The organism is Dyella sp. OK004, from assembly GCF_900114495.1.
Taxonomy (GTDB): Bacteria; Pseudomonadota; Gammaproteobacteria; order Xanthomonadales; family Rhodanobacteraceae; genus Dyella_D.
The window spans coordinates 1,025,725-1,082,710 of sequence record NZ_FOZI01000002.1 but is presented as its reverse complement, the minus strand read 5'-3'; the positions used below and the strand labels follow the sequence as shown (position 1 = coordinate 1,082,710).

The 56,986-nt window shown below is 64.0% G+C and carries 50 protein-coding genes and 1 riboswitch (2 of these 51 running past the window's edge); of the genes, 17 read left to right on the top strand and 33 right to left on the bottom strand.

Going from position 1 to position 56,986, the window contains the following annotated elements:
• Window positions 1-249: the start of an electron transfer flavoprotein-ubiquinone oxidoreductase gene (locus BM338_RS11470; protein ID WP_090450997.1), read on the bottom strand. 1,353 nt of this gene lie to the left of the window's left edge; 249 of the gene's 1,602 nt are visible here — the first part of the coding sequence; it begins with the start codon at window positions 247-249; the stop codon falls past the left edge of the window.
• A 202-nt stretch (window positions 250-451) separates the two neighbouring features.
• On the opposite strand from BM338_RS11470, the gene BM338_RS11465 reads away from it, so the two are divergent.
• Both BM338_RS11465 and BM338_RS11460 read left to right on the top strand, forming a co-directional pair.
• Window positions 452-1,849, top strand: coding sequence for an amidase (locus tag BM338_RS11465; protein WP_090450996.1), 1,398 nt, complete (start codon window positions 452-454; stop codon window positions 1,847-1,849).
• Window positions 1,850-1,854: 5 nt separating this feature from the next.
• On the top strand, window positions 1,855-2,487 hold the full coding sequence (locus BM338_RS11460; protein WP_090450995.1) for an alpha-ketoglutarate-dependent dioxygenase AlkB family protein: 633 nt from the start codon (window positions 1,855-1,857) through the stop codon (window positions 2,485-2,487).
• Here BM338_RS11460 and BM338_RS11455 read toward each other — a convergent pair whose 3' ends face one another.
• The 4 genes from BM338_RS11455 to BM338_RS11440 are packed head-to-tail and all read right to left on the bottom strand — an operon-like array spanning window position 2,488 to window position 6,017.
• Window positions 2,488-3,126 carry an ABC-type transport auxiliary lipoprotein family protein gene (locus BM338_RS11455; protein WP_090450994.1) on the bottom strand — a complete coding sequence of 213 codons (639 nt, stop codon included), beginning with the start codon at window positions 3,124-3,126 and terminating at the stop codon, window positions 2,488-2,490.
• Window positions 3,123-4,061 (bottom strand): MlaD family protein, encoded by a 939-nt coding sequence (locus tag BM338_RS11450; protein WP_090450993.1) that lies wholly within the window; start codon window positions 4,059-4,061, stop codon window positions 3,123-3,125. The genes BM338_RS11455 and BM338_RS11450 overlap by 4 nt, the downstream gene beginning before the upstream one ends.
• Window position 4,062: 1 nt before the next feature.
• Window positions 4,063-4,866, bottom strand: a complete 804-nt coding sequence (locus tag BM338_RS11445) for an ABC transporter ATP-binding protein (RefSeq protein WP_090451264.1) — start codon at window positions 4,864-4,866, stop codon at window positions 4,063-4,065.
• A 5-nt stretch (window positions 4,867-4,871) separates the two neighbouring features.
• A complete protein-coding gene (locus tag BM338_RS11440) occupies window positions 4,872-6,017 on the bottom strand; it encodes an ABC transporter permease (protein WP_090450992.1) in 1,146 nt (381 codons plus the stop codon).
• Between the two features lie 243 nt (window positions 6,018-6,260).
• Here BM338_RS11440 and cysD point away from each other — a divergent pair, with 243 nt between their 5' ends.
• From cysD to BM338_RS11410, 6 genes are all read left to right on the top strand, one after another.
• Window positions 6,261-7,163: a sulfate adenylyltransferase subunit CysD gene (gene cysD / locus BM338_RS11435; RefSeq protein WP_090450991.1), complete on the top strand. Its 903-nt coding sequence runs from the start codon at window positions 6,261-6,263 to the stop codon at window positions 7,161-7,163.
• Window positions 7,163-9,052 carry an adenylyl-sulfate kinase gene (gene cysC, locus BM338_RS11430; RefSeq protein WP_090450990.1) on the top strand — a complete coding sequence of 630 codons (1,890 nt, stop codon included), beginning with the start codon at window positions 7,163-7,165 and terminating at the stop codon, window positions 9,050-9,052. The genes cysD and cysC overlap by 1 nt, the downstream gene beginning before the upstream one ends.
• Window positions 9,053-9,166: 114 nt before the next feature.
• Window positions 9,167-10,267: a glycine cleavage system aminomethyltransferase GcvT gene (gene gcvT, locus BM338_RS11425; protein WP_090450989.1), complete on the top strand. Its 1,101-nt coding sequence runs from the start codon at window positions 9,167-9,169 to the stop codon at window positions 10,265-10,267.
• Window positions 10,268-10,350: 83 nt separating this feature from the next.
• Complete coding sequence (gcvH, locus tag BM338_RS11420; protein ID WP_090450988.1) at window positions 10,351-10,746, top strand: glycine cleavage system protein GcvH; 396 nt, start codon at window positions 10,351-10,353, stop codon at window positions 10,744-10,746.
• Between the two features lie 546 nt (window positions 10,747-11,292).
• Window positions 11,293-11,850, top strand: a complete 558-nt coding sequence (gene metJ, locus BM338_RS21890; protein ID WP_090450987.1) for a met regulon transcriptional regulator MetJ — start codon at window positions 11,293-11,295, stop codon at window positions 11,848-11,850.
• A 332-nt stretch (window positions 11,851-12,182) separates the two neighbouring features.
• Window positions 12,183-13,220, top strand: a complete 1,038-nt coding sequence (locus BM338_RS11410) for an energy transducer TonB (protein WP_090450986.1) — start codon at window positions 12,183-12,185, stop codon at window positions 13,218-13,220.
• Window positions 13,221-13,327: 107 nt separating this feature from the next.
• On the opposite strand, the gene BM338_RS11405 is transcribed toward BM338_RS11410, so the two are convergent.
• Both BM338_RS11405 and BM338_RS11400 read right to left on the bottom strand, forming a co-directional pair.
• Window positions 13,328-14,644 (bottom strand): serine hydrolase domain-containing protein, encoded by a 1,317-nt coding sequence (locus BM338_RS11405; protein ID WP_090450985.1) that lies wholly within the window; start codon window positions 14,642-14,644, stop codon window positions 13,328-13,330.
• 282 nt (window positions 14,645-14,926) lie between these two features.
• Window positions 14,927-16,543 (bottom strand): GMC family oxidoreductase, encoded by a 1,617-nt coding sequence (locus tag BM338_RS11400; protein ID WP_090450984.1) that lies wholly within the window; start codon window positions 16,541-16,543, stop codon window positions 14,927-14,929.
• A 126-nt stretch (window positions 16,544-16,669) separates the two neighbouring features.
• Here BM338_RS11400 and BM338_RS11395 point away from each other — a divergent pair, with 126 nt between their 5' ends.
• Window positions 16,670-17,941, top strand: coding sequence for an NTP/NDP exchange transporter (locus BM338_RS11395; RefSeq protein ID WP_090451263.1), 1,272 nt, complete (start codon window positions 16,670-16,672; stop codon window positions 17,939-17,941).
• Window positions 17,942-17,959: 18 nt separating this feature from the next.
• On the opposite strand, the gene BM338_RS11390 is transcribed toward BM338_RS11395, so the two are convergent.
• From BM338_RS11390 to mtgA, 3 genes are all read right to left on the bottom strand, one after another.
• Window positions 17,960-18,388, bottom strand: a complete 429-nt coding sequence (locus BM338_RS11390) for a CBS domain-containing protein (RefSeq protein ID WP_090450983.1) — start codon at window positions 18,386-18,388, stop codon at window positions 17,960-17,962.
• A gap of 88 nt (window positions 18,389-18,476) precedes the next feature.
• Window positions 18,477-19,415: a glycosyltransferase family 2 protein gene (locus BM338_RS11385; RefSeq protein ID WP_090450982.1), complete on the bottom strand. Its 939-nt coding sequence runs from the start codon at window positions 19,413-19,415 to the stop codon at window positions 18,477-18,479.
• Window positions 19,416-19,488: 73 nt separating this feature from the next.
• Window positions 19,489-20,229, bottom strand: coding sequence for a monofunctional biosynthetic peptidoglycan transglycosylase (gene mtgA / locus BM338_RS11380; RefSeq protein ID WP_090450981.1), 741 nt, complete (start codon window positions 20,227-20,229; stop codon window positions 19,489-19,491).
• A 222-nt stretch (window positions 20,230-20,451) separates the two neighbouring features.
• On the opposite strand from mtgA, the gene BM338_RS11375 reads away from it, so the two are divergent.
• Complete coding sequence (locus BM338_RS11375) at window positions 20,452-21,348, top strand: Hsp33 family molecular chaperone HslO (protein WP_090450980.1); 897 nt, start codon at window positions 20,452-20,454, stop codon at window positions 21,346-21,348.
• Between the two features lie 9 nt (window positions 21,349-21,357).
• Here the strand turns inward: BM338_RS11375 and BM338_RS11370 are convergent, their stop codons facing one another.
• Entirely contained in the window at window positions 21,358-24,261 is a 2,904-nt protein-coding gene (locus tag BM338_RS11370; protein ID WP_090450979.1) for a bifunctional diguanylate cyclase/phosphodiesterase, read from the bottom strand.
• Between the two features lie 281 nt (window positions 24,262-24,542).
• On the opposite strand from BM338_RS11370, the gene BM338_RS11365 reads away from it, so the two are divergent.
• On the top strand, window positions 24,543-25,460 hold the full coding sequence (locus BM338_RS11365) for a hypothetical protein (RefSeq protein ID WP_090450978.1): 918 nt from the start codon (window positions 24,543-24,545) through the stop codon (window positions 25,458-25,460).
• Between the two features lie 71 nt (window positions 25,461-25,531).
• On the opposite strand, the gene BM338_RS11360 is transcribed toward BM338_RS11365, so the two are convergent.
• From BM338_RS11360 to BM338_RS11340, 5 genes are all read right to left on the bottom strand, one after another.
• Complete coding sequence (locus BM338_RS11360; RefSeq protein WP_090450977.1) at window positions 25,532-26,434, bottom strand: DUF4097 family beta strand repeat-containing protein; 903 nt, start codon at window positions 26,432-26,434, stop codon at window positions 25,532-25,534.
• Window positions 26,435-26,451: 17 nt separating this feature from the next.
• A complete protein-coding gene (locus tag BM338_RS11355; RefSeq protein WP_090450976.1) occupies window positions 26,452-26,889 on the bottom strand; it encodes a hypothetical protein in 438 nt (145 codons plus the stop codon).
• Window positions 26,886-27,434: an RNA polymerase sigma factor gene (locus BM338_RS11350; RefSeq protein WP_090450975.1), complete on the bottom strand. Its 549-nt coding sequence runs from the start codon at window positions 27,432-27,434 to the stop codon at window positions 26,886-26,888. The genes BM338_RS11355 and BM338_RS11350 overlap by 4 nt, the downstream gene beginning before the upstream one ends.
• 127 nt (window positions 27,435-27,561) lie before the next feature.
• On the bottom strand, window positions 27,562-29,340 hold the full coding sequence (locus BM338_RS11345; protein ID WP_090450974.1) for a phosphoenolpyruvate carboxykinase (GTP): 1,779 nt from the start codon (window positions 29,338-29,340) through the stop codon (window positions 27,562-27,564).
• A gap of 126 nt (window positions 29,341-29,466) precedes the next feature.
• On the bottom strand, window positions 29,467-30,045 hold the full coding sequence (locus BM338_RS11340; RefSeq protein WP_090450973.1) for a TetR/AcrR family transcriptional regulator: 579 nt from the start codon (window positions 30,043-30,045) through the stop codon (window positions 29,467-29,469).
• A 117-nt stretch (window positions 30,046-30,162) separates the two neighbouring features.
• Here BM338_RS11340 and BM338_RS11335 point away from each other — a divergent pair, with 117 nt between their 5' ends.
• From BM338_RS11335 to BM338_RS11325, 3 genes are all read left to right on the top strand, one after another.
• A complete protein-coding gene (locus BM338_RS11335) occupies window positions 30,163-31,023 on the top strand; it encodes an alpha/beta fold hydrolase (RefSeq protein ID WP_090450972.1) in 861 nt (286 codons plus the stop codon).
• A 71-nt stretch (window positions 31,024-31,094) separates the two neighbouring features.
• On the top strand, window positions 31,095-33,566 hold the full coding sequence (locus tag BM338_RS11330) for an acyl-CoA dehydrogenase (RefSeq protein WP_090450971.1): 2,472 nt from the start codon (window positions 31,095-31,097) through the stop codon (window positions 33,564-33,566).
• Window positions 33,567-33,624: 58 nt separating this feature from the next.
• Entirely contained in the window at window positions 33,625-34,095 is a 471-nt protein-coding gene (locus BM338_RS11325) for a hotdog fold domain-containing protein (protein ID WP_090450970.1), read from the top strand.
• A gap of 10 nt (window positions 34,096-34,105) precedes the next feature.
• On the opposite strand, the gene BM338_RS11320 is transcribed toward BM338_RS11325, so the two are convergent.
• The 13 genes from BM338_RS11320 to BM338_RS11260 all read right to left on the bottom strand — a co-directional run bounded on the left by BM338_RS11320 (window position 34,106) and on the right by BM338_RS11260 (window position 47,639).
• Window positions 34,106-35,086, bottom strand: coding sequence for a diguanylate cyclase domain-containing protein (locus BM338_RS11320; protein ID WP_255367273.1), 981 nt, complete (start codon window positions 35,084-35,086; stop codon window positions 34,106-34,108).
• Between the two features lie 8 nt (window positions 35,087-35,094).
• Complete coding sequence (locus tag BM338_RS11315) at window positions 35,095-35,664, bottom strand: chemotaxis protein CheB (RefSeq protein ID WP_090450968.1); 570 nt, start codon at window positions 35,662-35,664, stop codon at window positions 35,095-35,097.
• A 1-nt stretch (window position 35,665) separates the two neighbouring features.
• The gene (locus tag BM338_RS11310; RefSeq protein WP_255367272.1) at window positions 35,666-36,550 is read right to left on the bottom strand and encodes a CheR family methyltransferase; all 885 of its coding nucleotides are present in this window, start codon (window positions 36,548-36,550) and stop codon (window positions 35,666-35,668) included.
• A complete protein-coding gene (locus BM338_RS11305) occupies window positions 36,535-40,137 on the bottom strand; it encodes a response regulator (RefSeq protein WP_255367271.1) in 3,603 nt (1,200 codons plus the stop codon). Before BM338_RS11305 ends, BM338_RS11310 begins: the two co-directional genes overlap by 16 nt.
• A 148-nt stretch (window positions 40,138-40,285) precedes the next feature.
• Entirely contained in the window at window positions 40,286-41,200 is a 915-nt protein-coding gene (locus BM338_RS11300; protein WP_090450966.1) for a CPBP family intramembrane glutamic endopeptidase, read from the bottom strand.
• 116 nt (window positions 41,201-41,316) lie between these two features.
• The gene (locus BM338_RS11295) at window positions 41,317-42,918 is read right to left on the bottom strand and encodes a peptide chain release factor 3 (RefSeq protein ID WP_090450965.1); all 1,602 of its coding nucleotides are present in this window, start codon (window positions 42,916-42,918) and stop codon (window positions 41,317-41,319) included.
• A gap of 62 nt (window positions 42,919-42,980) precedes the next feature.
• The gene (locus tag BM338_RS11290; RefSeq protein WP_090450964.1) at window positions 42,981-43,304 is read right to left on the bottom strand and encodes a type II toxin-antitoxin system RelE/ParE family toxin; all 324 of its coding nucleotides are present in this window, start codon (window positions 43,302-43,304) and stop codon (window positions 42,981-42,983) included.
• Complete coding sequence (locus BM338_RS11285; protein ID WP_090450963.1) at window positions 43,292-43,549, bottom strand: type II toxin-antitoxin system Phd/YefM family antitoxin; 258 nt, start codon at window positions 43,547-43,549, stop codon at window positions 43,292-43,294. The genes BM338_RS11290 and BM338_RS11285 overlap by 13 nt, the downstream gene beginning before the upstream one ends.
• 49 nt (window positions 43,550-43,598) lie before the next feature.
• On the bottom strand, window positions 43,599-44,087 hold the full coding sequence (locus BM338_RS11280; RefSeq protein WP_090450962.1) for a GFA family protein: 489 nt from the start codon (window positions 44,085-44,087) through the stop codon (window positions 43,599-43,601).
• A gap of 126 nt (window positions 44,088-44,213) precedes the next feature.
• The gene (locus tag BM338_RS11275; RefSeq protein WP_090450961.1) at window positions 44,214-45,383 is read right to left on the bottom strand and encodes a fatty acid desaturase family protein; all 1,170 of its coding nucleotides are present in this window, start codon (window positions 45,381-45,383) and stop codon (window positions 44,214-44,216) included.
• A gap of 91 nt (window positions 45,384-45,474) precedes the next feature.
• Window positions 45,475-46,155 (bottom strand): M24 family metallopeptidase, encoded by a 681-nt coding sequence (locus tag BM338_RS11270; protein WP_090450960.1) that lies wholly within the window; start codon window positions 46,153-46,155, stop codon window positions 45,475-45,477.
• 22 nt (window positions 46,156-46,177) lie between these two features.
• A complete protein-coding gene (locus BM338_RS11265) occupies window positions 46,178-46,531 on the bottom strand; it encodes a DUF1304 domain-containing protein (protein WP_090450959.1) in 354 nt (117 codons plus the stop codon).
• 370 nt (window positions 46,532-46,901) lie between these two features.
• Window positions 46,902-47,639: a 2OG-Fe dioxygenase family protein gene (locus BM338_RS11260; protein WP_090450958.1), complete on the bottom strand. Its 738-nt coding sequence runs from the start codon at window positions 47,637-47,639 to the stop codon at window positions 46,902-46,904.
• Between the two features lie 178 nt (window positions 47,640-47,817).
• Window positions 47,818-47,933: riboswitch (SAM riboswitch) on the top strand.
• Between the two features lie 77 nt (window positions 47,934-48,010).
• On the opposite strand from BM338_RS11260, the gene BM338_RS11255 reads away from it, so the two are divergent.
• The 3 genes from BM338_RS11255 to BM338_RS11245 all read left to right on the top strand — a co-directional run bounded on the left by BM338_RS11255 (window position 48,011) and on the right by BM338_RS11245 (window position 51,388).
• The gene (locus tag BM338_RS11255) at window positions 48,011-49,048 is read left to right on the top strand and encodes a homoserine O-succinyltransferase MetX (protein WP_090450957.1); all 1,038 of its coding nucleotides are present in this window, start codon (window positions 48,011-48,013) and stop codon (window positions 49,046-49,048) included.
• A 67-nt stretch (window positions 49,049-49,115) separates the two neighbouring features.
• On the top strand, window positions 49,116-50,306 hold the full coding sequence (gene metB / locus BM338_RS11250; RefSeq protein WP_090450956.1) for a cystathionine gamma-synthase: 1,191 nt from the start codon (window positions 49,116-49,118) through the stop codon (window positions 50,304-50,306).
• Window positions 50,303-51,388, top strand: coding sequence for a homoserine dehydrogenase family protein (locus BM338_RS11245; protein ID WP_090450955.1), 1,086 nt, complete (start codon window positions 50,303-50,305; stop codon window positions 51,386-51,388). Before metB ends, BM338_RS11245 begins: the two co-directional genes overlap by 4 nt.
• Window positions 51,389-51,426: 38 nt before the next feature.
• Here the strand turns inward: BM338_RS11245 and BM338_RS11240 are convergent, their stop codons facing one another.
• The 4 genes from BM338_RS11240 to BM338_RS11225 all read right to left on the bottom strand — a co-directional run.
• Entirely contained in the window at window positions 51,427-51,690 is a 264-nt protein-coding gene (locus tag BM338_RS11240; RefSeq protein WP_090450954.1) for a hypothetical protein, read from the bottom strand.
• A gap of 149 nt (window positions 51,691-51,839) precedes the next feature.
• Entirely contained in the window at window positions 51,840-53,504 is a 1,665-nt protein-coding gene (locus tag BM338_RS11235; RefSeq protein ID WP_090450953.1) for an APC family permease, read from the bottom strand.
• Between the two features lie 253 nt (window positions 53,505-53,757).
• Window positions 53,758-56,523 carry a LysM peptidoglycan-binding domain-containing protein gene (locus tag BM338_RS11230; RefSeq protein ID WP_090450952.1) on the bottom strand — a complete coding sequence of 922 codons (2,766 nt, stop codon included), beginning with the start codon at window positions 56,521-56,523 and terminating at the stop codon, window positions 53,758-53,760.
• A 232-nt stretch (window positions 56,524-56,755) separates the two neighbouring features.
• Window positions 56,756-56,986, bottom strand: partial view of an L-serine ammonia-lyase gene (locus BM338_RS11225; RefSeq protein WP_090450951.1) — the 3' portion only. It continues 1,152 nt past the right edge of the window; 231 of the gene's 1,383 nt are visible here — the last part of the coding sequence; its start codon lies beyond the right edge, outside the window; it ends in the stop codon at window positions 56,756-56,758.

Here is a 56,986-nt window from a genome sequence, read left to right as displayed (position 1 = left end):
GAATTCGTCTTCGGTGGCCGGCACGCAGATCGGCGGCGGGTTGTCGCGCCAGCCGGGCAGCAGGGCATCCAGTGGCTGCGGCTCGATCACTGCGCCGGAGAGGATCTGCGCGCCGATGGTGGAGGCTTTCTCAATCACGCACACGCTGACATCGGGCTTGAGCTGCTTGAGCCGGATCGCGAACGCCAGGCCGGCAGGGCCGGCACCGACGACGATCACGTCGTATTCCATCGTTTCGCGTTCGCTCATGGCGTGCTCCAAAAGTCTTGGCTGGCTTCAATGGCTGGCATCGGTAGCGCTTGTTTGTACAAGCGGCAACCGGGGCGGCCCGGGCCACCTCAGTGCGCCATTGTCCGTTTTCGCGCACTGTGCGGCAACGCATGGTGCGATACCGCTTGCAAAGCTTTCACCACAGACGGTGATAATCGAAGCCGTTCGAAAGGGAGTTTTCATGAACCAACTACCGCCGATCTCCGCATATGACCTGCGCCGCGCCACCCTCTGCCAACTGCTGCACTGGCTTGCCATTGGCCGGGTCCAGCCGCAGGCGCTGGCCGACGTGTACCAGGAGGCGATCGACCGTCTGAATCCACAGCTCAATGCCTTTGTCGGCCTGAGTTCAAGCATGTTGCAGGAGCAGGCCGGGGCTGCCCAGAACCGGCGCCGCGATGGGGTTATCGGCCGGCTGGATGGGATTCCGGTTGCCATCAAGGACAACTTCGATGTGGCTGGCTGGAACACGCGTGCGGGCCTGCCGGGCCGCACGCGCGTGCCAGATACGGATGCGCATGCAGTAGCCCGGTTGCGCGCGTCGGGTGCCGTGCTGATCGGCAAGACCAATATGGATGAAGGCGCGCTGGGTGCGGTGACCGACAACCCGCATTTCGGCCCCACCCACAATCCGCATCGTCACGGTTATACCGCTGGTGGTTCCTCGGGTGGTGCCGCAGCGGCGGTGGCCGCCGGGTTGGCGGTGGCGGCGATCGGTTCGGACAGCCTCGGCTCGATCCGCATCCCGGCCAGCTACTGTGGCATATACGCGCTTAAACCCACCCACGGCGAAATCTCCGCGCGCGGGCTGGTGCCGGCGGCGCGGCGGCTTGATGCGGTGGGCCTGCTCGCGCGCAGTGCCAACGATCTCACGGTGTTGCTGCAGGTGCTGGCCGGTTACGACGCGGACGACGCGCGCTCGCGCCGCCGCCGTGTAGCCTTCGCGCCGCCGGACTGGGAGCCGGGCAATCTGCGTTGCGGCCTGCTGCCGGATCTTGCTGCCGTAGGTGTGGAGCCAGCGGTCATCGAGGTGTTTGAAAAGACGCTGGCGCAGCTCCCGCGTGAACTGGGTGAGCGTCGTGTAGTCGACTTCAGCGACTGGGATTTCGCCCGCACCCGTCGCGCCGGCCTGTTCCTGATGGAAGCGGAGATGCTCAGCACCTTCGCCGACGATCTGGCTGACACCGCGCACCCGGTCTCCCCTCGCTTCCGCAAGATGCTCTCTTATGCCGCCAGCAAGAGCGCAGCGGACTATGCAGTGGCGGATCGCGTGCTGGATGCGGCCACGCTGAAAATGCGCCGCCTGTTCGCCCAGGTAGATGTGCTGGTCATGCCCACCACGCCTCAGGGGGCGTTTCCGCTGGATGGCCCGGTGCCGGATTCGCAGGCAGACCTCACCAGCTTTGCCAGTCTCGCCGGCTGTCCTGCGGTCAGTATTCCGATGGGCCAATTGCCGAATGGTTTGCCAGTAGGACTGCAGATGGTGGGGGCACGTGGTTCGGATCTGCGCCTGCTGGAGCTGGCGGCGGTCTGCGCGGCCACATTGGATGTGGAGCCGGCCTATCCCGTCATCGCCTGATCGCCATGAGCTTGTTCGGCGACGATCAGACGAAAGCGTGGCAGCCGATTCCCTTGCCGGGCGCACAGTTGCGCTGGATTCCCCAGTGGCTGGATCCAGGTGAGGCGGATGGCTTGCTTGGGGACTTGCGCGAATCGATTCCTTGGGAAACCCATCGCATCCGCATCTTCGGCCGCGAGGTGGATTCGCCCAGGTTGAGCTGCTGGATCGGCGATGCCGATGCCAGCTACGTCTATTCGCGCACGCGCTTCGAGCCACGCCCCTGGAATGCCACCCTGATGACGTTGCGCCAGCGGGTGGAGGTGGCTTGCGCAGCACGTTTCAACAGCGTGCTGGCCAATCTCTATCGCGATGGACAGGACGCGATGGGCTGGCACAGTGACGACGAGTCAGAACTGGGACAGCAGCCGGTGATTGCCTCGCTGAGCCTGGGCGCGGAGCGGCGCTTTCGCCTGCGCCAGCGCACATCGGTAGGCGGAAAGCGAGAGATCTACGGCATCGTTCTGCCGCACGGCAGCCTGCTATGTATGGCCGGAGATACGCAGCGGTGCTATCAGCACGATCTGCCGCGGACGCGCGCCGCCACAGGCGCGCGGCTCAACCTCACGTTTCGCTGGATACATCCAAGAGATACGTGATCAGGGCGATGCGTTGTGTCCGGCCGCATCCGTGCGCTGTTGCAGCGTCCATTCCACGATCTGATTGGCCAGCGTGTCGCCGGCCTGGCCGAACGCTGCGACCACCTGAGGCACAGCCGTGCCACTCACCGGCTGGCTGATCTCGAAGCGATGCGTTGCCACGATGCGCAGGCCGCTGTTGTGGACCAGGCGGGCGTCGTAGCGCACCACGATCACCGGCTGGCCGCCACGGTATTCAGACTGGAAGGCGGTGAGATCGCCGCTGAGCGCATAGTCTGCCTGCAGGTTCATATCGTCGCTGCTGAGCGCGGCGATGCGTCCGTCGTCACGGAAGGCTTCCAGCAAGCGGTTGCGTAGCAGGGTGGGTACGCGATCACTCCAGCGCGCGCCTTGATACACGCTGACGACATCGCCCTGCGGCAGCACGGCGATGCGGGCGCTGTCGATACTGCGATCGGCTTGCGGGGTGTCGATGCGCAATGACCAGTTCACCGCGGCAATCTGGGCATGTGGCAGCGCGGTGGAAGGCAGGCGATAGATGTCCGGTGATTCGGCCTTGGGCAGCACTGAGCAGCTGGCCAGCCAGGCAAGCGACAGCACTCCGATCACGCGGGATACGGGGCGGATGGCGATCCTCATGGCACGAACTCCTTGCTGCGGTCGCGGCCGAGTAGGAAGCCAGCCGGGTTGTCGTCGAGCTTGCGCGAGATGCCGCGCAGCGAACCAGCGGCGTCACGCAGTTCGCGCACCGCCGGGCCAAGTTCGCTTAGCCCCTGCATGCCGCCATTGAGTGCGGCGCGGTTGTCGTTAAGCAAGTGGTCGATGGCGGCGGTGGAGCGTTCCAGCGAGGCCATCGCGTTCTTGGCGCTATCGAGCGTGGCGCGCGCTTGCACGTCGATAAGGCCGTTGGCGTTGTGCGCCAACTGTTCCGTCTGCGCCAGCGTGGCATTGGCCTGCTTGCTGGCTTCGGCTAATTGGCGGAGCAGCTGCCGGATGTCGTCGCGCTGGTCGGCGATGGCGCCGGTGGCCTTGTCCAGATGATCCAGCGTGCGGCTGATACGGTTGACGTTGTCTTCCGACAATAGCTGGTTGGCGCGCGAGACCACGTCGTTGATATTGGTCATCACGTCTTCGCCGTTGGTGAGCAGGCGGCTGAGCGGTGACGGATCGGCCACGATCACCGGCGCATGGCCATCGCTGGATACCAGTGCCGGGCTGTTGGGCGAGCCACCGCTGAGCTGGATGATGGCCATACCGGTGACGCCGGTAAGTGCCAGCTTGGCGTGGGTGTCCTGGCGTACCGGGGTGTCGGCGCCCACGCGGATGCGGGCGAGCACGCGGCGCGGGTCCTTCGGATCGAGCTTGAGCTGGGTGACGTCGCCGACCTTGATGCCGTTGTATTGCACCGCGCCGCCTTGCGACAGGCCGGTAACCGCTTCGTTGAAAACCACCTCGTATTCGTTGAACTGCTTGTCGGTGCTGGACTTGGCCAGCCAGGTGCCGAACAACAGGGCGACGGCCACCACGATCACCGTGAACAGGCCGATCAACACATGATGGGCTCGGGTTTCCATCTCAGTTCACCTCTCGCGTTGCTTCGGCGGCTTGATATGCGGCGCGTCCGCGCGGGCCATGGAAATAGGCCTGCACCCAGGGATCGTCGGTGGCAGCCACCACTTCGAGACGGTCGCACACCAGTACTTTCTTCTGCGACAGCACGGCCACGCGGTCGCAGATGGTGTAGAGCGTGTCCAGGTCGTGAGTGACCAGGAACACGGTCAACCCCAACGCGTTGCGCAGGGTCAGGATCAATTGGTCAAAGGCCGCTGCGCTGATCGGATCCAGGCCGGCGGTGGGCTCATCCAGGAACAGAATCTCCGGGTCCAGCGCCAGCGCGCGGGCCAATGCCGCACGCTTCACCATGCCGCCGGACAGCTCGGACGGATATTTGCGTTCGGTGCCTTGCGGCAAGCCGGCCAAAGCAAGCTTCACCCCGGCTAGCGATTCGGCCTCGACGCGCTTGAGGCCGGCATGTTCGATCAGCGGCATCGCGACGTTCTCGGCGATATTCTGCGACGAGAACAGCGCGCCGTTCTGGAACAGCACACCGAAGTGGCGCTCCACTTGCGAGCGGCGTTCCGGTGAAAGGGACAGCAGATCCTCGCCGAACACATGTACCCGGCCGGAGGTTGGGCGGCGCAAGCCGACGATGGTGCGCAGCAAGACGGATTTGCCGGTACCGGAGCCGCCGACGACGCCGAGGATTTCGCCGCGGCGCACGTCCAGGTTCAGATGTTCGTGCACGATCTGGCTGCCGAAGCGGTTGGTCAGGTCGCGCACCTGGATTACGTCGTCGTCGGCCGGTGCAGCAGCGGGCATGGCGTTCACCAGTTCATCTCCATAAAGAACAGGGCCGCCAGTGCGTCGAGCAGGATCACCACAAAGATCGACTGCACCACGCTGGAGGTGGTGTGTTCGCCCACCGACTGCGCACTGCCGCTGACCTTGAAGCCTTCGAGGCAACCGATCACCGCGATCAGGAAAGCGAACACGGGGGCCTTGACCATGCCAACCAAGAAGTGGCGTACGCCGATATCGCTCTTCAATAAATTGAGGAACATCGCCGGCGAGATATCCAGCACCAGCGCGCAGACCACGCCGCCGCCGATGATGCCAGCCATCATGGCGAGGAAGGTGAGCAGCGGGAGCGAGACAAGCAGTGCCAGCACGCGCGGCAACACCAGTAGTTCCATGGGGTCCAGGCCCATGGCGCGGATGGCGTCGATTTCCTCGTTCGCTTTCATCGAGCCGATCTGTGCGGTGAAGGCGCTCGCAGTGCGGCCGGCCATCAGGATGGCGGTGAGCAGCACGCCAAATTCTCGCAGGAACGAGAACGCCACCAGATCCACCGTATAGATAGTGGCGCCGAAATCGGCGAGCACGGTGGAGCCGAGAAAGGCCACCACCGCACCGACCATGAAGGTAAGGAGGGCCACGATCGGCACCGCATCCAACCCGGTCTGCTCGATATGCGACACCAGCGAGGTGATCCGCCAGCGGCGAGGCCGGGGCAGGGTGCGGGCCAGCGATTCGAGGGTGAGTCCGATAAAGCCGAGCAGTTGCAGCTGCTGGTGCCAGACGCTCTCCATAGCCCGTCCGATGCGGGCCAGCAACTCGGTAACGACGGAGCTTTTGGGTCTGCTCGGGGGCCGGCCATAAGCGTTCAGCGCGGTGCCTACGGTCTGCAGTAATGCTCGCCGGGCGGCCGGCAGGTTCGGGGCTTCGCGCGCCAGATCGCCGATGCGTTTGGCGCCCAGCAGACGGACCAGTAGTGAGGCACCGGCTGTGTCCACCTCGCCTAGTGCTGCCAGGTCGACCTGGGTGTCGTCAGCCAACGGCTGGGTCTGCGCATCAACCTTGCGTTCCAGATCGGCGTAATGGGCCAGCGTCCAATCGCCCGCGACGCGCAAACGGGGAGGCTGCGCGCCGGCATCGAGTTCCGCGCTTCCTGTCGCCGTCGATGTGCTCATTGGCGAAATCTTATATGCACCGGAGGCTTCATGGACGATATCCGCTTATGAAACTTCAGTGCGCCGGGTGTGCACCTGCATGGTCTGGACACGTTATTCAAACCCCATTTCGGGTAGATTCCCCAAACTTCGGCGTTTGACCCGTACAGACCCGCGCAGGTCGCGAAGCTGGGCAGCGAGCGTGCCTCACTCCAGCTTGGTGTTGGGCGGGCTGTCTATTTCATCAAGCATTTGGCCTATTACATGCAACAACTTTCCCATCTGGACGCGCTCGAGGCTGAGAGCATCCATATATTTCGTGAAACGGCGGCCGAGTTCGGGCGTCCGGTGATGCTGTACTCCATCGGCAAGGATTCGTCCGTACTGTTGCATCTGTTGCGCAAGGCTTTTTTTCCCGCGAAGCCCCCCATGCCGCTGCTGCATGTGGATACCACCTGGAAGTTCCGGGAGATGATTGCTTTCCGCGACCGTATCGCTGCGGAGGGAGGGGTCGACGTATTGGTATACGTCAATGAAGAGGGCCTGCTTCAGGGGATCTCGCCATTGACGCACGGCGCTGCGGTGCATACCGACGTCATGAAGACCGCGGCTTTGAAACAGGCTTTGGACAAATATGGATTCGATGCGGCCATAGGCGGGGCCCGCCGCGATGAGGAGAAGTCGCGTGCCAAGGAGCGCATTTTTTCCTTTCGAAATGCACAGCATCGCTGGGACCCCAAGAGTCAGCGGCCGGAGCTGTGGCACACATACAACACCCGGATACATAAGGGCGAAAGCGTGCGGGTATTTCCGTTGTCAAACTGGACCGAGCTCGACGTGTGGCGCTACATCCAGCGCGAAAACATTCCTGTCGTCCCGCTGTATTTTGCCAAGCCTCGTCCAGTCATCGAGCGGGATGGCGCGTTGATCATGGTGGACGATGATCGTTTCACCTTGCGCGAGGGGGAAAAGGTCGAAATGCGCAGCGTGCGTTTTCGCACGCTCGGGTGCTATCCCTTGACCGGTGCCGTGGAATCGTCGGCATCCACTCTGGAAGAGATCATCGATGAAATGCTTCGCTCTCGCAGCTCGGAGCGACAGGGACGTGTGATCGATCATGACGCGGCGGCATCTATGGAGCGCAAGAAGCAAGAGGGATACTTCTAATGGCGTCCGCAATGCATGATCAGGCTGTCCCGGCGCAACGAGAGAAGGAACTGTTGCGCTTCATCACGTGTGGCAGTGTCGACGACGGCAAGAGCACCTTGTTGGGGCGTCTGCTGTATGACGCCGGCTTGGTTCCGGACGATCAGCTCGCAGCTCTAGCCCGCGATAGCCGAAAGATACACGCGGACTCCCCGGGAAAGCTCGACTTTTCCCTGCTCACCGATGGTCTGGATGCAGAGCGTCAGCAAGGCATCACCATTGATGTGGCGTACCGCTATTTCAGCACGGCACGCCGGAGTTTCATCGTGGCCGATTGCCCGGGGCATGAGCAGTACACCCGTAATATGGCGACTGGTGCATCGACGGCCGGCTTGGCAGTGATGCTGGTTGACGCGCGCAAGGGTTTACTCGCACAGACCCGCCGCCATACGTATATCTGTGCGTTGCTTGGCGTGCGTCGGGTCATTCTGGCGGTTAATAAAATGGATCTGGTTGACTATCGCCAGGACATCTTCGATGCCATCTCCACAGAGTATGGCGAGCTTGCCAGAAACCTGGGTATAGCAACGGTGCATAGCCTTCCCGTGGTCGCTCCGGATGGGGACAACGTGGGTACCCGATCGTCGCACATGGCCTGGTATCAGGGGGCATGTTTGCTGGAAATGCTGGATTCGGTGGATGTCCCCTCTGAGACATCGACTGACTTCCGCATGCCGGTGCAATGGGTCAACCGCCCGGATCATTCGTTTAGGGGTTATGCGGGCACAATCCGAGGCGGAACGATTGCAGTGGGCGGCGAGATCGTGGCGCAGCCGGGCATGCAGCGGGCCAGAGTGGAACGCATTGTGACCGCGGATGGCGATCTTCCCGAGGCGAGCGAAGGGCAGGCGGTGACATTCACTTTCGACCGGGAGATCGACGTCAGTCGAGGTGACGTTATCGCCGACGCCATGCGCCCGGCCCCGATGTCGGACCAGTTTGCCGTCCACCTGCTTTGGATGGGGGACGCCGCGCTGCTGCCCAATCGAACCTACTGGCTAAAGATCGGTGCGCGTACCGTCAATGCCAGAGTGACGGCGATCAAGCACAAAGTGGACGTCAATACGCAGGCCGAACTGGCTGCCCGGAGACTAGAGCTAAACGAGGTTGGCTATTGCAATATCGATCTCGATCACGCGATTGCCTTCGAAGCGTACGCAACTAACCGCACCTTGGGCGGCTTTATCCTGATCGATCGCCAGACCCACGCGACCGTGGCATGCGGGATGCTGGACTTCGCTTTGCGCCGCGCGACTAATGTGCATTGGCAGCATCTGGATCTCGACAAGCGCACGCGTGGCCTTAGCAAGGGGCAGATGCCGCGCTGTCTGTGGTTCACCGGGTTGTCTGGCGCCGGCAAGTCCACCATCGCCAATCTGGTCGAGCGGCGGCTCCATGCTTTGGGGCGCCATACCTATCTTCTCGATGGTGACAATTTGCGCCATGGTCTCAACAAGGATCTCGGTTTTACTGCTGAGGCGCGGGTGGAGAACGTGCGCAGGGTGGCGGAGGTGGCGCACTTGTTGGTTGATGCGGGCCTGATTGTCCTGGTATGCGTCATCTCTCCGTTCTGCAGCGAGCGGGAATTCGCACGCGACCTGTTCACGCCGGGCGAGTTCGTCGAGGTGTTCGTCGACACTCCGTTGGTCGAGTGTGAGCGGCGCGATCCCAAAGGGCTTTACCAGAAGGCGCGTGCAGGGCTCATTCGCAACTTCACTGGCATCGATTCGCCTTATGAAAGGCCGGACTCGCCTGAGCTGCATCTACTGTCCGGCGACGCGCAGGCGGAACAGCTGGCGGAGCAGGTGGTGTCGTATCTGTTGGTGAGCGAGGCGGCGGCGCCCGGCTAGTAATGAGCGCATACGGCGCCGGATGGAGTGGTGGTCAGGTTCCTTGGTGCGCAGCGGCTTGGATTGCCCTGGGACGCCAGCGATAATGCGCCTTTTCCCCCAGGCGCCACCGCGATGACCGAGAAGACCGTACTCAACGCCACCCACCGTGCGCTCGGCGCACGCATGGTCGATTTCGGCGGCTGGGACATGCCCATCAACTACGGTTCGCAGATTGAGGAGCATCACGCCGTGCGTCGCGACGCCGGCATGTTCGATGTCTCCCACATGACGGTGATCGACCTGCATGGCACCCGTGCGCGCGAGTTCCTGCGCCACTTGCTCGCCAACAGCGTGGACAAGCTGAAGGTGCAGGGCAAGGCGCTGTATTCCTGCATGCTCAACGAGCAGGGCGGGGTGATCGACGACCTGATCGTCTACTTCTTCGACGAGCAGCACTTCCGCCTGGTGGTGAATGCCGCCACGCGCGCCAAGGATCTGGCATGGATCGAGCAGCAGGCCAAGGCCTTCGGTGTGGAAGTGAAGGAGCGCCCCGACTTCGCCATGATCGCCGTGCAGGGTCCGAACGCCCGCGACAAGGTGATCGGCCTGCTTCACGAGGTGGACAGCGGGCGTATCCGCAAGCTTGGCAAGTTCGCCGCCGCCGCCGCCCAGGGGCCGCACGGCATGCCGCTGTTCATTGCGCGCACCGGCTATACCGGTGAGGACGGCTTCGAAATCATCGTGCCGGAAGATCACGCCGTGGCGTTGTGGGAGGCGCTGGCCGCTGCCGGCGTGGCGCCTGCTGGCCTGGGCGCGCGCGACACGCTGCGCCTGGAGGCCGGCATGAATCTGTATGGCCAGGACATGGACGAGACCGTCTCGCCGTGGGAAGCCAACCTTGGCTGGACCATCGCCCTCGATGAAGGCCGCGACTTCATCGGCCGCAAGGTGCTGGAGGCGCAGAAGGCCGCTGGCGTGAAGCGCGTGATGGTCGGTCTGGTGCTGGATGAAAAGGGCGTGCTGCGCCATAGCCAGAAGGTGATCACCGCTGGCGGCGAGGGCGAGATCCTGTCTGGCAGCTTTGCGCCCACCCTCAACAAGGCGGTTGCCTTTGCGCGTATTCCGGCCGGCGAGCCGGGCGAGGTGCGCGTGGATATCCGCGGTCGCGAAGTGCCGGTACGCCTGGTGAAGTACCCCTTCGTGCGCGACGGCAAAGCCTGCGAAGGCATCTGATCCAAAGAGACGTTTTGCCATCCGGGTGAAGTGGCTAGAATGGCCGCCCATCCCTCCACGAACGCTAACGACTGGACCCGATCATGAGCGAGATTCCCGGCGATCTGAAGTTTCTCAAGTCCCACGAGTGGGCCCGTGTCGAAGACAACGGCCTGGTGCGTGTGGGTATCTCCAACCATGCTCAGGAAGCGCTCGGCGACCTGGTTTACGTCGAGCTGCCTGAGATCGGCGCGAGCGTGAAGGCAAACAACGCCGCCGCCGTGGTCGAGTCGGTTAAGGCCGCTTCCGACATCTATTCGCCGGTGTCGGGCGAAGTAGTCGAGGTCAACGAAGGGCTGGCCGACAAGCCGGAAACCATCAACGAAGATGCTTATGGCGAAGGCTGGATTTTCGTGGTGAAAATCAGTGATCGCGAAGAGCTCAACGAGCTGCTCGATGCCGACGCTTATGCGGAAGTGATCGAGAACGAAGATCACTGATCGCGTCGAGTAGGTGTTCGAACGACGGCCGCGCAAGCGGCCGTCGGCATGTTGGAGGAGGTGGCTGCGCAGGTGTGTGAGAGCGTGTTCCGGGCGATCGATGTAGGGTCGCGAATCGGATCGCCGACCTAGCGCGAGGTGATCTCGGGGGTGTTTCGGGGCCGGATCGGCGGGTCGTGGCGACCGGAAAGTGCGGCCGCCAGTCGACATCCATTCATGCGCCGAAATCCGCTTTCCGGGGTGCCTGCAAGCCCTTCAATACCAAGGGGTTGTACGACTTGCCGTCCATACGCGAGTAGTTTCACGCGGCGCGAGAAAACCCTTGTTTTATGCGGGTTTTATGCGGTTTTTGCTTTTGAAGGTATTAATCTGTTTGGGTGTTTAGACGTCCAACCAGATAACCCCATATATGCCCGCAATGCCTTGTGGAGCAGGGCTTCCGGGCCGGATGGGGTAGGTGAGGCGGATTGATTTCATGATTAAAATCAATTGACAGCTGAAATATTCGGGAATAGCTTTCGCTCCAGATAACGGGGAACAGGCGTTATGGCATCATCGAAATTCATCAAACCGTACATCGAGCACGGTGAAAAAGCCGGAGCAGTACGCAAGATCACGGTCTCCATTCCGCTGCACGTCCTGCAGCCTCTGTCGGACGAACGTACCCGTCGTCAAGTCAACAATTTAAGGCACGCCACAAATAGCGATCTGCTGGTTGAGGCGTTCCTGCATGCTTTTACTGGGCAACCACTGCCAACTGATGAGGAGCTGAGACGAACTATGGCCACTGCCAAGAAAGCCACGAAGAAAGCTGCAAAGAAACCGGCCGCTAAGAAGGCCGTCCGCAAGACCGCCGCTAAGAAGGCTGCCACCAAGAAGCCGGCAGCCAAGAAGGCTGTCCGCAAGGTCGCCAAGAAGGCTGCTGCCAAGAAGCGTCCGGCAGCTGCCAAGAAGGCCACTGCCAAGAAAGTCGCTGTGAAGAAGGTTGCCAAGAAGGCCGTCAAGAAGGCTGCCAAGAAGCGCACCGTGAAGAAGGCCGCTGCTGCCAAGGTGGTCAAGGCCACCAAGACCGCTAAGGCCAAGACCGCCAAGGCTAAGAAGTAAGCACTACTAGAACTAAGCCGTACCGATTTCTCTCCCTGCGGTGCCCAGCGCAGGGAGGGCACTTCGAAAGAACGATTCGTCCCGGCCTATGCCGGGACGCTTCGTTTCAGGGGTTGGAAAAACCGCTCAGCCCCATGTTAGATCGTTTGGCGCCGCCGCGTCATCTAGCGCAATCCGTTTACCGGCACCGTGAAGCTACGCGCGATTTGCTGTCATGCTTCATTGCGGTTACCTTTCGCACATCCGCGCCGCGGCGAGCCTGGGGAGGTTTGCCGCTCCTGGATTCACAGGGGGAAAAAGCGCGGGTATCTGATGCCACTCAGCGAGAGACCATGGATACCCGATATATCCGTCATGCGCGTCGACACGCGCGGGGGGCTGTGCAGCCCGTTGTCATTGCGATCCTCATCGTCATTGCCGTACTGGCAGCAGCGGCGTGGTTCCTCATCATTAAGCCGCACCAGGATCTGGTGCAGGCCGATGCCGGCGGTCATCCGTCGACACCGGTATCGTCCGGTCGCGAAGCACCGCCACCACCGGCCAACGTGGAGGCGATGAGCCTCAATCAGCTGCTGTCCGAGGCGCGTCGCGCCATGAACGAGCAACGCCTGCTGGCTCCCGCCGGCAATAATGCGTTCGAGTTCTATCTGAAGGTGCTGCAGAAGCAGCCCGGCAATCAGGTGGCGACCGATGCCCTGCGCGAGACCTTCCCGTTCGCGGCCACCGCGGCCGAGCAGGCGATCAACCAACGTGACTTCGCCGAGTCGCAGCGCCAGATTGACCTGCTGGCCAAGGCCGATCCCGCCAACTACACGCTAACTATCCTGCGTTCCAAGCTGGACGCTCAGCGCAAGCTGATGGATCGCGAGCAGCAGCTGGCCGCGGACAAGGAGAAGCAGCAGCAATTGGCCGCGCAGAAGGTTGTTACAGACAAGGCGGAGGCCGACAAGCTGGCCGAGCAAAAGGTGCAGCAGGCAGCCGCCGAGCAGCGTCAGGCGCAGCAGGCGCGTCTGGCCCAGCAGCAACAGGCCGAGGCGGCGCGCCAGCAGGCGAGCACGAGCGCTACGCCCGCGGCGGGTGGCGGCGATACCGGTGTTGCTGGCACGCATGCCGCCGTGCTGGTCAAGAACACGCCGCCGCGTTACCCGACTGCCGCCATGCGCGCCAATCAGGAAGGCTGGGTGGAGCTGGCCTTTACCATCACCGCGGATGGCAGCGTCAATGATGTGAAGGTGATCGACGCGCAGCCGCGCCACGTTTTCGATCGCGCGGCGATCGATGCGGTCACCCGCTGGAGGTATCAGCCGGCGACACAGGACGGCTCGCCGGTGGCGTCGAACAAGCGTCAGCGCATCGAGTTCAAGCTGTAACCGGCCCCCTGGTTACCGTCGCAAAGCTTAAAGAGGCACTGCATGGAAACATGCAGCGCCTCTTTCTTTGTCCTGGTTCCGTCAGCCGGGGCCGGATGAAACGAAAGTCAGTGCTTGCGCCCGCGCTTGCTGGCCTTGCCGCCACGCTTCGCCTTGCCCTTGCTGGGCGCTGCTTTGGTGGTTCCTGCCGGAGTCTCGCTCTCCACACCGGCCCAGTCCTCGTGTTCCAGGCCCAGCATGCTGTCGAACACCATCGGCATCAGGCCCGAGGGCATTGGGCTGGCCGAGTTCCACATGGTCACCACGCCCGCACGGTACTTCGGGAAGAAGCCGATCATGGTGCGATAGCCCTCCACCGCACCGGCGTGGAAGATCAGGGTCTCGCCGCCGTACTGGAACACGCGCCAGCCGAGCGCGTAGCTTGCTGCGCTGAGGCGCTCGCGGCGCCAGGGCGTGGAGCGCAGCTCCACCGGCGTCGCTACCTCCGGCGTGTGCAACGTCTGCAGCAGGTTGGGCGACAGGACGTCTGGACGTCCACCCATCTGCGCGATCAGCCACTGCTCCATGTCGCGCAGGCTGGCGTTGACGCCGGCCGCCGGCGCGACGCGATAGTAGGCTTCCTTCGGCTCGAACGGACGCCAGCCGCCGGGGCCTGAGGGGCGGTGCGGGCGCGCCCAGCTCGGACTCGACTCCAGCGCTTCGCGACCGTAGCTGGCCGTCTTCATGCCCAACGGGAAGAAGATCCGCTTGTCCACTTGGCGATAGAAGAAGTCGCCAGTCATGGCGTAGACCACGTCGCCGATCATGCTGAAGGCGACGTTCTGGTAGCCGTAGCACTGGCCGACCGCGCAGGTCATGTCGACCTCGTCGAGCCTGCGTACCAGCTCTTCGTACGACACGTCGCCCTCGAGCATGTTGTCGTAGGTATTGCGCGGCAGGCCCAGGCGCTGGCCCAGGATGTCGCGCACGGTGGCCTTTTCCGCCGCCGTCGCATCCTTGAGCTTGAAGAACGGCAGCACGTCGGCGAGCTTGGTATCCCAGCTCAGCTTGCCGTCGTTGACCAGTACACCGGTGACCGCTGTGGCGAAGGCTTTCGACAGCGAGGCCAGGCGGAACACCGTTTCCGGTGTGATCGCTTCCTGCGTCGTCGCATTGGCGTAGCCGAGGGTGTGTTCGTAGACCACCTTGTCGTCGATCACTACGGCGGTGGCGAGGCCGGCTACCGCATGGCGTTGTTCGAGCCGCTCGAGCCATTCCTGGTAAGCGGCGAGGGTGGTCTTGATCCGCTCGGGAGGCAGGTGCTGTGGCGCCGTTGTGGCGCTCTGCATGGCAACCTGCGCAGGCTCGGCAGCATGGGCGAAAAGCGGGGCGCTGGAGGAGCCAAGCGCGCCGGCGATCAGTAGGAAAATCTTGCGAAACTGCATGCTGCTCTGGCGTGGTAAGGGCGCGAGGTGTGCCCAGGAACTGAGGATGGGCCAGCCAGCTTGACGATGGGGCCGGTGGCGCTTGTTCCGATTGTCGTGTACTTCGGAGCGCTCCACAACGGACTGATGGTTAGCCCTGCAACACCGGGCTTGTCTCTATACAGGTCCATCAGCAGCCAGTTCGTTAGCATTGTCGACTCCCCTGCTGAGTTGCTCCAGCATTGAGCGCTCCCGGTTACCTGCCCGACGAAGTTGGACACGAAACAGGGTTGTTTGTTCATGTCATGGGGAGGTCCCTGACGCTCCGCCGGTCATCAGCGCGCTCGCCCGCTCCGCGATCATGATGGTCGGAGCGTTGGTGTTGCCGGTGATCAGTGTCGGCATGACCGAGGCATCGACCACGCGCAGGCCATCGATGCCTTGCACACGCAACTCGCTGTCCAGCACCGCTTCGCCGCCGCGTCCCATGCGGCAGGTGCCGACCGGGTGATAGATGGTTTCCGCACGGCGACGGATGAAATCGGCGTAGTCGGCGTCGCTGCGCATGTCGCGCGCAGGCTGAACCGGCTTGCCGCGAAAGGCATCGAATGGTGCCTGGGCGAGAATGTCACGCGAAAGCTTGGCTGCCTCGATCATCAGTTTCAGGTCATGGCCTTCCGGATCGCTCACATAGTTCGCCTCGATGCCGATCGGCTGCGCTGGATCAGCCGAGCGCAGGCGCAGCCGGCCACGGCTGCGCGGATGCAGGTAGCAGGCGTGGACGGTGTAGCCGTGGCCGGGCATGGCGCGGGCGCCGTGGTCGTCCAACTGGGCTGGGATGAAATGGAACTGGATGTCGCAGCGCTCGTCCGGCGCGAAGCGGCTGCGCGCGAAGCCACCGGCTTCGGCCGCATTGGAGCTGCCGATGCCGTCGCGATGGCGCAGGTAGCGCAGCGCCACAGCGCCGTCGTTGAGGTGGTCGAAGGTGGCCTTGCTGGTGGTGCCGGTAACGGTACAGATGTCCAGGTGATCCTGCAGATGCGCACCCACATGAGGCTGGTCGAGCTGGACCGGGATACCATGCTCGCGCAGGTGATCGGCCGGGCCGATACCAGAGAGCATCAGTAACTGGGGTGTATTGATGGCGCCGGCAGCCAGGATCACTGCGCCCGCTTCGATGCGCCCATGCTTGAACTGTACGCCGGTCGCGCGCCCGTTCTCGATCAGTATTCGCTCGATCAGTGCGCCGGTACGGACCTCCAGATTGCTCCGCTGCATGACAGGATGCAGATAGGCCGTCGCGGCCGAGCAGCGTGCACCATCGCGCTGGGTGACCTGGTATAGGCCGAAGCCGTCCTGTCGTTCGCCATTGAAGTCGGGATTGCGCGCATAACCGGCGCTGACCCCCGCCTCGATGAAAGCCGTTGAGAGTTCGCTGTGATAACGCAGGTCATCGACGCCGAGTGGCCCGCCGCTACCGTGCAGAAGACCCGCGCCGCGCTGGTTGTCTTCGCTGCGCAGAAACCATGGCAGGACTTGCTCCCAGCTCCAGCGTGCATCGCCGGTGGCGGTGGCCCAGGCATCGTAGTCCGCGGCTACGCCGCGGATGTAGCACATGGCGTTGATGGCGCTGGAGCCGCCCAGCGTTTTGCCACGCGGCCACCACAGACGGCGTTGCCCTAGCTGCGCCTCGGGTTCGGTGCGGTAGCCCCAGTTGATCGAGTGGCTGCCGTAGAGCCGCCGCAGGCCGCGCTGGTCGCCGACCAGCTTGGCGAGACCGGCAGGCATATGGATCAGCGGATTCCAGTCGCGCGGGCCGGCTTCGAGCAAGAGCACGCGCTTGCCCGGCTGCGCGCTGAGCCGGTTGGCCAGCACGCAGCCGGCGGAACCGGCACCAACGATCACGTAGTCGTAGTCCATCCGCTTCCCCGCTTGGCTCGCCGACGTGGCCGTCATAGTCGCATGCTAGGCTTCGCCGCGACCCATGCAGGATGCCTCCCGGTGAACCCGTCCCGACATGCCGCGACAGAGCAGGCCCAGGCCTCCGTGCTCTCCGCGCTGGCCTTCTTTTTTGTAATGACGGCCTACTACATCGTTCGCCCGGTGCGTGACCAGCTAAGCGGTGCGGTGGGATCGCAATCGCTGCCGCTGTTCTACGGGGTGGTGTTCCTGGTGATGCTGCTGTTGACGCCGCTGTTCGGCATGCTGGTGGCACGTTTCAATCGCAAGCAGTTGCTGGGGTGGAGCTACAGTTTCTTCGTGCTTTGCCTGATCGCCTTCGTGCCGGCCTTCGTTGCACAGGATCACATCGGTGCGCGCCAGCTCGGCGTGGTGTTCTACGTCTGGGTGAGCGTGTTCAACCTGTTCGTGGTGTCGCTGTTCTGGAGCTTCATGGCGGACATCTTCGGCAGCCTGGAGGCGCGCAAGGTGTTCCCGCTGATCGCGCTGGGCGGCATGGCGGGAGCCATCTTCGGTCCCATCATCACCAAGCTGCTGGTGCAGTTGATCGGCGTGGCCTTGCTGCTGGTGGTGTCAGCGGCAGCCCTGCTGCTGGCGCTGGGCCTGTTGTTACGGCTTTCGGCCCAGCAAGAGCGTCGCGACGGCTATGCGCAGCAGAGCGAGCCGGTGGGTGGCTCGCTGTGGGCTGGCGTGAAAGAACTCTGGTCGCGGCCCTTCCTGCGCTACATGGCGATCCTGATGCTGCTCGGCGACGGTATCGGGACGTTGGCCTATGCGCTGATGGCGGACTACGCGAAAGCGCATTTCCATGACAACGTGGCGCGTACCTCGTTCTATAACGACCTGGATCTGGTCACCAATCTCCTGGGCGCGGTATTGCAGCTGACCCTTACGCGCTGGCTGATGATTCGCCATGGCGCGGGCTGGGGCCTGGTGGTGCCGGCGCTGGTGAATCTGGCTTTGCTGTTGGCGGTGGTGGGCCTGGGTATCAGCGATGTCTCGTTGCTGGGATTCAGCGCGCCGATGCTGGCGGTGATGATGGTGGGCTCACGCGGCTTCGCCTATGGCATGACCAAGCCTGCGGTGGATGCGTTGTATACCCGCGTGCCGCGCGAGACACGCTATAAGGGCAAGAACTTCGTCGAGACGGCGGTGTGGCGTTTTGGGGACGTGCTGGTCACCAGTGGTGTCAGTGTGTTGGGCAAGTTTGGCGTGGGTGTGGCCGGCATGGCTGCAATAGGCGCAGGCGTGTCGGTCTGTGCGACCTGGGTAGCGCGCCGCGCAGGCCATTCGCCAGACTTGTTGCCGGAGCCAGAGGCTGTCGCTTCGCCGGAGCACGCGCCACCGGCGGAAGCCTGATCTTCAAAAGGTTAACCTTCAGCTGGTGATATAGCGCTGCAGCTGCTCGATCTGCTCGGCCTGTGCGTCGATCACCGCCTTCACTAGATCGCCGATCGAGATCACGCCGACCACGCGGTTCTTTTCAACCACGGGCAAATGACGGATGCGGCTGTCGGTACACAGGCGCATGCAGTCGAACACGTCGGTGTCGGGGCTGACGGTGAGTGCCGGACTACTCATAATTTCCGATACGGCCGTCTGTGCGGACGAGCGCCCTTGCAGGATCACCTTGCGCGCATAGTCGCGCTCGGAAACGATGCCGACCAATTGTTCGCCGCGCATTACCAGCAAGGCGCCGACGCGCCGCTCGGCCATATGTTTGATCGCTTCCAGCACCTGTGCTTCCGGTGCGATGCTGAAGATCTGACTGCCCTTGCCTTCCAGCAAATGCTTGACCTGACGCATGCCTGAGCCTCCGGAATGGACCGTGGACTACCGCTTGCCCGCAGTTTACCGCTGCCGCGCGGTTCAGGTGTAGCGGCTGCGTGAAGCCTCAGTGCCGTCCCGCGGGAGGGCGCTGTTCCTCAATGAAATACAGCGGCCGCTGCTTGCTTTCGGCGTAGTTGCGGCCGAGGTATTCGCCGATCACACCCAGCGCCAGCAGCTGTACGCCGCCCAGGAACAGGATTACCAGCATCAAGGTGGGGTAGCCGCGAACGGGGTCGCCGTAGACCAGCGACTTGGTCAGCACCCACAAACCATAGGCGAAGGCGAGCACGGATGCGCTCACGCCGGTCCAGGTGGCGAGGCGCAGCGGCGCGGTGGAGAACGAGGTAATACCTTCCACCGCCAGCTGGGTCAGGCGCCAGTAATTCCATTTGGTCTTGCCGGCTTGGCGTGGCTCGCGCAGGTAATGCACCGCTGTCTGGCGGTAGCCGATCCAGGCGAACAGCCCCTTCATGAAACGCTGCCGTTCGCGTAGCTGCCGCAGGGCCTCCAGCGCGCGGCGGGAGAGCAGACGGAAGTCGCCCGTATCGCGCGGGATAGCGGTGTCGGAGAGCTTCTCCATGCTGCGATAGAACGCGGCCGAGGTGAATTTCTTGAAGCCGGTTTCGCCGGCGCGCGCACTGCGGGTGGCGTAGACCACGTCATAACCGGCCCGCCATTGATCGACCAGCGCCGGGATCAGCTCAGGCGGATCCTGCAAGTCGGAGTCAATCACCACCACGGCATCCGCGTCGGCCTGATCGAGGCCGGCGGTCATGGCGGCTTCTTTGCCGAAATTGCGGGAGAGCTTCAGCGCGCCGGTGCGCGGATCGCGCTGGGTGAGGGACTCGATGATGTCCCAGGTACGGTCGCTGCTGCCGTCGTCGACATAGAGCACGCTGCTATCCAGCGGCAGTTCGTCGAGTACGCGGGCCAGCCGCTGGTGGAAGGCTTCCAGCACGGCGGCTTCGTTGTAGGCGGGAACGATGACGGTGAGCAGAGGCATCGGCAGGACCGTAAAAACAATCGGCGCATGCTAGCGGAGTACCCGCAAGTCAGCGAGCGCCAGGGCCGCGCCTTCAGCGCTGACGATGTACCTGTGCTTCCTGGTTGCCTTGCAAATAGCCCGGGCCGCCCAGTTGCCCCATCTGCTGCTGGATCCAGTTGGCGCGCCCGAGCACGTAGGGACTTGGGCGATCGACCCGGAAGCGCTGGGGATTGGGTAGCACCGCAGCCAGCCGCGCCGCTTGCGCAGCACTCAGGCGCGATGGTGGTGTGCGGTAAAACGCGTCGCTGGCCGCTGCCACGCCATAAATGCCATCGCCGAGCTCGGCGATGTTCATGTACACCTCGAGGATGCGCTGCTTGGGCCAGGTCAGCTCGATCAGTACAGTGAAATACGCTTCCAGCCCCTTGCGCACGAAGCTGCGGCCATTCCACAGGAACAGGTTCTTCGCCGTCTGTTGGCTGATGGTGCTGGCGCCGCGCAGCCGCTTGCCTTCATCGGCGGCGTCCATCGCATCCTGGATGGAGTCGAAGTCGAAGCCGTGGTGGAACGGGAATTTCTGATCCTCACCAGCCACCATCGCCATGGGCACGTAGGGAGAGACCTGCGACCACGGTACCCAGCGATGGCGCAGCTGGAAATCCTTCTCGCCATGGATCCATGCGCTCAGCTGGCGCTCCATCATCACGGCCGATGTCCATGGCGGCGCAAAACGGAACACCAGTACCACTAGCCAGCTGAGCGCGAACCACGACAGCACGAGGATCGCGAGTGAACGCAGCAGGCGGGTGGGCAGAGGGCGTCGTTGGCGCATGAGGGCAATGGCTGGGAAGTCGCGGCAGTATAAATGTCGTGGCCCCGGGGCGATCGCCAGCGGTCGGGCCGGGGATTGGCATACACTCCGGATCTTTCCCGGCCGTCGGTGCTACGGCGACCCCCGTCGCGGTCCTTGCGAGACCGTTGCCGTTGAAACGGCGCTTGCGCCTGGCCCTGGGTGTCCCCATCTATCGCGCCTTGGCTTGTGAGGTTGAATCCTGTGGAAACTGTGCTTGTTGAAGACGTGCTGCACCGCTTTCTGCTCGAGCGAGCCGGTGTGCGCGGCGTGCTGGTGCGACTCGGCGCGGCGTGGCGCGAAGTGGCCAGCCGTGCGGACTATCCACCGGCGCTGCGTGCGTTGCTTGGCCAGTCGCTGACGGCCAGCGCATTGCTGACCGGCAATATCAAGCTGGAAGGTGCGCTGTCGATCGAGCTGAAGAGCAGCGGCGCGCTGCGCCTGCTGTTCGCCGAATGCAACGATCACGGGCGCCTGCGTGGCCTGGCGCGCTGGAGCGAGCCGCTGCCTGATCCGCTGGAGCTGGCCAAGCTGCCTGACGCCATCATGGCGATCACCATCGGTCACGCCGAGCGCGGACAGCGCTACCAGGGTCTGGTCGATTTGCAGCATCCGGATCTGATCGGCGCGCTGGAGAACTATTTCAGCCAGTCCGAACAGCTGCCAGCCAAGATTCTGTTGGCGGCGAATGGCGATCATGCCATGGGCCTGATGTTGCAAAAGCTGCCAGGCGAAGGTGGCCACGATGCGGTGGAAGACGAAGACGCATGGCCGCGCATCCTGCATCTGGCGGCCACCCTGAGCAATGAAGAAATGCTGGCGACGGCACCGGAGCAGTTGTTGTATCGCCTGTTCCATGACGAGTCGGTGCGTCTGTTCGAGCCGCGCTCGCTCGCCTTCGGTTGTAGCTGTTCGCGCGAGCGTGTGGAGGCCGTGCTGCGCTCGCTCGGCCGCGATGAGGTGGAGGCGACTCTGGAAGCGCGCGATGGCGAGATCGAGGTGATCTGCGAGTTCTGCGCGCAGCGCTACACTTTCGATCGTATCGACGCCGAGCAGTTGCTAAGCCAGCCCGGTGTGAGTGCGCCGGATACCGCGCAGTAACCGCTGTGATCAGGGCAGCGCGAAGTGATATTCGCGCTGCAGCCAGACGTCCGCCGCGCGCGGAATCGCGAACAGGAAGCCCTGGCCGTAGCGGCAGCCGATGCGCAGCAAAGCCTCGCGCTGGCTTTCTTCTTCGATACCTTCGGCGATCACCTGCATCTGTAGCGAATCTGCCAATACCTGAATGGCGCGCACCACCGCAACGCTATGGCTGCCTTCGCGTGGGAGTTCGGTGATGAATGAGCGATCCACTTTGAGCGTGCCGATCGGGTATTGGTGCAGGTAGCTCAGCGAGGAATAACCCGTGCCGAAGTCGTCCAGCGCGATGCCAACGCCGTGGGCGCGCAGCGTGTCGAGAATGCGCTTCACCTGCGAGGCGTTTTCCAGCAAGGCGCGCTCGGTAACTTCGATGCGCAGGCAGTGCGGTGGCAGCTTGTGGGCTTCGAGCAGGTCGAGCAGGCGGCGATCCAGATCCGCCGAGCGGAAATGGCGGCCGGAAACATTGATGCTGACAAAGCCATCGTTGCCGGCGAGCGCTTCGGCCTGTGCGCAGACTTGATCGAAGATCTGCCAGTCGATGCTTTCGGAGCAGCCGCTTTCCTCTGCCACAGCCAGAAAATCACTGGGCGTAAGCAGGCCGCGGTCCGGGTGACGCCAGCGCAGTAAGGCTTCGTAGCCGACGGTGCGACCGTCTTCCAGCGACACAATGGGCTGATAGAACGGGACGAACTCGTTGCGGCTCAGGGCGCGTCGCAGGTCGCCTTCCATTTCCAACAGAGACAATGCTTCGCGACGCAGACGATCGTCGAACACGGCGGCGCGATGGCGGCCTTCGTCCTTGGCGCGATACATGGCTGCATCGGCGTCGCGCAGCAGTTCTTCGGGACGCTGGTAATGCGGGCCGGGCAGGGCGATACCAATCGAGGCGGAGGTGAAGATCTCCTTGGCGCCGAGGCGGAACGGCGTCTGCAATTCCGCGATGATGCGCTCGGCGATCAGCAGCGCCATTCTGGCATCGGTGATGCCTTCGGCCAGTACAGCGAATTCATCGCCACCGAGACGCGCGACCACGTCGCGGGTTTTCAGGCAGGCGCGGATGCGGCCGCCGACCTGGAACAACAGATCGTCGCCGACCAGATGACCCACCGAGTCGTTGATGACCTTGAAGCGGTCCAGGTCGATGAACAGCACGGCAAACAGATCCTGCGCGTTGCCGTGGTAGCGCTGCAGGGCCTGTTCCAGGCGTTGCAGCAGCAAGGTGCGATTGGGCAGGCCGGTTAGCGAATCGTGCAGGGTTTCGTATTTGAGGCGGCGCTCGACGCGTTCGCGCTCGGCGATCTGTTCGCGCAGGTCACGGTTGGCTAGCGCCAACGCGCGCGTGCGTTCGGTGACGCGGCGTTCCAGGCCCGCATAGGCCTGTTTCAGCGATTCCGTGGTGTGCTTGCGCTGCAGCGCGTTGGCCACGTGATAACTGACGAAGGTCAGCAACTCCTGGTCGCGCACGTCGTAGGTGTGCTCGGGCGAATAGCTCTGCACTGCCAGCACACCCATGGAGCGCTCGCCCCAGATCAGTGGCACGCCCAGCCAGCAAACCGAGCGTGAGCCGTGCTGGCCGATTTCGCCCACACGCTGCAGCCGGTCGATGTCCTCGGGAGCGGCGAGCAGCGGCTTGCCGTGGCGCAATACGTATTCGGTGAGGCCGCGCCCATGCGAGCGGGGCAGGCGCACGGTATCGAATTCGTCTACCGAGTAAGGGAAGGTGAGCTGGTTCGGTTCTTCGTCGAGCAGGGCGATGTAGAAGTTGCGCGCGTAGAGCAGGCCGCCGATGACACGGTGCACGGCAGCGTAGAAATTTTCCAGGCTCTCGGAGGCGTTGGCCAGTTCGGCGATGCGGAACAACGCCGCCTGTAGCCGTTCGCCGCGCTGGCGCTGGAGTACTTGCTGACGCAGCACGCGATTGGCTTCGCGAAGGGCGGCGGTGCGGCTGGTGACGCGGCGTTCCAGTTCGGCATGGGCTTCGCGGCGCTCCAGTGCCGTCTGCACATGCTTGGCGACGTAGCTCAGCAGTTCGCGATCATGCTGGGTGTAATGCGTATCTTCGCGATAGCTCTGCATCACGATGCCACCCATCACGCGACCGTCGCGCAACAGGGGCACGCCCAGCCAGTGCTCGCAGACCGGTCCCAGCAGCACGAACTGGCCGCTGAACTGGCGAGCCAGTTCATCCACCGATCCCATGATGGGCTGGCCGCTCTGCAGCAGATTCCAGGTGAGACTATGGCGCATGTCCTGCAGCGGCACACTCTGATCGGGCGCGGGCGGATCCTTGTCCATGGTGTCCACGTAGTACGGAAAGCGCACGCTGTCGGTGGCGGCGTCGTACAGCGCGATGTAGAAGTTCTCCGCGTACATCAGGCTACCGAGGATGGCGTGCAGCGAGTGCATCATCTCGGCCATGTTGTGCTCGGTGCTGGCCTGGTCAGCGATGGCATACAGCGCGCGCTGCAAGCGTTCGGCCATGGCCAGTCGGGAGATCGCTTCGTACAGCCGGGAGGTCTCGGCCAGCTGACGCAGGCGCGAGGAGGCCAGTCGGCCCAGCCAACTCAGCTGGTCACCTAGGTGTTCCGGTAGCGGGTCCCCTGGAAGCTGCAGCACCAGCATGCGCAGGCCCTGGGGGTCTTCGGCCAGGTCCAGATGTTGCGGGATGTCGGGCTCAGGTTCGGAAGAGGCGTCCAGCAGGCGCCAGTGCAGGGTTCCTTGGATACCGAGGGCCTGGATCACCGCTTCACAGACTTCGAGGACGCAGGCTGAGTCAGTAGCGCGGAACAATCCTTCGACAGCCGTATGCAAGGCCGCGGTTTGTAAATCCGCGGGCCGGGGCGTGAGGGCGCTGCTGGTAGGTGCTGAACTCATCCAGTGCGGACCGGTCCATGCAAAGCGAGATATGTCAGATGCGCCTTTATATCGTCTCTGTTCAGTGTTGTCGCTGGGCGCCAGAGGATTCCTGCCGGCTCCAGGGGGCGTTTTTCGGGGACTAAAACCCAAGCGATTCTGAGGGTTGGATCACTGAAATGCCGGCCTGGGAGGGGTGTTAGTAAAAAGTAAAATGTGCTAGGCTTTTACTCGCCCGAACCCACGGGGAGCGGGTACTGGCCTCCACCTGTTATTTACCGGACTTACGGTATTTCCTGATCATGCGCCGTTTGCTGCTAGCCATGCCGATTCTGCTGATGCCGCTTGTCGCGGCAGGGCAGTCGCTGGCCGGCGATACGCATGAGCTGGCCAACCGCCTGCTGACGCAGAAGCCCGATCAGGTTGCTCAGGTTGGTCCTGGCGTGGCGGTGCCGCTATGGCGCGGTACTGACGGTCGCTGGCTGGCGCTGAAGGCGGACAACAACAGCTTCGCCGGCACCAAGCGCAACGATGGGCCGTTGCAGTTCAGCGTGGTGGACGCGGCAAATGCGATGTCCACCGACCTGACCTACGGGCTCGGTTCCAATCTGCAGGCGCATGTGGGCGTCAGTGAGCACACCTGGGTCAATAGTCGCGTGCCGCGCGTGATCGGTAGCGAAGTGGGCGCCACATATGACGATGGCCGCTATAGCTTGGGCCTCAGCGTCGGTGCGAACAGCACACCAAATAATTCAACGTTGCCGCGACTGCTTCCTGGTGGCGGCCCGGGCGTCAATGGCCTGAGTGGCTTCGATAGCAGCGCGCAGCTCAATGCGCGTGGCCGAGTGGCGCTGGACAGCAAGAGCGGCATCGACCTCGGTGCCAGCGTCGGTCGCGTTCGCCTGTTGCCTGGCAACGTGCTGGGCATCAATACGCTGGACCAGAAGGCATTGAGCTTCGGCGTTGATCGCGGTCCGCTGAGCGGTGGCGTGGTCGGCCGTGTGATGCAGCCCACCGCGGGGATTCCGGGCTCTCCTCTCAATGGGGATCGTCGCTGGAGCAGCATCGATCTCGGCGTGACGGTGCGTCTGCCGTGGCAGGGTCAGTTGAGCATCGGCGCGCAGAATGTGTGGTCTTCCGGCAACGCGGTGAATACGCCGGCGGGACCGGAGCCGGACCAGTCGCGTACGCCCTACGTGCAATATCACCAGGATCTCTGAATCCCGCAGGTTTGATAAACAAAGACGCCGTCGCTTGAGCGACGGCGTCTTTGTTTGTGCGGATGGTGGCATCAGTCTTGTCGGCGGATGCGCAGGTCGCCGCTGAAGGTCTCGATCTTGATGCGGCCGCTGCCGCTGCCGGCTGTCGTGTCCAGTTCGGAACCCGGGCCATGCTCCACCTTCCGCGGCGTACCGAAATCGCTGCGCAGGTCGCCGCTAAAGCTGCTGGCGTGGATGACCGCGGAAAGGTTGCCGGGCACCTGCAGCTGCACGTCGCCACTCATGCTGTCCACATCCAGGCTGCCGCCCGACGCGGCGCCGCCGGACACCTGCACATCGCCGGAAACCGTGCTGAGGTTCAGCCGCTTCCACGGGCCACCGTTCACGCGGATGCGTCCTGACACCGTCTGCAGCTCGGCCTCCTGCCCCACCGATGGTGCAAGGATGTCACCGCTCACCGTTTGCAAATTCACCTTGTCCGCGTGGCCGGCTAGCTCGACGCTGCCACTGACGGCTTCCGCCTCGACCGATGGCGAGCGCGCATTGATGCGCACCTTGCCGCTCACCGAATTGACCTTGATCGTGCCACCGTCGATGCCATCGATGCCGGCCGGTGCGCTCACCACTTCCACATCGAGCGAGGCGCCCTTGGGCACGCGCACGTCCAGCGAGCTGCTGCCCATGGAGGCGTCGCTGTTCCAGTTGAACCAGCCGGATTTACCCAGCGGCTCCACCTTGATCGAAAGATTGCTGTTGGTGCCCTCGATGCTCATCGGCCTGGCACCATCGCCGAGTCGCCCGGTGACCTGCACCTGATTGCGGTCCCACGCCGTGATGTTCACTGCGCCCTTGACGTTGCTGACGTCCACGCGAACGTTGGGGCTGGCGTCATGGCTGAGGTTGATGGGTGTATCGGCCAGGGCCTGGCCGATCGACAAAGCCAGCAGGAGAGGGATGTAACGTGCGGTTTTCATGAGTGTGCTCCGGTGACTCAGCCTGCCTGGTTTTCCATCTGACGCAATTGCAATTGCCGCTTCTCGGTACGGTCGAGCAGGCGCTGCAGCGCGGGCGAATGCGGTGCCTGCTGAATGGCCTGTTGTAGTTCCATGCGAGCCGCGTCCAGCTCCACTGCGGCGCCGGCCAGGCGCGGATCGGTGGGTTTCCAGTGATCGACGCTGGCGAGATCGGTGGCCGGTGCCGCGGGGTGCTGTGTTCGTTGCAGCTGCAAGTTAAGACTGCCGGCGAGCAGGGAGAGGCCGGCGAAACCGGCGGCGAGCAACCAGGCCTGGCGGCGCGACGCACGCGCCGTCGGAGTCTGTACGCCTGCGTCGGCATCCAGGGCGGCTGCGATGTCCGGCCACAGATCGCGGCGCGGCGACACCGGTTCGCGCAGGGCGCGCATCTGGCGGTGCCATTCGAGTTCGTTCATGACGCTTCTCCTAAAACTTTCCGCAGCAGACCGCGTGCGCGGTGCAGTTGCGCTTTCGACGAGCCGACGGCCATGCCGAGCTCGACGCCGATGTCTTCATGCCGCCAGCCTTCGATGTCGTGCAAGACCAGCACGGCCCGGGCCCGCGGTGGCAAACGCCCGATGGCGCGTTCCAGTTCTTCGCGTTCGGCCGCGCAGAACGGGGTTTCGCCGTGCTCGGGCAGGCTGTCCTCGTCCATCATGCTGACCGGGTCTGAGCCGCGCGAGCGGATGTCCATCAGCGCCAGGTTCACCGCAAGCCGGTACAGCCAGGTGCCGAAGCTGCTCTCGTGGCGGAATCCCTCGAGCTTCTGCCAGGCGCGCACGAAGGCGTCCTGGGTGAGATCTTCGGCGCGCGCATGGTCGTAGCCGGCCAGCCGGTAAACCGCGCCGTAAACGCGGTCCACGTGTTGCCGGTACAGCCGCTGGAAAGCGGAGCGGTCCCCGGCGGCGGCCGCGCGCACATCATCCGCGTCGTCGGATTCTGCGGCGGGGGCAGGCGACATGGAGCTTCCGGTGGCGAGGCAGGCGCTGATCATCTTGCCAGCTTAGATGCGCCTGTGTGCGGCAGGGTTTAGAGAAGATAGAAACAAAGCGTGGCCGGACCATTGCAGTCCGGCCACGTGGACAGCATCAGGAGGCGACCGCTTCGCGGCGCGGCTCTGCCGCGGCGATGGCCTTGGCTACGCGTTGCTGTTCGTCGTGCAGGTGCTTGGGCATGCGTGCGCCGAAGCTGTGCAAGTAATCGCCGATGGCATCGAGCTCGGCCTGCCAGCCGCTGTGGTCCACCTCGAGCAGTTCTTCAAGCGTGGCAGCGTTGAGATCCAGGCCATCGAGACGCAGCTCGCCCTTGGCGGGCAGCGTGCCGATTGGCGTCACCTGACCTTCGGCCGTGCCCTTTACGCGGGCGATCATCCACTCAAGCACGCGCAGGTTGTCTCCGAAACCAGGCCACAGGAACTTGCCGTCCTTGCCCTTGCGGAACCAGTTCACGTGGAAAATCTTCGGTAGCTTCGCGCCGGCCTGATCGAACGACAGCCAGTGCTTGAAGTAGTCGCCGTAGTGATAGCCACAGAACGGCTTCATCGCCATCGAGTCACGGCGCAGCACGCCGACCGCACCGGTAGCGGCGGCGGTCGTCTCCGAACCCATCGCGGCGCCGACCAGCACACCGTGTGCCCAGTCACGCGCCTCGAACACCAGCGGCACCAGCGACGGGCGGCGGCCGCCGAATACGATGGCGCTGATCGGCACGCCCTGCGCGTCCTCGGCCTTGGGCGACCAGGTCGGGCACTGCTTTGCGCTTACCGTGAAGCGAGAATTCGGATGTGCCGCCGGACCGTTCGCTGCGTCGTACGGACGACCCTGCCAATCGGTGATCGGCGTGCCGGGCAGGCCTTCCCACCAGGGCTGGTTGTCGGCGGTCACAGCGACATTGGTGAAGATGGTGTCGCGCGCAATACTGGCCAGCGCGTTCGGATTGCTGCTGTCGCTAGTGCCCGGGGCCACGCCGAAGAAGCCGGCCTCAGGGTTGATCGCGTATAGACGGCCATCCGCACCGGGGCGCATCCAGCAGATGTCGTCGCCTACGGTCCACACCTTCCAGCCATCCTTGCGATAACCGTCCGGCGGAATCAGCATGGCAAGGTTCGTCTTGCCGCAAGCCGAGGGGAATGCGGCGGCGACGTAATGCGTTTCGCCCTGCGGGTTCTCGATGCCTACGATCAGCATGTGCTCGGCCAGCCAGCCTTCCGACTTGGCCTGCCAGCTGGCGATGCGCAGAGCGTGGCACTTTTTGCCGAGCAGGGCGTTGCCACCGTAGCCCGAGCCGTACGACTTGATCGTTAGCTCTTCGGGGAAATGCATGATGAAGCGACGCTCCGGATCCAGCTCGCCGATGGAGTGCAGGCCCTTCACGAAACTGCCCTCGCGCTCGATACGCGCCAGCGCCGCGGCGCCCATGCGCGTCATCGTGCGCATATTGGCGACCACGTAAGGGCTGTCGGTGATCTCCACGCCGCAACGGGCCAGTGGCGAATCGATCGGACCCATGCAGTACGGGATGACGTACAAAGTGCGCCCTTCCATGCAGCCGTCGAACAGCGCGTCGATCTTGGCGTGCGCGTCGGCCGGGGCCATCCAGTGATTGTTCGGGCCGGCGGCCTCCTCGTCCTTGGTACAGACGAAAGTGAGGTGTTCAACGCGGGCCACGTCGGAGGGGTTCGAGCGGTGCAAGTAGCAGCCCGGATGGGTCTGCTGGTTCAGCTCGATCAGGTCGCCGGTTTGCAGCATCTGCTGCACCAGCTGTTGGTATTCGGCGTCCGAGCCATCGCACCAATGGATGCGGGCAGGGCGCGTCAGCGTCGCCACCTCGTTCACCCAGCGCTGCAGCGCCTCCAGCTTGCTCGCCATGCATTCCTCACTCTGGTCTTAGGATAAAAAAGAGCAGAAACGGTAGTTTGCGTGCACTGGCATTGCAAGGCGAGGTGCAGCAAAACGGCCCCGAAGGGCCGCCAAGATGCTGATGCGACAGGCCTTTCAGCCAGGCGTGAGCGTGGTGATCATGTGCTCGACATACGCGTCGAACTCTTCATGACTGATACGCGGTAGACCCAGCGTGAAGTTCAGTTGCAGGAAGCCGACATAGGCGGCGTAAGTCAGTCGCGCACGATTCAATGCCTCTGGCGGGGGTAGTCCGGCTTCGCGATAGATGGTGGTGAGGAATTCCATGCGCCGCTGCGAGACGCGCGCCATCACCGGCACCACCTGCGGGTGATCCAGCGCCTTGAGCAGGGCAGCGTAGACGCGATGGGGGGCGATCTCGTGCGCCACGCGGCGGAACAGCTCCGGCAGGCGCGCGCGGGGGTCGGGCATGGCCTCGATCTGGCTGATCACTTCGCGCTCGCCGTATTGCTCCCAGCGCTCCAGCGCGGCTTGCAACAGGGCTTCGCGGGTGCGGAAGTGCCAATAAAAACTGCCCTTGGTCACACCCAGCTGACGGGCCAGGGCTTCGACGGCCAGGGCACCGACGCCCTGGTCGGCGATCAGCCTGAGGGCGGCATCTTCCCAGTCCTCGGCGGAGAGGCGGGTCCGTTCGGGTTTTGCGCTGACATTCATCAGAGCATGGTAGCCCCAGTCGAGGCCTTTGCAATCGGCTGGGCTGCAAGCCGTTGATTACAAGGGGTCTTGCCGCGTGGTTGACGGAAGCTTGGAAGAGCATCCATACTCAAGCGTATGGTTATTGCGACGCCACCCGCCACAACAAATTCCCGTTTCGTCACCGCCGACGGTGTCGGATTGTCGGTCGATCTGCGCAACCCCGAGGGTGCTCCACTGCTGCTGTTTGCGCATGGTTTCGGCCAGACGCGCGGCGCATGGAATGCTGCTGCGGCGACGCTGGCGCAGGAAGGCTGCCGCTGCGTGAGCTTCGACACTCGCGGCCACGGTGAGAGCGATCGCGTCCCCGGTGGTGACTACCACATGGAGCAGTTCGTCTCCGACCTGGTGCAGCTGGGTCATGCGCAGCCCTCCCGGCCAGTGCTGGTGGGCGCTTCGATGGGCGGCCTGCTCGGTCTGGTGGTGGCCGGAGAAATCGATCCCTCGCTGTTCCGCGCCCTGGTGTTGGTCGACATCACACCGCGCTGGGAAACTGCGGGCGTGGAACGCATCCTGGCCTTCATGCAGGCGCATCCCGATGGCTTCGCCGACTACGCCGAGGCGGCCGAACAAATCGCGGCTTATCTGCCGCATCGTGCCGGCCGCAAGAGCGAGGAACAGTTGCGCCCTCTGCTGCGCGAAGGCGCCGATGGCCGCCTGCGCTGGCATTGGGACCCCGCCTTGCTCGGTGGCGTGGTGAGCGAAAGCGAGCGCTACCAGCCGCGCCTGATGGCCGCTGCTGCCAAAGTGCAGGTGCCGGTGCTGTTGCTTTCCGGTGGCCGCAGCGACGTAGTGTCGCGCGACACGGTGGGCGAATTCATGCAGCTGGTGCCGCATGCCGAACACGTGGAGCTGCCGCGCGCTACTCATATGGTGGCTGGCGACGCCAACGATGCTTTCACCCGCGAGATCGCACGATTCGTGCGGTCTCTGGCTTAACTGAGCCACATGAATCGAGCAGTGCTTATGTCTGTCTTCTGCAACAACGTCATTCGTAACGAGGTGCCGTGATGTCCGTGATCCTGACCCTGCTGGCGGCGCTGATCGCTACCGGCGCCTGTGCCTACCATCGCAGCAGCCTGCGCACCTGGGCGATCGTCACCGTGGTCACCACGCTGGTGGTCGGCCTGATCGCGCAGGCGCCATGGACCATGGTGATCCTGCTGATTATCGAGTTGGCGATTGCCGTGCCACTGCTGATGATGGATTTCCGACGCAAGAAGATCAGCGCACCGTTGCTCAAGCTGTTCGCCAAGGTGACGCCGAAACTCTCCGAGACCGAGCAGACCGCACTCGAGGCCGGCACCGTCGGTTTCGAAGGCGAGCTGTTCTCCGGCAAGCCGGACTGGCACGAGCTGCTGAAGCAGCCGAAGCCGGAACTGAGCACCGAGGAGCAAGCCTTCATGGACGGCCCGGTGGAACAGCTGTGCGGGATGATCGACGACTGGCAGATCACTCACGAGCTCGCCGACCTGCCGCCAGATGTCTGGGCCTTCCTGAAGAAGCACAAGTTCTTCGGCATGATCATCCCGAAGCAGTACGGCGGCCTGGGTTTCTCCGCGCTGGCGCACTCGGCCGTGCTGCAGAAGCTGGCCACCATGTCGGCCACCGTGGCTTCCACCGTCGCCGTGCCCAACTCGCTCGGCCCGGCGGAGCTGCTGTTGCACTACGGCAGCGACGAGCAGAAGAACTACTACCTGCCGCGCCTTGCCGTCGGAGAAGAGATTCCGTGTTTCGCGCTTACCGGTCCGTATGCGGGTTCGGATGCCACGTCGATCACCGACTTCGGCATCGTCTGCAAGCAGACGGTGGATGGTGTCGAAACGGTGGGCGTGAAGCTCACCTTCGACAAGCGCTACATCACACTGGCGCCGATCGCCACCGTGGTCGGCCTGGCCTTCCGCATGTACGACCCGGAGAAATTGCTGGGCGACAAGGAAGACATGGGCATCACCCTGGCGCTGCTGCCGCGCACCACCCCGGGCCTGGAAATCGGTCGCCGCCACTTCCCGCTCAACGTGCCGTTCCAGAACGGCCCGCTGCACGGCAAGGATGTATTCGTGCCGCTGTCCACCCTGATCGGTGGCCCGCACATGGCCGGCCATGGCTGGCGCATGCTGGTGGAATGTCTCTCGGTCGGCCGCGCGATCTCGCTGCCATCCAACGCGACGGGCGGCGTGCGCGCCGCTGTCGCGGCTACCGGTGCCTATGCGCGCATGCGCAAGCAATTCGGCCTGGCCATCGCCCGCTTCGAGGGTGTGGAAGAAGCTTTGGCCCGCATCGGCGGTCTGACCTACGCCACGGCCGCGTTGTCGCGTGCGACCGCCGCGGCGGTGGATCGCGGCGAGAAGCCGGCGGTGCCGTCGGCCATTGCCAAGTATCACGCCACCGAATGGGGCCGTGTGATCGCCGGTGACGCGATGGACGTGCACGGCGGCAAGGCCGTGCAGCTCGGCCCGAAGAACTATGCCGGCCGCGCCTGGCAGGGTGTGCCGATCGCCATCACGGTGGAAGGAGCGAACATCATGACGCGCAGCCTGATGATCTTCGGTCAGGGTGCGATCCGCTGCCATCCCTACGTGCTGAAGGAAATGCAGGCGCTGACCATCGCCGACTACAGCGAGCGCCTGAAGACCTTCGACCGCGCGCTGTTCGGTCATATCGGCTTTGGCATCTCCAACGCCGTGCGCGCCTTCACCCTGGGCATCACCGGTTCGCGCATCGGCGAGACCGCGGGCGACGCTTACACCCGCCGCTACTACCGCAAGCTCAACCGCTACTCCGCCGCACTGGCTCTGTGCGCCGACACCTTCATGGGTGTGCTCGGCGGCAAGCTGAAGTTCAAGGAGAAGCTGTCGGCTCGCCTGGGCGACGTGCTGAGCTATCTGTACATTGCCAGCGCCATGCTCAAGCGCTACGAAGACACCGGCCGTCCGGAAGCGGATCGTCCGCTGCTGGCCTGGGCCTTCCATGAGTGCATGTGGCGTACGCAGATGGCGCTGGACGGCGCGATCCGCAACTTCCCGGTGAGGCCGGTTTCGTGGCTGCTGCGCGCGCTGGTGTTCCCGTTCGGTCGCCGCGAAGTGCCGCCGTCGGATCGCTTGGGTCGCCGTGTCGCCGCGATCATCACTGCACCCGGCGAAGCGCGCGATCGTCTGACTGAGTGGGTTTACCTCACGCCCACCGCCAACAACACCATCGGCCGCATGAATGCTTTGCTGCCCGACGTGATTGCTGCCGAGCCGGTCGATCGCAAGTTCGGCAAGGCGCAGAAGGCCGGCCAGTTCACCTCGCACGATTACTTCGGCCAGCTGGTTGAAGCGGAGAAGGCCGGGGTGATCGACGCTTCCGAAGCGGCCCTGCTCAAGCGTGTGCGCGAAGGCGTGTTCGAGTTCATTTCGGTGGACGATTTCGATCCGTCGGAGCTGGGTGCGGCCAAGACGCGCGCCGACGAAAAGAAGAAGCTGGCAGACGCCGCATGACGCAGCCCGCGGTCTCTACTGGACGGAGCACTCGCTCCGTCCAGGTGGGAGTGCCGTCATGAGCGCGGCGCTGTCGGCCTGGCGCCGCCTCGTTTCGTGGCCCTGCGGCCAGTGGCTGTTCTCGCGACTGATCTGTTTCAAGGCGCCGTACTTCGCCACCATCGCGCCACGCTTTCTGGTGCTAGAGCCAGGGCGCTGCGAAATCCGCATCCGCGACCGCCGACGTGTGCACAACCACATCGGCACAGTGCACGCGATCGCGTTGTGCAATCTCGCCGAGCTGAGCGGCGGCACCATGACCGACATCTCGATCCCGTCCAGCATGCGCTGGATTCCCAAAGGCATGTCGGTCGAATACCTGGCGAAGGCAGTGGGTGCCATGCACGCAGTGGCCACACCCGAGCGCGCGGCCGTGGAATCCACAGAAGGCTACGAGTGGCCGGTCGCGATCAGTGTGCGCGATGCCGGTGGCCAGGAAGTCTTCCGCGCCCGCATCAGCATGTGGGTTTCGCCGCGCAGCCGCCGTTGAGCGGCTGGATTCAGGTGGCGAGAGCGCAACGGTTCTTGCCGCCGTCCTTCGCCGCGTAGAGTGCACGGTCCGCAGCCTGGATCAGTTCTTCATCGTGACCGGCATCGCCGTGGCCCAGTGCGATGCCGATGCTTGCACTTATCTTCGCCTCGAAAGCGCCGTGCCGTCCCTGTAGCGGATAAGGCTGTGCAAGCCGTTCGCCAATCTGCCGGCAGCGTTCCATCAGCGCAGGAGCGTCGGTTACATCTTCCAGGATCAGCGCGAACTCATCGCCGCCAAGACGCGCCACCGTGTCGTTGGCGCGCAGCTGTTGGCGCAGGCGCACCGCGATGGCCTGCAGCAACGCGTCGCCGGCAGGATGGCCGTGCCCGTCGTTGACGCCCTTGAAGCCATCGATATCTAGCAATGCAAGCGCAAAGCTGCCATGGCGCGTTGCGCGTTGCATGGCGGTAAGTAGGCGGTCGTGAAACAGCGTGCGGTTGGGCAGGCCGGTCAGCATGTCGTGCGTGGCCTGGTGACGAATCTGCTCTTCCACGCGCTTGCGCTCGGTGATCTCGATGCCAAGCTGGCGATTGCGTTCCGATAGCGTGTCCAGCGTGGCGCTCAGCTGCGCGCGTGCTGAGTACAGATCCAGGAATACGCGTACCTTCGATTGCAGGATCGCGTCGTTGACCGGCTTGGCGAGGTAGTCCACCGCACCGAAGCGGTAGCCCTTGAGCCGGTTGATGTCGTCCGCATAGGCGGCGGTGACGAAGATGATCGGCGTTTCGCGCAGCCGCTCCGCCTCACCCAACAGCGCGGCGACCTCGAAACCGTCCATCTCCGGCATGTTCACGTCGAGCAGGATCAGCGCGAACTGATGATCCAGGCACATCGCCAGCGCCGCGTTGCCGCTGTCAGCTTCGAAGAGCTGTGCGCCACAGTCGGCGAGCAGCCGGCGCATGGCGACCAGATTGGCAGGAGTGTCGTCGACGACGAGGATCTTGGGCATTGCGGCATTCATGGCAGACACAGGCGGTTGAGCAGCGGCGCGATAGCCGCGAGGGGCAGACGATGATCGGCGCCGGCATGATCCAGCGCCGCCTGGGGCATGACCGGTGATTCGGCGTCACCGGGTTCTTGCACGATGGCGACCCCGCCAAGCCGGCGGATGGTCGCGAGGCCTTCGGCACCGTCCTTGTTGGCGCCGGTCAGCACCACGCCGACCAGCGTGTCGCGATACGCCTCGGCCGCCGAATCGAACAGCACGTCGATGGATGGCCGCGCAAAGCTCACGCGCGGATCCACCGATAGCGCGAAACGCCGGTCCGGCTCCACCAGCAGGTGATAACCGCTGGGCGCGATATGCACCATGCCCGGCTGCAGCGGCTCGCGTTCGCGTGCTTCGATCACCGGCAGCGTGGAGTGGCCGGCCAGCAGTTCGCACAGCAGGTCGACATTGGCCGAACCGGTGTGGCAACACACCACCAACGGCTGCGGCAGCTGCGGATCGAGCGCGGCGAGCAAGCTCTCCAGCGCGCTCAGTCCGCCCGCCGAACAACCCATCACGATGGCCTCCGGCGTGTTCATCTCACTCACCGGCCGGCGTACGCGGCCCGAGGCGGTAGATGCGCAGCCCGGTGTCGACCGGCACGAAATCCGCCGCCGAAGGCGCGAAGTCCAGGCTCTCTCGCGTACCCAGGCAGAGGAAGCCGCCACGCACCAGGCTGTCGCGGAACAGTGCCAGCGTGCGGTCCTGCAAAGGGTCGGAGAAATAGATCAGCACGTTGCGGCAAAGCACCAGATGCGCTTCGCAGAACACTTCGTCGGTGACCAGGTTGTGGTTGGCAAAGATCACGTTACGGCGTAGCCGCTGGTCGAGCTTGATCAGCTCGTAGCGCGCGCTGTAGTAGTCGGCCAATGTGTGGCTGCCGCCGGCGGCCAGATAGTTGCGCGACCACAACTGCGCCTCCTTGGCCGGATAGATGCCTTCCTGCGCGTGGCGCAAGGCACTCTCGTTGAAGTCGGTGGCATAGATCTGTGTGCGCTCATACAGGCCGGCTTCTTCCAGCAGGATGGCGAGCGAATACACCTCCTGCCCGTGCGCGCAGCCGGCCTGCCAGATATTGATCTGCGGATAGGAAGCCAGCAGCGGAAAGACCTGTTCGCGCAGGGTGCGGAACACATCAGGGTCGCGGAACATTTCCGACACCGGTACCGACAGGCCTTCCAGCACGGTCTGCAGAAAACCCGCTTCATGCAACAGACGCGCGGTGAGTTCGCTGATCGTGCCGGTCTGTTGCGTCTGCACCAGTTGCAATACCCGCCGTTTCAGCGAGGCGGGCGAGTACTGACTAAAGTCGTAGCCATGGCCCAGCTGAAGCGCGCGCACAAACAACTCGACTTCGATGTCTTCCAGCGCAACGTCGGGTACAGATTCTGCTGGACGGCCATCCGGTTTCATCGGTGCAGCCATACGCGCATCATCGACGACAGTTTGTCGATGTCGATCGGCTTGGAAAGATAGTCGTTGGCGCCAGCCTCCAGGCATTTCTCGCGATCGCCGCGCATGGCCTTGGCGGTGAGCGCGATGATCGGCAGCTTGGCCAGTCGCGTTTGCGCGCGCACTTCGCGGATGGTGTCGTAGCCATCCATCACCGGCATCATGATGTCCATCAGCACCAGCTCGATGTCGTCGTGCTCGGCCAGGGTCTTCAGCGCCTTCTGCCCATCCTGCGCCATCGCCACGTTCATGCCCCAGCCGCGCAACACCTTGGACAACGCGAACAGGTTGCGCATGTCGTCGTCCACCAGTAGCACCTTGCGCTCACGCAGCTCACCCGCCGGCGCGTTGGCGGTAGCGGTGGTCGCAGCAGCGGCCGAATGGCGGCCGCCCTGAATGCTGTGCAGGAACAGACTTACCTCGTCCATCAGGCGCTCCGGCGAGCGCGCACCCTTGATCACGATGCTGTCGGTGTACTGGCGTAGCTTGAGACTTTCCTCGCGGCTCAGCTCGCGACCGGAATAAACCACCACTGGGGGAATCTGGCCGGAAGCGGAAAGCTGCTCCAGAAATTCCATGCCCGACATGCCCGGCAGACCCAGATCGAGCACGATGCAGTCATAACTGACCGAGTCCATCCGCTCCAGCGCTTCCTCCGCGCTGCCGACCTCATCAACCGCGACATGGTCGTAGCGCAGCAGGGTACGCATGGCCGCGCGCGAGTCCGCGTCGTCGTCGACGATCAGCAGATGGCGCATATGGCCTTCGGCGAAATGCAGCAGGCGTTCGAACGCCCCGCCGATCGCCTCGCGGCTCACCGGTTTGGTGAGGAAGCCGACCGCGCCGAGTTCGCGGCCACGACTGGCCTCATCCACGGCGGAAATGAAATGCACAGGGATATGGCGGGTGCTGGGACTTTCCTTGAGGCGTGCGATCACCATCCAGCCGTCCATGCCCGGCAGCATCACATCGAGCAGGATGCCGGTGGGCCGGTATTGCAGCGCCAGCTGCAGGCCGGATTCGCCATCCGCGGCCGCCAGCACGCGATAACTCTTGCGATGCACCATGTCGGCCAGGATGCGCGCGAATACCGGATCGTCCTCGACGATCAGGATCGCCGTGTCGCCCGCTGCAATGGTGTGCCGGTCGTCCTCGATGGTTTCCGGCAGCAGCGCGGGTGTAGGGGCAGGGCGCGCGATTGCTTGCGGCAGACTCGCGCTGGGCGCGGTCTCTCGGGCAGCCGTGGCGTCGGCCTGTTCAGGCAGCAGGATAATGAAGGTGCTGCCGCGCCCTTCTTCGCTGCGCAGCTCGATGTCGCCACCGAGCAGTTCCACCAGGCGCCGCGAAATGGCCAGGCCGAGTCCCGTGCCGCCGTACTGGCGGCTCGTGCCGGCATCCACTTGCTCGAACGCATGGAAGATCCGCTGCAGCTTGTTCGGCGGAATGCCGATGCCGGTATCGTTGACCGCGATAGCGATGACGCCCTTGCCCTGCAAGCGCTCCGGTAGTGGGATATCCGACGCGGGGCGGCCGATGCGCACCGTGACCGCGCCTTGATGGGTGAACTTGAAGGCGTTGCCGATCAGGTTGTTGGCGACCTGTTCCAGCTTGGCAGCGTCGGTATAGAGCGTAGTGGGTAGGCCGGGCTCGATCTCCACGCGGAAACCGAGCTGCTTCTCCTGCGCCACGTGGGCGAAGGTGCGCATCAGCACGCGTTCGAGATCGCCCAGCGGCAAATCGCCCAGCACCAACTCCATCTTGCCGGCCTCGACCTTGGACAGATCGAGGATGTCGTTGATCAGGCGCAGTAGATTGGTGCCGGAGTCATGGATGATCCGTGCCGATTCGATCTGCTCGCCGTCGAGATTGCCTTCGCGGTTGTCGGCCAGGTTGCGCGACAAGATCAGCAAGCTGTTGAGCGGCGTGCGCAGCTCGTGCGACATGTTGGCGAGGAATTCGGACTTGTACTGGCTGGCGCGCGCGAGTTCTTCGGCCTTTTCCTGTGTTTCGCGCTGCAGGCTTTCCAGCACCTGTTTCTGCTGGTTCAGCGTGTCGGTCTTCTGTCGCAGTTCTTCGTTGGAGGCCTGCAGTTCTTCGGTCTGTACACGCAGTTCTTCCTCCGACGCCAGCAGGCGCTGCGACTGCTCCTGCAATTCCTGCGTCTTCGCGCTGAGTTCTTCGTTGGTGACTTGCAGATCCTGCTGCTGGCGGCGAAGCGTGTCTTCGGAGGCGCGCAGTTCGTCGGCCTGTTCGCTAGTGCGCTTGAGTAGATCCTGCGTGCGCAGCGCGCGACCCAAGTTTTCCAGCGACAGCGCCGCGATCGGAAGCAGCTCGTCGAGCAGGTGCTGCTGCGGCTCGGTGAGGTGATGGAAGCTGGCCAGTTCCAGCACGCCCAGCAGCTTGTCGCGCAGTAGCAGCGGCAGCACGGTGATGCTGCGCGGTACCGCCTCGCCGGTGCCGGAATGGATGCGCACGTAATCGTCGGGCACATTCTGCAGCGTGATCAGTTTGCGCTCCACGGCGCACTGACCCACCAGACCTTCGCCCAACGCGTATCGCGTGCTCAGGTGGCGCCGCTGCTGATAGCCATAGCTGCCCTGCAGTTGCAGGCTCGCATCGCTTTCGTCGCAGGCATAGAACACGCCGACGCCGCCCTGCAGCAGCGGCACCAGGGTACTGGTGAGGCGCTCGGCAAACTCGCGCTGGTTGCTGACCGTCTGCAACTCGCCGGCAATCTGCGAGACGTGAGTCTTCACCCAGGTCTGTGCGCTAGTCTCGATCGCCATCTGCTTGAACACTTGCAGGGCGCGCGCTATTTCGCCAATTTCGTCGCGGCGTTCCAGTTGGCGGATATCGACGGAATGGTCGTGCTGGGCCAGCCGCGTCATCAGGTCGGTCATGCGGCGGATCGGCCGGGTGATCAGGCGGAACGTAATCAGGATCACCAGACCGCCCAGCAGAATGCTCAGCAGCAGGGTGGTCCAGGTGACGACGCGCACCACCATAACGTCGCGCTGCTGAGCGCCTTCACGCTGGTTGAGCAGCGCCGCTTCGGTATCGTCCATCTGCTTGATTAGCGCGCGGATTTCCTCGACGCGCACTGAGCGGTGATCGAGATAGTTGGCCTGCATACGTTCGCGCTCCAGCGCGGCGGCGGCCGGGTCGGCGGTCTTGATCGCGCCGACGGCCTCGATGCCGTTCTGCGAGACCTCTTTCTGCCACTGCGCCGTCATGGTCACCAGGCGATCGATGCGGCCCTGTTGCAATGGGTTGTCGCTGGTCATCTGACGCAGCTGGGCGACGCTCGCATCCATTGCCTGGTTGGCCTTGTGGAAGGCGTCCACGTCGTCGGGACGCTGGGTGAGCAAGTAGCCGCGCGCGGCTACCTGGCCGTCCAGCAGAGCCTCCAGGACATCGTCCAGCTTGGCCTGTACTTCGTAGGTGTGCCTGGACCAGTGCCAGCTCTCGCCCTGGCGCGACAGTGTCTGCAGACTGACCACGCCGCTGATCACGAACAACAGCACCAGTGCGGTGATGGCGATCAGGATCTTCTGCTGCATCGGTCGATGCGCGAGCCAGCCATATTTACTTGGTGTGGGCGCCATGCGTGTCGTCGCTGTTGATGCCTGGGCGTCCTGCCTGGCGTGGGCGGTCCGGCGCAGGGTAGCGGTAGTCGCCGGGCCGGGGTAGCTAGGTGTTTGGGCCGGATCAGGCGGTGGCGGCGTTACGTCGCCAGGCCGGTGGCACGATGGAGTGGCGGCGCAGGGCGATGATCAGCAGCAGCACACTGACCGAAGAGCAGGCCAGCAGGGCCGCCACGGAGGCTTCCGCGCCGAAGCTGCCGCCGCTCAGCCAGTCGGGACCGGTCAGCCTGGAGACCAGCAGCCCGTCCGCCGCCGTGCCGGAGACGGCGACGCCGTACAAGGTGCCCTGCAGGACATTCCAGGCCGCATGCATGCCGATGCAGGCCCACAGCGAGCGGGTCACGTGATAGAGCAGGGCGAGCAGGATGCCGGCCTCGATCGCGATAGCCGCGGAGCTCCACAGTGTGGCGCCGGGATTGAAGATATGCGCGGCGCCGAAGAATGCCGCCGAGATCGCCAGCGCCCACCAGGTGCCCAGCCCTTCCTCGACGATCCGGAACAGCGCGCCGCGGGTGATGATCTCCTCGCCGATGCCGGCTCCCAGGCCCACCACCAACACCGCCGGCAGCCAGTCCACGTGGGGATTGGTGCCGGTAACGTGGTAACTGCCTGCCAGCCACAGCACGCCGATCACCAAGCTGATCAGGCTCGCGCCGACTAGCAGGCCCAGCAGACCGAGCCCTGGCAACTGGCGCAGCGACAGCTCGGTTAAGCGGCGCCGCTCGATCAGTTTCACCAAAACCAGATAGGCGAGTATTGCCGGCAGCAGTTGCATGGCCAGTCTGGCCAGCGCGTGTTGCAGCGGGCTGGCTTCCTTCGCGGTCCAGCCCAGCGAACCCACGACGAAGTGCGCCGCGACGGTAAACACAAACATCATCACCGCGAAATTGACGATGCGCGCCACCGGCGAGAACACCAGCCAGCGCTGCCACCCCGGTACCGCGACGGGGGTAACGAAGGCGATCTGTCCGGTCTGCATAAGTGTGGCTCCCCTGGGTTTTCCGCAGGCTAGCAGGGAAGGGCGGTACGGCCCCGTGGCTTCAGTCACGCGGGAAACTGATGGGCACGGCCCTACGGTCCCGGATTAGCACTGCCTCAGACGTCTACCGACGCCGCGTGCTCGCGCGTTGCCGAGAAGCGCACCTGCGGCCAGCGTTCCTGCGCCAGCTGCAGATTCACCCGCGACGGCGCCAGATACACCAGCTCGCCCGCCGCATCGATGCCGAGATTCATCGCGTTCTTCTCGCGGAATTCCTCCAGCTTCTTCGCGTCATCGCAATGCACCCAGCGCGCAGTGACGACGCCGACCGTCTCGAAGCTCGCATCAACGCCGTATTCATCCTTCAAGCGATACGCCACTACGTCGAACTGCAGCACGCCGACCGCGCCGAGCACCAGGTCGTTGCTCATCAGCGGGCGGAAGAACTGCGTGGCGCCTTCTTCCGACAACTGCGCCAGGCCCTTCTGTAACGCCTTCATTTTCAGCGGATCGCGCAGGCGCGCGCGGCGGAACAGTTCCGGCGCGAAGTTGGGAATGCCGGTGAACGACACCGGCTCACCCTCGGAGAAGGTGTCGCCGATGCTGATGGTGCCGTGGTTGTGCAGACCGATCACGTCGCCGGGGAAGGCGCTTTCCACGATCTCGCGGTCGCTCGCCATGAAAGTCAGCGCATTGGCAATGCGCACTTCCTTGCCGGTGCGCGTCTGGATCATCTTCATGCCAGCCGTGTAGGTACCCGAACACACGCGCATGAAGGCCACGCGGTCGCGGTGCGCCGGATCCATGTTTGCCTGGATCTTGAACACGAAGCCGGTGAGCTTGTCTTCGGTGGGCTCGACTTCGCGCGTCAGCGTGTCGCGCGGCTTGGGCGAGGGTGCATGCTCCACAAAGAAGTCGAGCAGCAACTGCACGCCGAAGTTGTTCACCGCCGAGCCAAAGAACACTGGCGTGAGCTTGCCGGCCAGGTATTGGTCGAGGTCGAACGGATGCGAGGCACCCTGCACCAGCTCCAGTTCGTCGCGCAGCTCGCGCATGGCTTCGGTGCCGATGGCCGCTTCCAGGCCCGGTGCGTCGAGACCCTTGAAGATGGTCGAGTCCTGCCGCGTGAAATTCTTGCCCGGCTCGAACACATGCACTTCGTCGAGCAGCAGGTGATACACACCCTTCAAACGCTTGCCCATGCCGATCGGCCAGGTCAGCGGCGCGCAGGCGATGCCGAGTACGGACTCCACTTCATCCAGCAGTTCGATCGGCGAGCGACCTTCGCGGTCGAGCTTGTTGATGAAGGTCATGATCGGCGTGTCGCGCAGGCGGCACACTTCCATCAGCTTGATGGTGCGCTCCTCCACGCCCTTGGCGCAGTCGATCACCATCAGTGCCGAGTCCACCGCAGTGAGCACGCGGTAGGTGTCTTCCGAGAAGTCCGCATGGCCCGGGGTGTCGAGCAGGTTGATGATCTTGTCTTCGTACGGGAACTGCATCACCGACGAGGTCACCGAAATGCCGCGCTCCTTTTCCAGCGCCATCCAGTCCGAGGTGGCATGGCGCGCCGCCTTGCGCCCCTTTACCGAGCCAGCCATCTGGATCGCGCCGCCGAACAGCAGCAGCTTTTCGGTCAGCGTGGTCTTGCCCGCGTCAGGATGGCTGACGATGGCGAAGGTGCGGCGGCGGCGGGTTTCGGCGAGATGGGTGGACATACCGGAAGGGCTGAGAGGGCGCGAACCGGTAATGATACCGTGGAACGGTCGGCCCCCGGCCTTCAGGGTCCCCGGTCTGTCAGGTGGCTGGACCGCAGAAGTTGCTCGCTGCGCATGACGTAGAGGATGACGACCTTGCCGGCATCGACTCGGTAGAAGCCCCGGCAGGGAGGCTCGATGATCTGACGATAGCGCCAGCCCTTCAGTTCGGGAGGTTTCGATCCGCTAGCCGGATGGTCAGCCAGTTGGGTGACATGGGCGAAAACCCGCTGCACCAGGCCGCGTGCGGCCTGTGGATCATCCAGTGCAATGTAATCGGCGATCTCGTCCAGTTCGGCCAGCGCGGGCTCGGTCCAGATAATCTCGTGGCGGGTTACTTCAGCCATCGCGCCATGCGCGTCTTGGCCTGGGACTGGGTCAGGGTGCGGCCTTCTTCGAGCGCACGTTCGCCCCGGGCGATGCCTTCCAGCAGCGACATGCGCTGCTGCAGTTTTTCAAAAGATGCTACATCGACCAGATACGCGCTGGGCAGGCCGTGCTGCGTAATCAGGATGGGTTCGCGGTCCCGCTCCAGCTCAGCGAGAAGCTCCGTTGCCTGGCGTTTCAGGGTAGTGACGAGTTCAGTGCGCATGAAAGTGATACTAAAGTGTCACTTTGCCCGACGCAACTTATGGGCCTGCTCAAGGGTGTCCTTCCAGTGCGATCCGCCGCCGTTCCAGGCTTTCCGCGCGCCACACTGTGTTGCGCGAATAAAACTCAGCCATCGCCGGCACGCCCTCCGACAGCGCCACCCAGGGCTGCTTGCTCATGGTGAAGATATGCACGTCCGGTGGTAATCGATCGGGGTCGTCCAGGGTGCCCACCCTCACATAGGCGAAGGTGCTTCCTCCGCCGGCGTAGTGACTCCACAGTGCGATCAGGCAGTCGGGGCAGCGGGCGATCTGCTGGCCTTTGCCGCTGAAGGAGGGGATGGTCTCCAGCAGTGGACGCCCCTTGAGCAGCACCACACGATCGGTCTCGATCATCGCGTTGAGCGCGAACGCCGTGCCGGTCTCGCGCTGACACCAGCGGCAGTGGCAGCAATGCACGATCAGCGGCTTGCTGCTCAGCCGGTAACGCACGCCGCCACAGGTGCAACCACCTTCCAGTGGAAGCTCGAGGATGGCCATCGCGATGCTCCTGTCGGGAACACGGGCTCGCTAGCCTACTCCCGCGGGTCGGGCCGTGCCTGGGCGGGGATGGCGGGCTTGAGCCCTCGCGAACCCGCACGGGTCCCGGCTATCGTCTATCGGGACTCAGGTTTGTGGCACCAATGCAGGTATTGGCGGCTCGGGTACCAGTTCCAGCCGACCCATCCGCCGCAGCCATCGGTAGTGTGAGGCGATGCCGGCACCGAATGAGCGATTCACGTGGTAAGGGACGCCGTACTCGCGGCAGGTCGCCTCGACTACCCGCGAAATGGCCGGGTAGTGCAGGTGGCAGATACGCGGAAAGAGATGGTGCTCGACCTGGAAATTGAGGCCGCCGACCAGCCAGGTGATCACCCGGCTGTTGCGCGAGAAGTTCGCCGTGGTTTCCAACTGGTGGATCGCCCATGGCTTGTCCATGCGCCCCGATTCGTCCGGCAGCGGAAACGTCGCCTCTTCGACTGCGTGCGCCAGCTGGAACACCACGGCAAGCTGGAAACCGGTGACGACGGCGACCACGGCGTAATAGAGCAAGACCGTGCCGATGGAATGAAAGACCAGAGGCAAGCCGAAAGCGAGCGTAAAAAAGACCAGCTTGCCCAGCACGAAAACCGCCAGATCCTTGCCGCGCGGCCGCGGGATGCGGCGCTTGCCGATGGTGCCGGTGATGATGTCGCGAAAGTCGTCATGCAAATGCCAGCTCACCACAGTGAGGCCGTAGAGCATCCACAGGTAGATGTGCTGCCAGCGATGGTGCCAATGGTGTTTTTGCTGCGGTGAGAACCGCGCCAGGGCGCCCAGGCTGATATCGCTGTCGTAGCCGTCGATATTGACGTAGGTGTGGTGGAAGCGCGCGTGCTTCCAATGCCAGAGATACGAACTGCCGCCGACCAGGTCGAGCGTCATGGCCATCCATCGGTTGACCCAGCGGCGCTCTGAATACGCCTGATGGCCGGCATCGTGCTGGATGCTGAAACCGATCTGCGCTGTGGCAAAGCCGAGCACGATGCTGAGCAGCAGACCCTGCCACCAGGTCGCCGCGAAAAACACCAGCAGCACATACGAGGCGATGAAGGTGGCGAGAATGATCGCCGTCTTCACATACATGCGTGCGTTGTCGCGCTGCGGGTGCCCGCTGCGTTTGAAATAGTCCTCGACACGCCGCCGCAGTTCACGCTGGAACGTGTTGTCGCCGTTGAACTTCAGCCGATCCGTGAAGGCATCCGTCTGCGGGGATCGAGCGGCATCGGCCGTTCGATGAGATGACTCAGGCGACATGCCGTGCACTCGGGGGAAGGAGAGTGCATGGTAATCGATACGCTGATAAGCGCGTGTTGGAGGGGTGACAGGGACGTGGCTCAGCCTTGGACTACGGCGTGCGGGTCAACAGATCTTCGTAGAACGCGCCATAGGGTTCGGAAGGATGCGCGATCTGGATTTCCAGAATCCACAAGCCGCCCGAAGGCGTGGCGCCCAGTTCGCCAAGATCGCCGGCCTTGTGTACCGAATGGGGAAAGTCGCTGACGCGGTGGCCTTTGATGGCGTGATTCAGGCGCCAGCCCATCGCCTCGGCCTGCTCGCCGGCAAAGGCATACAGAGCCTCGCCGCTCAGCTCTTGCGTGCGCCACGCGTCGGCGACCCGCTTGAACAGCATGCGTGCGGCCTCGGCGCAGGCCAGCTTCTCGGGGGCATGGCCGGTGACGAAGGTGTCGCCGACATCGCCTTCATGGCCATCGAAGACCAGGCCGAGATCGATGAAGTAGATGTCGTTCTCGCCCAGCCGCACATCGGGCGTCGAACGCTCGCGGTAGATCTTGGTGGTGTTTTCGCCGATGCGGATGATCACCGGGTGCCATAGCCGCTCCATGCCGAGTGCTTTGAACACTTCGGCGGCTTCGGCTTTCGCTTCGTCTTCGCTGATGCCAGGGCGCATGCGCTCGCAAATGCCGCGCAGCGCGGCCCAGCTTTGTTCCCGTGCGTGCTGCATGGCTTTGGGGTCAAAGCTGGTGCCGACCGCTTCGCGGGAGGGTGTCGGGGTGGTCGTAGTCATAGCTGGGAAAGCTGGGTGAATATCAAAGCCAAAGCAGGACAAGGCCGAGTGCTGCGGGCAGTGCCTGGATCCAGAGAATCTTGCGGCTGGCTGTAAGCCCGCCATAGATGCCGGCGATCAGTACGCAGATAAGGAAGAAGTATTTCACTGGCATGCCGCTGTCGCCGAGCCACAAGCCCCAGATCAGACCTGCCGCCAGAAAGCCGTTGTACAACCCCTGATTGGCGGCCAGCACTTTCGACTGTGCGGCGAACTCTGCGGTCGTGCCGAAAGCCCGGCGCCCCGCCGGTTTGTCCCACAGGAACATCTCCAGCACCAGGAACCACAGGTGTAGCAAGGCGACGAGGGCGATCACGAGACTGGCGATGGTGGACACGTGGGTTCCCCTGAGTAACACCCGGAACGGGTAGCGGGTGCAGCATAGCCTGGGCCCCTCAGATCTGTTCCACGCAGGCGGCATGATCTCCCGAAGGCGCGCTGCGGTCACCGCGTGGTGAAGCGCCTGACTGGCCGTCAGGTCGAGCCGCGCGGTGACCGCAGCGCGCCTTCGGGAGATCACCCACGCATCTGAAAACAAAAGGTTGGGCCGTTGTTGTTTGCGCGCAGCTCGCCGCCGCGCTGTCTCGACAGACATCCAGTCTGCCTTCGCCAACGCAACGGCGAGCTGCGCGCAAACAACAACGGTGACGCCTGCGTGGAACAGATCTGAGGGGCCCTGGAGACGGCCTCGCCGGTTCGTCTGCTTCCTAGCTTTCGACCGCGCGGAACGTCACCACCAGCACATCGCGATGCGCCGGCTGGGTGGGGTCGTGCGGTGTGACGGCAGTGACGCCATGGCAGACGCGGGCATCGTCGACCAGGGCGGCGTCCAGCGGGTGGGTGAGCGTGAAGCTGCCCAATAGCTCGCCATCCGGTGCGTGGATGCTGGTGGTGCCGCTTTCGATATTCACCCGATCGATCAGCAGCACTAGCACATAGTCCACACCGTCGCGATGGACGCCTTCGGGGGTGGGCTCGCCGGCCTCGCCGATGCGCGCCTCGATACGGAACTGATGCACCTCGACATGCCACTGGCGAACGGACGGCGCGAGTGTGCCGAAGAAGTCGCGACAGAAATGCAGGATGCACTGCATGCTCGAACCATCGGCAATAGCTGGCAGCACCGGCTCAAACCAGCGCTCGATACCGCCCTGCAGACTGTTGTAGTCGAGACTCTGATAGTGCGGCTGATGCGGCGGGCGCGTGAACCCGCCGGCCGGGCCGGCCGAGAACACTGCATGGCGGCGCCGGCGGTGGCGGCCCTTGGCGGCCAGGTAGGTATCCGGCCCCAACTGCTCCCAGCTGGCGGCAAACGCGGTCCAGTCCACCAGATGGCCGGTGGGTGCCAGCAGGCGGCGCATGGTTTCGGGCGTAACAAAGGCAAAGCCGTCCTGGCGGATCAGGGTTTGCAGGGTTTCGGGGCTGGAGGCCTGGTGGTCGGTCATGGCGGGGAGGCTTGAGGGGAAGCCCATCATAACGCCTCGCGGGAGGCCGCATATGGCGCAGCCATGCGCCTTCCGGGCCTTTGGACGGCTATAGGATTTTGGCCAATGTCGCGAAATGGATGTGTAGACGTTTAGACGTCTATTGACACAGTAGACTTTGCATCGATACAGTCCGTTCTACTCATCGAGACCGGCTGAGGGACAGGCCCTTTGAAGCCGGGGCAACCTGCGGGATCCATTCCGCGACGGTGCCAACTCCTGCGGAGGCGCTACAGCGCCGCCGAGAGATGGGAGAGCTTCGCGCCGGCATGCTCTGCCGGAGGCGTGGCGACCTCTCCGGATCCGCAGGGCGATGCCAACCGGAGAGCGTGATGTCCAGCCAGCCCCAGCCCGTTCCGACCAGCCCATCCAGCCACTGTACGTTGGCGGGTGCCGCGCGCTCGGATCTCACCACGCAACGCCTCGCCACCCAACGCAGCTCCCGCCGCGTGCGTTTCACGCCCAAGTACGGCAGCCGTCCCTGCGAAGTCGATGTGCGTTATCTGTGGTGCGGTGCGCCGGATGCGCCGACGGTAATCGTGCAGGGCGGCATCTCGGCCAGCCGCGACGTGGTCGCGCTGGATAGCGAGGCGGCGCAGGGTTGGTGGCAGGAGGTGGTGGGCGCCGGCCTGCCGGTGGATCTGGATCGCTACCGCGTACTGTCGATCGACTGGATTGTCCCGGCCGATCTCGAAGGCGTCGACGCCATCTCCAGCGAGGATCAGGCCGACGCGCTGGCCGCCCTGGTCGAGTCGCTGGGTATCGGCCGTGTGCATGCCTTCATCGGCTCCTCCTACGGCGCGATGGCTGCGCTCGCCTTCGCCGCACGTCATCCCTATGCACTGGGCCGCCTCGTGCTGCTCGCCGGCGCGCACCGTCCGCATCCCCTCGCCACGGCGCAGCGCTCGGTACAGCGCGGCATCGTGCGTCTCGGCCAGAGCACCGGCCAGCCGGAACAGGCGCTGGCGCTGGCCCGTCAGTTGGCCATGACCACGTATCGTGGCAGCGAGGAGTTCTCGCGCCGCTTCACCGCCGCGCCGGAATTCCGTGACGGCCGCTTCCGTTTCCCGGTCGAGGATTACCTGGAGCACGCAGGTCGCAGCTTCGTCGAACGCTTCGACGTCGAGCGCTTCCTGGCTCTATCCGAATCCATCGACCTGCATGACGTGACACCCGAGCAGGTTGCCGCGCCGGCCACGCTGATCGGCTTTCCGTCCGATCGCCTAGTGCCGCTGTCCGACCTGTGCGAACTGCAGCGCCGCCTGTACGGCCCCGCCACGTTGGAAGTGCTCGAGTCGCCCTACGGACACGACGCCTTCCTCAAGGAAACCGACCGCCTTGCGCCGCTGTTGCGCGAAGCCCTGGCCTGACCCTTTACGTCCCCACGCATCGCCCGATCCGCATCACCGGGCACCAAGCACGACACGGAGATTCACCATGAGCGACACCCCCGCCCCCTGTACCCGCGCCGTGCGCGCCGGCATTGAGTCCGATACCCAGCATGGCGCCGTGGTGCCGCCGCTGCATCTGTCGACCAACTACGCCTTTGAAGGGCTGGGCGGCAAGCGCGCTTACGATTACTCGCGCAGCGGGAACCCCACGCGCGATCAGCTGGGTAATGCGCTGGCGGAGCTGGAGCAGGGAGCGGGTGCGGTGGTGACGTCCAGCGGCATGTCCGCGGTGGCGCTGGCGCTGGAACTGGTGCCGGCCGGCGCCAGGATCCTCGCTGCGCACGATTGCTACGGTGGCACCTGGAGGTTGCTGGATGCGTGGGCGAAGAAAGGGCGCTTCAGCGTCGAGTTTGTCGACCTCACCGACAGCGTGGCACTGGCCGCTGGCCTCGCGTCCAAGCCCGCGCTGGTGTGGGTGGAGACGCCGTCCAATCCGCTGTTGCGTATTACCGATGTCCGCCATGTGGCACAGGCCGCGCATGCCGTCGGCGCACTGGTGGTGGTGGACAACACCTTCCTTTCGCCGGCGCTGCAGCAACCGCTCGTGCTGGGCGCGGACGTGGTAGTGCACTCCACCACCAAGTACATCAACGGTCACAGCGACGTGGTCGGCGGCGCGGTGATTGCGCGCGACGCGGCGGTTGCCGAGCAGCTCAAGTGGTGGGGCAACTGCAACGGCCTCACCGGCGCACCGTTCGACAGCTTCCTCACGCTGCGTGGCTTGCGCACCCTGAACGTGCGCCTGCGGCAGCACCAGGAAAACGCAGTGCGCATCGCCGAGCGTCTGGACGGCCATGCGGCCATTCGCAAGGTCTACTATCCGGGCCTCGAAAGTCACGTGGGCCACGCGCTGGCGGCACGCCAGCAGCAAGGCTTCGGCGCCATGCTCAGCTTCGAGCTGGAAGGCGATGTGGCGCAGATCGAGGCTTTCGTCGACGGCTTGCAGTACTTCTCGCTGGCCGAGTCGTTGGGCGGTGTGGAAAGTCTCATCGCTCATCCCGCGTCGATGACCCATGCATCGATGGCACCAGAGGCGCGCCGCGCCGCCGGCATCGCCGACAGCCTGCTGCGTCTGTCCGTAGGCATCGAGGACGGCGACGATCTGCTGCGCGATCTCGATGCCGCGCTGGTCCGTGCACAGGTTTCGCTGGCGTCGAAACGCCGGGTGCTTGCATGAGCGCGGTGCTCGCCGAAGCGTCAGCGCCAGCTACGGCACCTGCTGCCGCATCGGGCATCGCCATGGTGCTGCTCGGCACCGGGGTGGTTGGCGGTGCGCTGCTCAAGCTGTTGAACACGCCGGCAGCTGCTTCATTGCGCCTGGTCGGCGCCGCCAATTCACGCCGCCAGCAGACTGATCCCGCGCAGCTGGCCGATCGCGGCCTGCGCGAAAAGCTCAAGCAGCTTGGCGATCCGCGTAACGACGCCACCTTGTTGGCCGCGCTCGACACCAGCGGTGCGGCGGTCAAGGTGATCATCGACGCGACGGCCAATGCGGGCCTTGCTGCGCGTCACTCGGAATGGCTGGCCAAGGGCTATCACGTGGTCACGGCCAACAAGGCATTGGCTGGCGGCGAGTTGCCGGGCTGGCGCGCACTGCAGGCAGCCACCGCGAATGGCGCGCGCTACGGCGACGCCGCGACCGTGGGTGCCGGCCTGCCGGTTCTCTCCACCCTGCGCCGCCTGCGCGGCTGTGGCGACGCTTTGCTCACGCTCGAAGGCGTGTTCTCCGGCTCGCTGTCCTATCTGTTCAACCAGTACGACGGCAGTCAGCCGTTTTCCGCGCTGCTGCGTGAGGCGCGCAAGCTCGGCTACACCGAGCCGGATCCGCGTTCTGACCTTTCCGGCGAAGACGTAGCACGCAAGCTGCTGATCATCGCGCGCAACGCCGGCTTCGCCCTGGGTACCGATGAAGTGGAAGTGGAAAGTCTGGTGCCCGAAGCGCTGCGCGGGGTTGACACCGAGACCTTTCTGTCACGCCTCGAAGAACTCGATGCACCGCTGGCTGCGCGTCACGCGGAAGCGAAAGCGCGCGGCGGTGTGCTGCGTTTCCTGGCCCGACTCAACCAGCGCGGCCGCGCGCGCGTCGGACTGGTCGAAGTGCCGGTCACACACCCCGCTGCACGCCTCTACGGCACCGACAACCAGTTCGCCCTCACCACCACCCGCTATCACTCGCAGCCGCTGGTAATCCAGGGGCCGGGCGCAGGGCCGGAAGTGACGGCGCAGGCACTGCTTGGCGACGTGCTGGCTCTTGCCTGAGGCAGGTTGTGGATGTACCGACCTGCCTCAATCCGTGATCAGGCTTCGGCGCCTTCCTCTTGCAAAGAGGCTTTAGCGCGAGGGTAGGCCCATTGCGCGAGCAACGGCGCAAATTTGACCAGTACAAGACCGATCACCAGATGCGCAATGGTTTGATTGAAGAATGCCCAGGCTGAGTATTCCAGTGCATTGCTCAAGCCACGGGTAACGTTGAACGCCGTTACCGCCATTTCGAGGCCGGTGACGATTGTCCATGCACCGATAATGCGGAGCGACAGGCTAAACCATAGAAAAGGCGTCATAACATCCTCCTTGATGCTGGGCTGGCCGACACGGCTCCCTTGATTCCGCTGATCCTAGCGTGCGGACACGAACTATAAACAGGGGCATGTTTGCTACATAAAAAAACGCGGCTTGAAGCCGCGTTTTTTTTATGTAGCAAAGAGTGTGCTCAATGCCCCGTCATGCGCTCGGACTCGAATTCATCCGGCGGCACCACCGGCGCGCCAGGGTGTGCTTTCGCTTCCAGCAGCGCAGCTTCCACTGACGGCGTGCGCCAGCCGGACTTCACGCCCCATACGTAGAACACCAGGCCCACCACCGCGACCACGGCCAGGTCCATGCCGTACGGCAGATAGCCGGCGCCACCGAACATGGTGCTGCCAGCCCACGACACCAACGCCAGCGTCGGTAGGTAGCAGATCAGCCACCACGCACCCTTCAACTGGCGGCCGAAGTCATGCCAGCCAGCCTTGGCCTGGTAGTAGAAGTACACCGGCAGCGCGACGACCATCAGCAGGATGATCTCGCCGGTCAGCGGCCACTTGGCCCAATACAGCAGTTCGGTCGCCATGATGAAGGCGACGCCGGCAAGGATCGGCAGGCCGGCGATGCGCAGCGGGCGGTGCAGTTCCGGCGCGGTGCGGCGCAGGGTCATCGCGCTCACCGGGCCGGTGAGGTACGAAATGATCGTCGCTACCGAGATCACCGCCGCCAGCGTGCCCCAGCCGCGGAACTTGAACAGGAACAGGTAGGACACCAGCAGGTTGAACCACATCGCCGGACGCGGGATACCCCACTTCGGATGGATGCTGCCGAGGATCTTGGGCAGCGTGCCGTTGCGCTCCATGCCGTAGATCATGCGCGCGGTGGTGGCGGTGTAGGTGATGCCGGTGCCGCTGGGGCTGATGAAGGCGTCGACGTACAACAGCATCGCCAGCCAGTGCAGGTTGACGATGATCGCCAGCTCAGCGAACGGCGAGCGGAAGTCGATACCGTGCCAGCCGGCCTTGGCCAGCATGTCCGGCGGCACCGAACCGATGTAGGCCACCTGCAGAATGATGTAGACGATGGTGGCCAGCACGATGGAGCCGATCACCGCAAACGGAATGCTCTTGCCCGGGTTATGTGCTTCGCCTGCGAGGTTCACCGGACTCTGGAAACCGTTGAAGCTGAAAACGATGCCGGCGGTGGCGACGGCGGTAAGCACGGCGGCGAAATCGATCGAGTGCGCATCGCCATGCACGCCCACCGAGAAGTTCTCGCTGTGGAAGCCGCTGGCGATCAGTGCCAGGCCGGTGGCTGCCGGCACGACCAGCTTGAATACCGTAATCAAGGTGTTGGAACGCGCGAACAACTTCACGCTCCAGAAGTTGAGCAGGAAGTAGATGATCACCAGCACGGCGGCGATCCATAAACCCGGCACCGACAGTTCGCCATGCCCGTCCGGCATGTGCATATACAAGTCATGCGCCCATTGCCATGGCCACGAAGCCATGTACTGCACCGAAGCTTCCGCTTCCACCGGAATCACCGACACGATGGCGATCCAGTTGGCCCACGCGCCGATGAAACCCACCAGCGAGCCATGCGAGTAGTGGCTGTAGCGCACCATGCCGCCCGACTCGGGAAACATCGAGCCCAACTCTGCATAAGTCAGCGCGATAGTCATGATGATCGCGGCGCCGAGTATCCAGGCCCAGACCGCGCCCGGGCCGGCGAGACCCGCCGCGCGCCATGCGCCGAACAGCCAGCCGGAGCCGATGATGGAACCCAGGCCGGTAAGCATGAGCGCGAACGGACCGACTTCGCGTCGGATAGGGCTGGAAGAGGACATGCAGGCTCCCGCTGGATTGGATCTCGAACGGCCGCCCATCGGAACGGCACAAAGGCGGGATCATGACAGCCCCTCGCGCGGCTGTCAGCCTGCGGAAGTCATAGGGCCACCGTCGCCGGGATGGCCCCAAGTGAGTGTCGCGGCGCACCATTCCCCATGGCGGAAATGCCTCTGTCGTCCATTCATCGGCGTATGGACAGTCTTCGCACGACGCCGACCGGGGCGCACACTGCATGGCCCCGGCCGATGGTCGTCAGTTGTGCTGCAGCCAATCAGCAGCGCGATTCAGTGCGGCCGCTTGCGCGGCTACGTTCGGGTCGCCCGCAGCGTCGCTCTGCAGGCTTTGTGCTTGGGCGAGGAAACTCGCGGCCAGTTCTGTCCTGGTATGTGCATTAGCCGATTGCGGGAACCAACCGGGGTGGCCAAGCACATGCATCACCTCTGATACGCCGGCGCCCGAAGTGTCATTCCCATTGGCGGCCATGAGCATGTTGTACATGTCGTCGCCGCTGAGCCCGGTGCGCTTCTCCAGGTCCGGCAACGAGACGATATTAGGGCCGTAGCCATGCTCGCTCTGCAGCAGGTTCGGATCGAGCTTCGCCAGATCCTGCAGCTTGTCCGGCGATATACCGGTGGCCAGCCACTGCTTGACCTGGTCCGGATCGCTTTGTGCCAGCGCCTTGCTGGTCGGATCGTCCAGGCCTACGCCATCCTTGCCCAGATATTTCTCGACCTCCTTGTGCAGCTCGCTCGCTTCCTTGTTGCCGTCGATCAGCCCGCCGACGAACTGGAACGGCGCGGAGAGGAAAAAGCCGACGCCGTTGAGGAAGGCGCCGGGCACTTCGCCGGCGCCGGTCGTTTCCAGCACGCTACCCATCACCGAGAAGAGGTCGCCCACCACCGCGCCAGCGTAGACGGGATCGCTCTTGAGCTTGTTGAAATCCGTCGCGAACGAGGCGGTGCTGGCGATCACTGCCAGGCCGGGGACGAAGCGCGCGCTGAACTGGGCGAAGGCCTGAGCCGATTCGGTGTAGCGCCCGAGCTTGCCGGCATCGGCCAGATACTGCACGGCGCCGCTGGCGAGGCCTGCCGCGTTGCCGCCGGCCATGCTGTAGGCACCGATCATGGCGGTGATGTTGTCCGCCTGGCCGCCGTTGTAGGCGCTGACCATGACGGAGGCCATCGCCAGTCCTTTGCCCGCCGGGCCGAGCTTGGCGAACTCCTCGCCCAACTGCTTCGGGTCGAACGCTTTGTTCTCGTTCTCGCCGAGTCGCTGGTAGTTCTCCTTCATCGACGCCCAGCCTTCCTTGTCCTTGAACAGCGGCTCGGCCAGTTCGAGCAGTTTGTCGGTCGCGGTCTTGCTGTCGCCTTTTTCCTCGACCAGCAGCTGGCCCTGCGCCGAAGCGATCGCCTTGGGCAGGAAGTCACTTTCGTAGTCGGAGAACGCGCTGAAGGCCTGGGATGCCGGGCTGTCTGCCTTGATGGCATCGGCGAATTCCAAGGCGGTCTTGCCCTGGCCGGACTGCGTCAGGTCCTTCATGCACTGGTACAGCTGCTTGGCAGCATCCGGACTGTTCCCGGCCGCTGACAGCAGGTCGTTTTTGTGGGCATCCATGTAGGACGCGAGGTTCTTCGCGGCATCGGCGTCGGCCTGGTACACCTTCGCGTTGTCCGGATCCTTGGTGTAGGCCTCGACGAATTTCTTCTTCTGGTCATCGTCGAGCGGTCCGGCGTTGGCGAGTAGCTGCGACAGGCGCTTGTCCTTCTCTTCCGCCGCGCCGTGCGCGTCCTCGTAGGCCTTGAGCGGACTGTCCTTGCCGTTGGCGAGGTACTGCTGCAGTCCCTGGGTAGCAAGATTCACGATGCCGTCGGCCTGGTCGCTCTTGCCGTCCTGGCGCAGGGCATTTGCCAGCGCCATGGCGAGCGTGGGGCTGGCGCCGTCGGATACGGCGAACTTGGTGGCGTCAGTCGTGAAGCCTGCCCAGCGCTCGGCCTGGTGCACGTAAGCGCCGGCGATCTGGTTGGCAAGGTCCTGCGCCTGAGGCCCTTCACCCAGTGCGCTGACCACGCGCTGCATGGTGCCGTAGGCGCCCTCGCCGCCGCTGACCATCTCGCACTGCGCGATCTTCTGGATCGTGGGCATGCTTTGGTTAACCACCGCCGCGGCCAGCGGCGGGGGCAGGCCCTGCACGGTATTGAGCAGGCGCTGGGCAGCATCGGTAGCATGGGTCTCGGCGTCAGCATAGTTGCTGACGCCGTTGTAGGGCTGGTCGACCTGGCTGGCGGCATCTTTGATCCAACCCTGCACGCGTGGGTCAGCGAGCACGGCGTCGACCACCTCCGGTGGCTGACCGTCCAGGATGATGCCCTTGAGCTTGTCGGTCGGGCTCCAGTCGCCGGAGTACTCCGGGATCAGCGCATTGGCATCGCTCTGCACCGTGTAGGAGTGGATGGAGCTATTGAGGGTAGAAGTGAGCGCCGGATCGCCTGCGTGGCGCGCCAGGATCGTGTTGCCGGCGCTGGCGATCAGCTGATCGGTCGGTGTGCGGAACTCCATCGGTACGCCCTGGTTGCGCAAGGCGACCTGGCCGGCGATCTCCTCGCCGATCGCCTGGTCCATGGCTTTCTTCGCGGCGTCGACTTTGTCTAGCTCGCTGGTGTCCAGGTCCTGGCGAATGCCGCCGTTGTGCGGCGCGTTGCGCATGACGTCGTCGTGTTCCTTCACGGCAGCCTGATAGGCGGCGATGGCTGCGTCGGTTTTCTGCGCCGGCGTTTGTGGTGCGGGTGCAGCCTGCGCAGTCGTCAGCGCTGTCGCGTGGGGCGGCAGGGTCAGCACTTGGCCGAGCGATAGCGCGCTGTCTACGCTGATGCCATTGGTCCGCGCCAGTTCCTCCGGCGTGACGCCATGCTGCTGGGCGACCTGCGTGACCGTCTCCTTGCCGGTGGAGGTGTAGGTCTGCGGTGGCGGGAGTTGGGGCTGCGTGTAGGTGGCGGATGCGCTGGGGGCGACGTATGTCATGGCGGAACTTCCATGCCGTGGGGAATGGCTCGGCATTTAGAACCGCTGTCATCACACGGCAATACGGACTTTCCCTAGGCTCAGTTTCTTGCGCCCGCATCAGCGCTGCGCATCGCCCATGCAGCGCGCTGCGCGCGTGGTCGGCGCGAGAAAATGCGCCGCCGCAATTAGCGGGTTCGCGCGACCCGGGTGACGTTGCGGCGGATGGAGGGCGGGCGAGGGAGTGTTTCCCTCAGCACTCGATCACATTGACCGCCAGGCCGCCGCGCGAGGTTTCCTTGTACTTGTCCTTCATGTCGCGCCCAGTGTCGCGCATGGTGGCGATCACCTTGTCCAGCGACACGCGATGCTTGCCATCGCTCTTCAACGCCATGCGGCTGGCATTGATCGCCTTCACCGAACCCATCGCGTTGCGCTCGATACAGGGAATCTGCACCAGGCCACCGATCGGGTCGCAGGTGAG

Coding starts and splice junctions, on each gene's coding strand:
- BM338_RS11465 (WP_090450996.1), top strand. CDS start 452: ATGAACCAACTACCGCCGATCTCCGCATATGACCTGCGCCGCGCCACC.
- BM338_RS11460 (WP_090450995.1), top strand. CDS start 1,855: ATGAGCTTGTTCGGCGACGATCAGACGAAAGCGTGGCAGCCGATTCCC.
- BM338_RS11455 (WP_090450994.1), bottom strand. CDS start 3,126: ATGAGGATCGCCATCCGCCCCGTATCCCGCGTGATCGGAGTGCTGTCG.
- BM338_RS11450 (WP_090450993.1), bottom strand. CDS start 4,061: ATGGAAACCCGAGCCCATCATGTGTTGATCGGCCTGTTCACGGTGATC.
- BM338_RS11445 (WP_090451264.1), bottom strand. CDS start 4,866: ATGCCCGCTGCTGCACCGGCCGACGACGACGTAATCCAGGTGCGCGAC.
- BM338_RS11440 (WP_090450992.1), bottom strand. CDS start 6,017: ATGAGCACATCGACGGCGACAGGAAGCGCGGAACTCGATGCCGGCGCG.
- cysD (WP_090450991.1), top strand. CDS start 6,261: ATGCAACAACTTTCCCATCTGGACGCGCTCGAGGCTGAGAGCATCCAT.
- cysC (WP_090450990.1), top strand. CDS start 7,163: ATGGCGTCCGCAATGCATGATCAGGCTGTCCCGGCGCAACGAGAGAAG.
- gcvT (WP_090450989.1), top strand. CDS start 9,167: ATGACCGAGAAGACCGTACTCAACGCCACCCACCGTGCGCTCGGCGCA.
- gcvH (WP_090450988.1), top strand. CDS start 10,351: ATGAGCGAGATTCCCGGCGATCTGAAGTTTCTCAAGTCCCACGAGTGG.
- metJ (WP_090450987.1), top strand. CDS start 11,293: ATGGCATCATCGAAATTCATCAAACCGTACATCGAGCACGGTGAAAAA.
- BM338_RS11410 (WP_090450986.1), top strand. CDS start 12,183: ATGGATACCCGATATATCCGTCATGCGCGTCGACACGCGCGGGGGGCT.
- BM338_RS11405 (WP_090450985.1), bottom strand. CDS start 14,644: ATGCAGTTTCGCAAGATTTTCCTACTGATCGCCGGCGCGCTTGGCTCC.
- BM338_RS11400 (WP_090450984.1), bottom strand. CDS start 16,543: ATGGACTACGACTACGTGATCGTTGGTGCCGGTTCCGCCGGCTGCGTG.
- BM338_RS11390 (WP_090450983.1), bottom strand. CDS start 18,388: ATGCGTCAGGTCAAGCATTTGCTGGAAGGCAAGGGCAGTCAGATCTTC.
- BM338_RS11385 (WP_090450982.1), bottom strand. CDS start 19,415: ATGCCTCTGCTCACCGTCATCGTTCCCGCCTACAACGAAGCCGCCGTG.
- mtgA (WP_090450981.1), bottom strand. CDS start 20,229: ATGCGCCAACGACGCCCTCTGCCCACCCGCCTGCTGCGTTCACTCGCG.
- BM338_RS11370 (WP_090450979.1), bottom strand. CDS start 24,261: ATGAGTTCAGCACCTACCAGCAGCGCCCTCACGCCCCGGCCCGCGGAT.
- BM338_RS11365 (WP_090450978.1), top strand. CDS start 24,543: ATGCGCCGTTTGCTGCTAGCCATGCCGATTCTGCTGATGCCGCTTGTC.
- BM338_RS11360 (WP_090450977.1), bottom strand. CDS start 26,434: ATGAAAACCGCACGTTACATCCCTCTCCTGCTGGCTTTGTCGATCGGC.
- BM338_RS11355 (WP_090450976.1), bottom strand. CDS start 26,889: ATGAACGAACTCGAATGGCACCGCCAGATGCGCGCCCTGCGCGAACCG.
- BM338_RS11350 (WP_090450975.1), bottom strand. CDS start 27,434: ATGTCGCCTGCCCCCGCCGCAGAATCCGACGACGCGGATGATGTGCGC.
- BM338_RS11345 (WP_090450974.1), bottom strand. CDS start 29,340: ATGGCGAGCAAGCTGGAGGCGCTGCAGCGCTGGGTGAACGAGGTGGCG.
- BM338_RS11340 (WP_090450973.1), bottom strand. CDS start 30,045: ATGAATGTCAGCGCAAAACCCGAACGGACCCGCCTCTCCGCCGAGGAC.
- BM338_RS11335 (WP_090450972.1), top strand. CDS start 30,163: ATGGTTATTGCGACGCCACCCGCCACAACAAATTCCCGTTTCGTCACC.
- BM338_RS11330 (WP_090450971.1), top strand. CDS start 31,095: ATGTCCGTGATCCTGACCCTGCTGGCGGCGCTGATCGCTACCGGCGCC.
- BM338_RS11325 (WP_090450970.1), top strand. CDS start 33,625: ATGAGCGCGGCGCTGTCGGCCTGGCGCCGCCTCGTTTCGTGGCCCTGC.
- BM338_RS11320 (WP_255367273.1), bottom strand. CDS start 35,086: ATGCCCAAGATCCTCGTCGTCGACGACACTCCTGCCAATCTGGTCGCC.
- BM338_RS11315 (WP_090450968.1), bottom strand. CDS start 35,664: ATGAACACGCCGGAGGCCATCGTGATGGGTTGTTCGGCGGGCGGACTG.
- BM338_RS11310 (WP_255367272.1), bottom strand. CDS start 36,550: ATGGCTGCACCGATGAAACCGGATGGCCGTCCAGCAGAATCTGTACCC.
- BM338_RS11305 (WP_255367271.1), bottom strand. CDS start 40,137: ATGCAGCAGAAGATCCTGATCGCCATCACCGCACTGGTGCTGTTGTTC.
- BM338_RS11300 (WP_090450966.1), bottom strand. CDS start 41,200: ATGCAGACCGGACAGATCGCCTTCGTTACCCCCGTCGCGGTACCGGGG.
- BM338_RS11295 (WP_090450965.1), bottom strand. CDS start 42,918: ATGTCCACCCATCTCGCCGAAACCCGCCGCCGCCGCACCTTCGCCATC.
- BM338_RS11290 (WP_090450964.1), bottom strand. CDS start 43,304: ATGGCTGAAGTAACCCGCCACGAGATTATCTGGACCGAGCCCGCGCTG.
- BM338_RS11285 (WP_090450963.1), bottom strand. CDS start 43,549: ATGCGCACTGAACTCGTCACTACCCTGAAACGCCAGGCAACGGAGCTT.
- BM338_RS11280 (WP_090450962.1), bottom strand. CDS start 44,087: ATGGCCATCCTCGAGCTTCCACTGGAAGGTGGTTGCACCTGTGGCGGC.
- BM338_RS11275 (WP_090450961.1), bottom strand. CDS start 45,383: ATGTCGCCTGAGTCATCTCATCGAACGGCCGATGCCGCTCGATCCCCG.
- BM338_RS11270 (WP_090450960.1), bottom strand. CDS start 46,155: ATGACTACGACCACCCCGACACCCTCCCGCGAAGCGGTCGGCACCAGC.
- BM338_RS11260 (WP_090450958.1), bottom strand. CDS start 47,639: ATGACCGACCACCAGGCCTCCAGCCCCGAAACCCTGCAAACCCTGATC.
- BM338_RS11255 (WP_090450957.1), top strand. CDS start 48,011: ATGTCCAGCCAGCCCCAGCCCGTTCCGACCAGCCCATCCAGCCACTGT.
- metB (WP_090450956.1), top strand. CDS start 49,116: ATGAGCGACACCCCCGCCCCCTGTACCCGCGCCGTGCGCGCCGGCATT.
- BM338_RS11245 (WP_090450955.1), top strand. CDS start 50,303: ATGAGCGCGGTGCTCGCCGAAGCGTCAGCGCCAGCTACGGCACCTGCT.
- BM338_RS11240 (WP_090450954.1), bottom strand. CDS start 51,690: ATGACGCCTTTTCTATGGTTTAGCCTGTCGCTCCGCATTATCGGTGCA.
- BM338_RS11235 (WP_090450953.1), bottom strand. CDS start 53,504: ATGTCCTCTTCCAGCCCTATCCGACGCGAAGTCGGTCCGTTCGCGCTC.
- BM338_RS11230 (WP_090450952.1), bottom strand. CDS start 56,523: ATGACATACGTCGCCCCCAGCGCATCCGCCACCTACACGCAGCCCCAA.